Source organism: Sphingomonas mucosissima (assembly GCF_002197665.1).
Taxonomy (GTDB): Bacteria; Pseudomonadota; Alphaproteobacteria; order Sphingomonadales; family Sphingomonadaceae; genus Sphingomonas; species Sphingomonas mucosissima.
On the sequence record NZ_NBBJ01000001.1, the window covers coordinates 959442 to 1015322 of the forward strand.

Genomic DNA, 55881 nt, shown 5'->3' on the forward strand with positions numbered 1-55881 from the left:
CTGGCTCAACGCGTTCTGCCCAGTGGTTGCATCGAGCACGAGCACCACGTCATGCGGTGAGGCGGGGTTGATGCGGCCCAGCACGCGCCGGATCTTGGCCAGTTCGTCCATCAACTCGCGCTTGTTCTGCAGGCGCCCCGCCGTGTCGACGATCAGCACGTCGATGCCGGTCTCGGTCGCCTTCTTTACGGCATCCCAGACGATGCCGGCCGCGTCGCCGCCCTCGGGCCCCGTCACGATCGGCACGCCGACCCGCTCGGCCCAGGTTGCAAGCTGGCCGATGGCCGCGGCACGAAACGTATCGCCCGCCGCCAGCATCACGCCATAATCCTGCTCCATGAACAGGTGCGCCAACTTGGCGATCGTAGTGGTCTTGCCCGACCCGTTCACCCCAATCACCAGGATCACCTGCGGCCGGGGAAAGGCATCGATCTCCAGCGGCTTGGCGACTTGCGCCAGCACCTTTTCCACTTCCTCGGCTACGACCAGTCGGATGCCGAGCTCCTCCATGTTGCGCTCGAAGCTGCCCTCCGCCAGCCGGGTGCGGATGCGCGTGGCAGTCTGGGGGCCGAGATCCGACGCGATCAGCGCTTCCTCGACCTCGTCGAGCGTTTCCTCGTCCAGCCGCGCGGTGCCGAGCCCCGCGAGATTGCCGACCAGCCGGTCGGACGTGCGGCGGAAACCGCCAAGAAGCTTGTCATGCCAGGAACGCTGGTCAGTCATGCAGGAATCCCAATGAGGTGATCGTGGGCAGCGTCTATGATGGATACGGAACGGACGTCCCCGATCTTTCCCATCCGAACGGCCGATAGGGCAGCATCAGCACTAGGCAAAGCCGTTGTGGCATGATCCTGCGGAGCTAGGCTTGGATCGACTAGCCGTATCTCGGCAAAATTCTCGGCGTGGCCGCGGTCGCCCGGCTTCTCTATCACGATTCGCTGCGTGGTGCCGACCAGCGATGCAAGCCAGCTGCGCCGCCGCCGGTCAGCCGCTTCGCGAAGCTGGGCAGCGCGGGCTCGCGCCACCACCGGCGATACCTGCGGCATGCGCGCGGCGGGCGTACCGGTGCGCGGCGAATAAGGAAACACATGGGCATGAACGATGTCGCAATCGTCGATCAGCGCCAGCGTATTGGCAAACGCCGCCTCGCTCTCCGTGGGAAAGCCGGCGATCAGGTCTGCACCGACAGCAATGTCGCGCCTTGCTTTCAGCCGCTCCACGGTGGCGATCGCCTCCGCGCGCAGATGCCGCCGCTTCATGCGCTTCAGGATCAGATCGTCCCCCGCCTGCAGCGACAGGTGAACATGCGGCATCACCCTCGGCTCCCCCGTGATCAGCTCGAATAGCCGGTCGTCGATCTCTATCGTGTCTAGCGAGGAAAGGCGCAGGCGCGGCAGCGCCGGCACGCCGACAAGCACCGCCTCGACCAACGCGCCAAGCCCGCCGTCATAGCTCGTCAGGTCAACGCCGGTCAGCACGATCTCGCGCGCGCCCTGCTGCACGAGCTCGGCGGCTGCGGAAACGACCTGGCCGACAGGCTCCGAACGGCTTGGCCCGCGCCCCATCGGGATCGCACAAAAGGTGCAGGCATGATCGCACCCATTCTGCACGCCCAGAAACGCGCGCGCGTGCCGGCGGGCGGGCCTTTGATTGGGGAAGGCCCCCCACGTTGCGGGCAGCAGCTTCGCCGCATTGGGCACCACCCGGTCGACCTCGGGCATGGCGGCGAACGCGTCGTGGTCCATCTCCGATGCGCAGCCGGTAACGACGATCTTTGCCTCCGGCCGATCGCGGCGTGCCCGCCGGATGGCCACGCGCGTCTGCCGCATGGCTTCGTTTGTCACACCACAGCCGTTGATCACCACCATATCGTCGGCACCGACGAGCGCGCGAATCGTTTCGCTCTCGGCAAGGTTCAAACGACAGCCCAGCGTGATCACATCGGGCGAACGGGAGGGAAGCATGAGGGGCGATCTAGGGGCCGAGCACGCGATAGTCCACGATGCGGCGCAGGAGGTGCTGGACTTCTGGTTCGCGCTGCCGATGGAAAAGCAGTTCGCCAGGGACGCGGCACTGGACCAGGAGATCGCCGAGCGGTTCGGCGCCTTGCGCGACACGGTGTACCGGACGGAGGCGGAAGATTGGCGCGACGGCCCGGATCAGCTGCTCGCCGCGATCGTGCTGCTCGATCAATTTTCCCGCAACATTTATCGTGATTCGCCGCGCGCCTATGAGGCGGATGCGCTTGCGGTGGCGCTGTGCCAACTGGCAATCGAGCGCGGCTGGGAAGCGCGTTACGCCCCGGAGGAGCGCGCCTTCCTGTACATGCCATTGATTCATGCAGAGGACATCGCGTTGCAACGGCTCAGCGTCGCCAAGTTCTCCGAGCTTGGCGGCGACAACCTGTCCTATGCCATCGGGCATCTCGAGATCGTTGCGCGATTCGGGCGCTTCCCGACCCGCAATGCGGTGCTCGGACGCCAGACGACGCCGCAGGAACGCGCGTATCTCGACGATGCCGACGCCGACAGTTTCGGGCCGCCGAAGGGATAAGACCCATGCGTCGAGCAGGGCGTCGCTAAGTGAGGCGCGGCGGCGAGCGCCTCCTCGGCGATGCTAGCCGGTCACGCTCCCCGGAACACTGCCTCACGCTTCTCTAGCAGGGCCGCCACGCCTTCGCGGTGGTCGGCGGTGGCATGGCTCACCGCCTGTGCCGTAGATGCCGAATCAAGCGCCTGATCATAGGTGCTCGTCTGCCCCTGCCGCAGCAGCGACTTGGTCAGGCGGAGCGAATGCGGGGGCAGGGCAGCGATTTTGCCGGCGAGCGCAAGCGCTTCGTCCATCAGGCTATCATGCGATACCACGCGGCTGACGAGCCCCCATTCGGCGGCCGTGTTCGCATCCACCACGTCGCCGGTGAAGAACAGCTCGGCTGCCCGGCTCATCCCGATCGTCCGCGGCAACAGCCAGGAGCCGCCATCGCCCGGCACTAGCCCAAGTTTCAGGAAGGTGACGCCGAACTTCGCCTTGTCGCTGGCGATGCGGATGTCCGCCATGCACGCCACGTCGCAGCCGAGGCCGATCGCCGGGCCGTTGACCGCAGCGATCACCGGCATGTCGAGCGAGAACAGCGCCCGCGCGATACGGTGGATGTTGCGCTGATAATGGCTGCGGATGCCGAGCCCCGAACCGGAGAACGGCCCCGCCGGGTCCGCCATCTTCTTGATGTCGCCGCCGGCCGAAAACGCTCGTCCCTCCCCGGTCAGGATGACGCAGCGGATCGACATGTCAGCGTTCAGCGCGTCGCACGCGGCACGCACCGCCTCGCCATCGCCATCCGCACCCAGCGCGTTCATCGCGTCGGGTCGATTCAGACGAAGGATGGCGATTGCGCCGCGGATCTCGGTGGTAACAAAGGTCATGGATGATCTCCGGTCAGCGCAGGCCCAGGCCGCGGGCGATAATACCGCGCAGGATTTCGCGCGTGCCGCCGCGCAGCGAGAAGCTCGGCGAGTTCCCCGTGTTATGAGCAAGAACGGCGATGAAATCTGAAGTGGATGCGGTGTCGGGTTCGGCATCCACCAGGTTGCGCGCGATGTCCCCCAGTTCCTGCTCGAAGGTCGCGCCCAGGTCCTTCACGATCGCTGCGTGGGTACCGGGGTTCTCGCCAGCTTCAAGCATGGCGGCGACGCCGCGCGACAGGCGCCGCAGGGTGACGAGATGAGCGGTCAATCGGCCGAGCGCCAGTTCGGCAGCCTCGCTGGTCGAGCCCTGAAGCGCGCCGATCAGCTCGATGAACAGCTGCATCGATGAAAGAAAGCGCTCCGGCCCGCTCCGCTCGAAGGCGAGTTCGCTCATCACCTGTTCCCAGCCCGCGCCTTCCGTCCCGATCAGGGCGGAGGAGGGGAGGAACGCATCCTCGAAATGCACCTCGTTGAAATGGTGCTGTCCGGCCAGATCGATGATCGGGCGGATGGTGATCCCGTCAGTAGCCTTCAGGTCCACGAGCAACTGGCTTGTTCCGGCCTGCCGATCGGCCGCCGTTCCACTCGTACGGCAGAACAGGATCATATAATCGGCGTGGTGCGCGCCGGTGGTCCACAGCTTCGTGCCCGTCACGTGCCAACCGCCGTCCACGGGAACCGCGCGGGTGCGGGTCGCGGCCAGGTCCGAGCCGGAATCGGGCTCGCTCATGCCGATGCAGAAGACGGTTTCGCCAGCCGCGATGCCGGGCAGGATCGTCTGCTTCTGCTCCTCGGTGCCGTATTTCAGCAGGCTCGGGCCGCTCTGGCGATCAGCGATCCAGTGCGCCGCGACGGGCGCGCCGGCCGCTAATGTTTCTTCCACCACGACATAGCGTTCGAAAGCACTGCGTTCGTGGCCGCCATATTGCTTAGGCCAGGTCATGCCCAGCCAGCCGCGCTGGCCAAGCTTGCGGCTGAAATCCCGGTCGAAGCCGTTCCAGCTATCGGCTCGCTGCAGAGGGGACCGATCGGCGAGCACGTCGGTCAGGAAGGCACGAACCTCCGCGCGAAGCGTTTCGGCTGCCTCGTGAACCGGCGGGGTTGGAAAACGAAGCGCTGTCATGCCGCCACCACCATCGGCCAATAGCAGTCTCGTCCGGCGCTGAGCGCGCGCTTGCCCAGCGCCAGCGTCCAGTGCCGCTGAGTCCCGAACTCGTCACGCCACGCCCACAAGGCGGTGGTAAAGCGATGCAACGCATGCTCGCGGGTGAAGCCGATTGCACCATGAAGCTGGTGGGCAATCGCAGTGGACTTGCTTGCCGCCTCGCCGATCCGCGTGCGCGCGACAGCCACGGCGAAGGTGAGGTCGCCGCCAACCGCGTAAGCGTCGGCGGCGTGATCCGCCGCGGCAGACGCCGCCGCCACTTCGCCGGCCAACTTGGCGAGCTCCTGCTGGATCGCCTGGAACTTTGCGAGCGGCCGGCCGAACTGTACGCGGCTCGAAACGTGCTCGACCGTCAGCTCGAGCACGCGCTCCAATGCGCCAGCCATCTGCAGGGCGCGGGCAAGGGCGCCAAGCTCTAGCAGCGGCACCGCGGCCGCTGCGCCTGCGTTTCCTTCCGGTATCGACAGTTGATCACGTGGGTGGCCAGCGACATTGGTGCTTTCTGCCGCGACGGGTAGGTCCGCGTGCCGCTGCAAGCCGCCGTCGGTCGCCACCACGACGGTGTTCGCAAACCGGCCCCACGGCACCCGCGCGTTTGCGCGCTCGGCCAGACCGACCGGCCCTTCCGCCAGCGGCAGGCCCGCCGACGCGAGCGCCGCATTGGCGACAATGGTTTCGGGGAGCGGCAGGGCAAGGGCGTGGCGGCCGGTCTGGCGGATCAAGGCAAGCGCCTCAGTGGCCGGTATGCCGAAGCCCCCGTGTTCCTCGGGCACCAGAGCCAGCGGGAGGCCGCTTTCCTCGATCGCCGCCCAGGCCGCGTCGGCCCAGCCGCCGTCGCGTCCGGCACCTTCGATCGCGTCGCCGTGCGTCGTGAACAGCCGCTCCGCCGTATCGGCGAGCATCGCCCCGACGTCGTTCAACTCCATTGCCCCAGCCGGTCCTGCTTGTGCATGGCCGCTCCTCTCCATTTGCCCTGTCGCTAAGCAACGATCCGGTGCTTGTCCACCTGACACTGCGGCTGGTCGGATCGCGTTGCCAGCGGTACGAAGGGGCAGTCAGAGGAGATCCGCTTGCGCCTGCTTTCCGCATTGCTCGTGCTGCTCTCGCTGCTCGCGCCGTCAGCTTGGGCGCAGCAGCGCGGCCCGCTGGTTCTCGCCGCCGCGAGTATGCAGGAGGCGCTGAGCGCAGCTGCGGACGCCTGGGAAAGGAAGGGCCATGCACGACCGGTGCTGTCCTTTGCGGCATCGTCGGCGCTTGCGCGGCAGGTCGCTGCCGGGGCGCCAGCCGATCTCTTCATCTCCGCGGATCAGGAATGGATGGACGATCTTGCCCGGCGCGACCTGCTGGCGCCCGGCACGCGGGCAAACCTCGTTGGCAATCGGTTGGTGGTGGTGGCCGGCCCCGAGGAGCGCTCACTTGCCAAGCTTCGGGGAACCGCGTTGGGACAGCAGCTGGCGGCTGGTCCTCTCGCCATGGCTGATCCTGACGCTGTTCCATCCGGCCGGTATGGCAAGGCCGCGCTGGAGCGGCTCGGCGCCTGGCCGATCGTCGCGCCACGCATTGTCAGGGCCGAGAGCGTCCGTGCCGCGCTGGCGCTCGTGGAGCGCGGCGCGGCTCCCTACGGGATCGTCTATCTCACCGACGCTCGCTTGTCGCCGAAGCTGCGCATCGCCGGCATCTTCCCGCACGGCAGCCATCCGCCAATTGTCTACCCGATCGCCCGGCTGAAGAGCGCGCGCAATGACAAGGCCGAAATGTTTCGCAAGTTCCTGATCTCCGCCCAGGGGCAGCAGATCATGGGCCGATACGGCTTTACCGCGCCTTGACGGATGAGCTCGAAACAATCGTTCGCCTCTCCCTGCTGATCGGGGGAGTGGCGACAGCCGGTACGCTGCCGGTGGCGTTTGCGCTCGCCTGGCTGCTCGCCCGCGGGCGCTTTCCCGGCAAGCTTCTGTTGGATGGCTTGGTACACCTTCCCCTCGTCGTGCCCCCAGTTGTCACCGGGTGGCTACTGCTAATCGCCTTCGCCCCGGCAGGTCCGCTGGGTATGCTGCTGGAGCGCTGGTTCGGCGTCTCGATCCTGTTCCGCTGGACGGGTGCGGCGGTGGCCGCAGCGATGATGGCTTTGCCCTTGATGGTTCGGGCGATTCGCTTGTCTATTGAAGGCGTTGACCAGCGACTTGAACAGGCCGCGCGAACATTGGGCGCGGGTCCATGGCGAACCTTTGCCACCATCACCCTGCCGTTGGCGCTACCAGGCGTGCTCGCCGCAGCGATGCTCGGCTTCGCCCGGTCACTGGGTGAGTTCGGCGCCACGATCACCTTCGTGTCCAACGTCCCCGGCGAGACGCAGACGCTGCCGCTCGCGATCTATGCTGCCCTTCAGCGGCCCGGCGGCGAGGCCACGGTCTGGAAACTAGCGGGCATCTCCATCGCCATAAGCCTCATAGCTCTGATCGCTTCGGAGCTTCTTGGGCGGCGGCAGGGGCGGCGCCTCCATGTCCTTTGAGGTAGACGTCACCGCGCGGCGCGGTGACGCCGTCGTGGGCGCGACGTTCCAAGCCGGTGAAGGCAGCACCGTGCTTTTCGGCCCTTCCGGCGCGGGAAAGACCAGCCTTCTGATGATGATCGCGGGCTTGTTGCGGCCGGACACCGGCCGCGTACGTGTCAGCGGACAGGTGCTTTTCGATGCGGCCCGCCGTATCAACGTGCGGCCCGAGGATCGCCGCGCGGGCGTCGTGTTTCAGGAGCCGCGGCTGTTCCCGCACCTCTCCGTTCGGCGGAACCTCCTCTATGGCGCGGCCAGCGCGGAAGGGCTCGAAGAGATCGCCACGCGGCTCGATATCGCGCACCTGCTCGATCGTTGGCCAAGAACCTTGTCGGGTGGCGAGGCGCGGCGCGTCGCGATCGGGCGGGCGCTGTTGCGTGATCCCGACTTCCTGTTGCTCGACGAGCCGCTTGCCTCGCTCGATCGCGCGCGCAGAGAGGAGGCGATGCTGATGATCGAGCGCGTACGGGATGAAACACGGCTGCCGATGCTGATCGTCACGCACGATCCCGAGGAAGCGGAGCGGCTCGGCCGTCAGATCATCCGGATGTGACGTCCTGCGGATGATTGGGCACGAGGATGAGCGTGCGCCCCTCAACCCGCCACGACTTCAGACGCGACAGGAAGTTCATGCCCAGCACATCCGTGTTCCCGAACGCTGGCGACACCACCACCGGCACATCGCGCGCCACGATGTTGCCGAGCTTCAGCTCATCGACCGCGGAGGTCTGCGCGCGAATCGTCCCGTTCGCGGTGCGCAGCAACATCGGAAAGACCGCGTCGCGCACCTCCAAACCCGCCTGCGACGCCGTGTCGAGCGACAACGCCGTCACGGTCGCCCCGCTGTCGATCAGCATGCGCCGGGTGATCCCGCCGAAGCGAACCGATGCCCAGAAATGCCCGTCGGGGCTCATGCGAATGCGGGTTTCCTCGCCCGCGACTTGCTGGCCGGAAAGGTCGAGCATTTCCGCCACGCGGCCAAGATACGGATCGAAGCGCTCGCGCTGTCCAAGCACCAGCACAAAGGCGCCGATCAGGAGCACCCATGTCAGCACCCCCACGACCGGCCCGATCACCGGTAGGCGGCGGAGGAACCCGGCGATCACCACGACCGCAAGGAGCCCAAGGATCAGGGGAAGATGGGGAGCGAGATCGGCCAGAGCGGGCATGGCAACGATATAGGAAGCCGCACCGCGATCTTCGATGCTTCGACGCCATGATTCGCAAACGCCGTAGTTACCCGCCCAAGCCAAGCGATGAGGCGCTGCCGCATCGGCCACAAGCCGCCATGAAAAAAGGGACCGCTCGAACCGAGCGATCCCTTCTTTCTTCGAGAAGCCCCAGCGCCGCCAGGCAGCGCCAGAAACCCAGATCAGCGCTTCGAGAACTGGAAGCTACGACGTGCCTTGGCGCGGCCGTACTTCTTACGCTCAACGGTGCGGCTGTCGCGGGTCAGGAAGCCCGCTGCCTTCACCGGGGCGCGCAGCGCCGGCTCATACTTGGTGATCGCCTGGCTGATGCCGTGCTTCACCGCGCCGGCCTGACCCGAAAGGCCACCGCCCTTGACGGTGCAGATCACGTCATACTGGCCCTCGCGCTCGGTGATGCCGAACACCTGGTTGATGACGAGACGCAGCGTCGGGCGTGCGAAATAGACTTCCTGATCACGGCCATTGATCGTGATCTTGCCCGAACCCGGCTTCAGCCACACGCGGGCAACGGCGTCCTTACGACGGCCGGTGGCGTAAGCGCGACCATACTTGTCGAGCTCCTGCTGGCGCAGCGGCATGGTCGGCTGGACCTGAACCGGAGCAGCGCCCTCGGTGGTTGCCTCGGCAGGGGCCGTATCGGAAGACGCCGGAGCCTGAGCAGCCTGCTGCGTCAGTGCGGCGAGGTCGGAAAGCGACTGGCGATTGTCGGACATTATGCGCCCACCTTGTTCTTGCGGCTCATGCCGGCGATGTCGAGGACCTCAGGGTTCTGCGCTTCATGCGGGTGCTCTGCGCCCTTGAAGATGCGCAGGTTGCGCATCTGCTGGCGGCCGAGCGGGCCGCGCGGAATCATGCGCTCCACGGCCTTCTCGAGCACGCGCTCGGGGAAGCGGCCTTCCAGCACCTTGGCGGCGGTGACGCCCTTGATACCGCCGGCATAACCGGTGTGCTTGTAATAAATCTTGTTCGCCAGCTTGTTGCCGGTGAAGCGCACCTTGTCGGCGTTGATCACGATGACATTGTCACCGCAATCGACGTGCGGGGTGAACGACGTCTTGTGCTTGCCGCGCAGGACGTTGGCGATCACAACCGCCGCACGACCAACCACCAGATCGGTGGCGTCAACAATATGCCACTTCTTTTCCACCTCGGCCGGCTTGGCCGCCTTGGTGGTCTTCATCAGCGCCTTCATGGGCTATGGACCTTTGCAATAAACGAAGACGCCGCCCCCAATCAGAGCGCGGCGTGACACGGGCGCTCTGATGCAGGAGCGAAGGAAAGTCAACGTTTGCGCCGCTTTCCCGACGGGTATCAGAATACCGCGGTGATAACGAGGCCGAGTAGCGCCGCAGATATCAAGCTTGCCGCGCTCAGAAAAACAGCTTTCGGAAGCTCAGGCGCACAGAGCGCCCTAACGGATCCAGCAGCCCCGGCTGATACCCGATCGATACCGACCCCGCGGCATCGCGCACATCGATCCGTTGGTTAAACAGGTTGTTGACCGCGAGCGTCACGCGGGATCCGCGGAAAAACGGGACGCGCTGCACCAGCGAGCGCTGCTGGCTCAAATCGGCAAAGATCCGCAGGTTGGCGGTGAACAGCGCGCCGAAGTTGAGATCGTCAGGGGAGGGCGCGCCGCGCGGGTCGGCGAGAATGTTGGTGCCACTTTCCCAGGTGCCGTTCAGCCGCACGCCGATGCCGTTGCGGTTGTACCCGGCATTGAACTCGATTTCGTGGCCGGGGCGGCCGCCACGTGCGCCTACGGCCGATCCGTCCAGCAAGTCGAGCTCGGGCACACCTGGCCGGGTCCGGATTGTATCTTCCAGGCGCCAGGTATGGAACACGCTCAGCTGAACGCGCCCGGCCCGCCCGCCGCCAAAGCTTCCGCCACCAAAGCCTCCGCGCCCGCCACCACCGAAGCCGCGCGCGCCAGGGGTGCGGATGCCACTCTCGCTGGTGCCGGCCTCGCGCGCGCGCCGGAACTGCTCGCGCGCCGCTGTGCGACGCTCCTCGATCTGTTCCGGGGTGAGCGGCTGCCCATCCGGGCCGACCGGCGGCGGCGGTTCCAGTGCTTCGGACCAGTTGAAGCCCCAGCGGATCTGCCGCTGCCGGCTGCTCTCGATATTCACCGGGCGATTGTCGATGCGCAACAGGGTTCCGGCGGCATCGCGCTCGAACCGGCCGGGGAACGCCGCTTCGATCTCCGGCGTCGCCGTCGGGAAGCTGGCGATCGGATTGTTGATCCGGCTGTCCGTGTAGTTGACCAGCACCGTCAGGTCGGTGCCGGAAATCGGCTTGGCGGTCAGCCCAAGCTTCACGACGCGCCGGCTATCCGCGCGAAGGTTCGGGTTGCCTCCTTCGATGGTGGTGGCGTCGACGGTTTGGCCGGTGGTCAGATCGAACACCCGAACGTTGGGCGTGATGATCACTGGATTGCCGAGCTGCTGGATCGTGGGGGCGCCTTCTTCGTGCGTCACCGAGCCGATCAGGCGAATGGCGTCGACCGGCCGCCAGTTGAAGCCGTAACCTACCGCCCCCAGCGCGCCGAAATCGGAAAGCTGGTCCACGGCGCCGTTCACGTTGACGCTCAGCGCGCCGACCGGGCTGTTCTTGAGGATCGGCAGATCAACATTCGCCTGACCGTTGAACTGGTCGCGGGAAAGATCGGTCGCGGTGAACATATCCGCCCGGCGCGACTCGCTACTGATATCGCGCATCGAAACGCCGGCCTTCAGCGTCGCGGTGAGCGGCCCCGCGGGTAGATCGACGACGCGACCGTTGAGCGTTGCCTCCGTCTGCAGAAGCTCCGTTATCGAACTCGCGCGGTCGCGGCGGACGGCGACCCCCGTGTCGCGATCGGTGAGCGTTGTCGTCCAATCGCGGGTATATCCGCCGTCGAGCGACCAGCGCCATGTCGCCAGATCCCCATTCAAGGCATAGCTCAGCACGCCGGTGCGGGTCCGCGCCTCGCGCAGCAGCCGTTGCCCGTCAGACGCACTGCCCAGCGCCGCCAGCGTGTTGGCGCCCTGCAGCTCGCCATTCAGCGTGGCGGACACATTGCCGAAGATGGTGCGATTGTACGTCGCGTTCAGCTTTGCCGCGTCACTGGCCGACAGCAATGTCCGGTTCGGGTCGGCGTTCACCAGGTTGCGGTCGGTTTCGAAGAGGGGATTGCTGCGGGTGTACTCGCCGTCCACGCTGAAGCGGCTGCCGCTGGTCAGGCGCAGGTAATTGAGGTCGACTTCGTGGACCTGCCTGCCGCCGTCGGTCGCCAAACTGGTGTCGGCCTCGGCGGTGATGGCGGTGAAGCGCCGCCGCAGCACGATGTTCACCACCTTCTGGTCCGCGCGATACCCGTATTTGAGCGCGACTTCTTCCGGCAGGATGTCGACGCGCTGAATCGCCTCGGGCGGCAAATCGCGGATCTCGCGAAAGCCACTGATGCGGCGTCCGCTCAGGAGCACCACCGGTCCGCCGCCGCCGCCGCGGCCCTGGATGCTTCCGGTCAAGGGCGCGAGTTCCTGCAGCAACTCGCCGATGTTGCTGGCGCCATAGGCGCGGATGTCACGTCCGCTCAGCACCACCTCGGGCGTGATGTCACCGATCACGGAGCCGCGCGGCACACGGCTGCCGGTGACGACGATATCGTCCTCGAGTTCCAGCTCTTCGTCCGCGCCTGCCGCCGGTGCCTCCTGGCGGGAGGGCGCTTCTTGAATAGCCGGCGCAGCGGACGCGGTGGAAAGGCTGATGAGGGGCAGAAGCCATGCGGGCAAGGAGGTGCTCCCGATAGGGTAAACGTCGATGAGCGGAATGAACGACGATTGTGCCGGCCGTGTCCCCGCCACGCGGTCAATCGTCGCAAATTGTCGCGGCAGGCCAGCGTCGGGCCGCGATCGCCGCCGGCCGCTTGGGATCGGCTATCCCTGCGTGTACGTTGGCGAGCAAGGAGCAGCAATCGATGGATGATGTCACGCCGCCGTCCGACACCAAGCTCACCCAATCCAAGCAGCGCTGGGCATCCGAGCGGAAGTTCATCACGGATACGGATGCGCCAAAGGCTGCTGATCGCCTGCCGCCCGGGCAGCATCTCGTGCGCGACTGGCCGGTGCTGGACTTGGGGCGCCAGCCGGATGTGTCGCTCGATCGCTGGCGCTTGCATGTGCGCGGCCTGGTCGCGCGTCCGCTGACGCTCGACTGGGCGGCGTTCCAAGCCTTGCCGCAGGGCACCCGTCGTTCCGACATCCATTGCGTCACCACATGGTCGCGGTACGACAATGATTGGACTGGGGTCGCGACACAGGCGCTACTCGACGCCGTGGAGCCGCGCGAGGAAGCCCGCTTCGTCATGCTTCACGGCTATGACGGCTATACCACCAACGTCCCGCTGGAGGACTTTGCGCGCCCTGACGCCATGATCGCGCATAGCTGGCAGGGGCAAGCCTTGTCGCGCCCGCATGGTGGGCCGGCGCGCGTGATCATCCCGCATCTGTACTTCTGGAAAAGCGCCAAGTGGATCAGCGCCATCGAGTTCCTCGGCAGTGACCGGCCCGGGTTCTGGGAAGTGAACGGGTATCACATGCGCGGTGATCCCTGGGCAGAGCAGCGGTACAGCTAGGCCGACCGGGAAAGGCCGGACAAGTGCCGTTTCAGGCCGGGCGACGGCCGATCGCGTGCGCCGACGCTACCACAGCGATCAGCAAAACGGCCGCATTCACCTGGTGCGCAACGGCGATACTGATCTCGACCCCGGTCAGCAGCGTCGCGATCCCGAGAACGATCTGCAAGCCTACGAGCAGGATCACGGCGCCCCAGGCGGCGACCGCACCTTCGCGCCGCGCGCGCGCCGCCAGCCATACGACGGCGATCGCCGCCACGAAGGCGAACCACCGGTGGACGAATTGCACCACCACCGGATTGTCGACCACGTTCTTCCACAAAGGGTCGACCATCGGTGTGTTGCCGGGGAACAGCGTGTCGCCCATCAGCGGCCAACTGCTGAACGCATAGCCCGCGTTCAGCCCCGCGGTGAACGCTCCCAACGCGATCTGAAGCGCCAGCAGCAGCAACGCAGCCGCCGCCAGCGGAGTCAACCGGGCAGGCACGGCAAGAGGATCACGCGCAAGATCACGCAGGTCCAGCGCCGTCCACACCACGCCGCCGAGGATCAGCAACGCAGCAGAGAGGTGGACGGCCAGCCGGACATGGCTCACGTCGGTGCGAACGGACAGCCCCGATGCCACCATCCACCAGCCGATCGCCCCCTGCAGACCGCCCAGCGCGAGCAGCGCCAGCAGACGCGGCATATAGCCGGCCGGAACTTGGCGTCGAATAGCGAACCACAACAGCGGAAGCGCAAAGGCGAGCCCGATCACGCGGCCGAGCAGCCGGTGTACATACTCCCAGAAGAAGATCGTCTTGAACCCGCTAAGGGTCATGCCGTTATTGATTTGCTGGTATTCTGGGATCCGCTGGTAGTTCGCGAATTCAGCCTGCCACTGCGCCTCGTTTACCGGTGGGATGATGCCGGTCAGCGGCTTCCACTCAGTGATCGATAGCCCCGACTCGGTTAGGCGCGTGATCCCGCCCACGGCCACCATCAAAACGATCAGCGCAGCAACGGCGTAGAGCCACCGAGCGAGTGCGAGGGGACGGGCAGAAACACGAAAGCCGGGGCTGGGCTTGAGCATGGCGCCCTTTAGGATCCCCAGCGAGCGGGGGCAATGGCGCATCCGGTTGCCGAAAAGTTGTTGGTGTGATGTTGTAACCTCGCGGAGGTGGCGCTATCTGGCAGTCAGATGCCGACCACCGCTCTCCTTGCCTCGCCGTCCAGGCTCGACCGGATCGCGATCATCGTGTCGGGGCTTTGCGTGGTACACTGCATCGCCAGTGCGATGTTGCTGGCGATGCTCTCCGCGCTTGGAGGCCTGTTCGTTGATCCGCTGGTCCATGAGGTTGGACTGGCGCTCGCCATTGCTCTGGGCGCGTTTGGCCTGGGGCGTGGTGCGCTTCGGCACGGATATCTGCTGCCGATCTCCGTTGGTTCGCTTGGACTCGGCGTGATGGCCGGTGCCTTGTCCCTTCCTCATGATGCCGGGTTGGCGCATGATGGTGAAGCGCTGTGGACCATCATCGGAGTGGCGATCCTTGCCCTAGGGCATGATCTGAATCGGCGCGCCGGCGGCTGACGATTAACCTTTCTTTCCCAGCGCCGTCGCAAGCGATGCGGTGGCACTGCCGCGACGGGCTGGCGCGGGCTGATCGGGAGAGGGCGACCACCCCGTCAGGAAGATGATCTCGAAGCGCTCTGGCGTGCGGCCATCCGGATCGGCAGCCTCCGCGAAAGCGCCGGCCGCGTGCGCAAGCGTGTCTCTACCGATTGGCTGGCGCCCCACGAGCAGATTGGTCGCGGCCATGCCGCGCAAATCGCCCAGCAGCCTGCCGAGATCGCCATATCTCACGCGCAACGTTTCCGTGTCAGCCACGGGCAACGCAAAGCCCGCGCGCATCAGAAGGTCGCCGGCGGACCGCACGTCAATCTGCGGGTGAAGGCGCGCAACTGGCCGCTCGCTTTCCGCCGTGCGCAGCGCCGCCCGAAGGGTCGAGAGTGATCCTGCGCCAAGCAGCGCGCCCATGAACAAGCCATCTGGGCGAAGAACTCGCCGCGCCAGCGACAGCGCGCCGGGAACGTCGTTGATCTGATCAAGAACGCCGGCCGAAATGACCAGGTCGAACGATCCGTCGGCGAAGGGCAGGCGATCTTCATCTGCCTGGACGCCATGGCCGTGCCGGGCGAACCCCAATCCCGCATCCAGTCGTGCGACGCGAGCGCCACCGGGCGCGGCGAAGCTGGCATCGAAGCTGCCGAGATCCAGCACGTCAGTAAAGGTTCGCTTCACACTTTGGAGGCGCTCCATGATGCCGTCGAGCATTGCAGCACGGACAAAGTCGTGCGCGCGATAGTGCGGCGCTGCGCGATCGCGGCGCCTACGCCGAGCAGATCGATCAAAGATTTCCGGTGCGGTCATGCGGAAGGCTTGTGCGCAGATCGCTCAGCCGCGACAAGCGCCGCGATGCTGTCCCGGCTCCTTCGACCGGCCATTGCCTTGGCGCTGCCGCCCCGCTGCGCGGGGTGCGGCGCCATTACGGACAGCGACCATCGCTTCTGCGCGGAATGCTGGGGTTCGCTCCGCTTTCTTAGTCCACCCTGGTGCGCGGCCTGCCACCGCCCGCTCGAGTATGATCAAGGGCCCGACACACGGTGCGGCCCCTGTCTTGCTCGCCCGCCCGTTCATGCCGGCGTCGATGCTGCCGTTGCTTATGGGCCGGTCGCGCGCACCCTTGCCCTGCGTCTCAAATACGGCGGCAGGGCATCGCTGGCGCAAACAGCGGCCCGTCATATGATCCGTCACCTGCCAGACGACGCTCACCTTCTTGTCCCGGTACCGCTGCACCGCTGGAGGATCTGGTCTCGCGGCTATAATCAGGCCGGATTGATCGCTGCCGCTCTTTCCCGTGAGAGCGGTATCTCCTGGGACGGCGATCTGCTGGTAAGAAGCCGACGGACACCGGTCTTGCAAAACATGGGAGGCAATGCGCGCCGCCGGGTGGTTCGAGGGGCATTTGCCCTGGCGCCGAAGCACAGGCCTCGGGTTGCCGGTCGGCACATCGTGCTGGTTGACGATGTTTATACCAGCGGCGCAACCACCGACGCCTGTGTCAGCACGTTGCGCCAAGCAGGCGCGGAACGCGTCTCGGTTCTTTGCTGGGCGCGCGTGATCGACACAGGGCCAGATTGACATTCGTGCTGGGCAACCACACGTCAGGTCGATGGCACAGGTAGAAATCTACACAAAGGCGTGGTGCCCGTATTGCGTACGGGCCAAGCAACTGCTCGCCAGCAAGGGCGTCGAACCGGCGGAGTTCGACATCACGCTTGGCGGCGCAAAGCGGGTGGAAATGATCCAGCGTGCTGGAGGACGGACAACGGTTCCGCAGATTTTCATCAACGATCGGCATGTCGGCGGGTCTGATGACCTCGCCGCGCTGGAGCGTGCCGGCAAGCTCGACGCGCTGCTCGCCGACGCACCATGAAGGCCGCCATCCTGCAGATGACCAGCGGGATCGATCCCGCAGCAAATGCAGCGACGCTTGCCACGGCAGTTCGGACAGCGGCTGAACGTGGTGCAGCCATGCTCTTCACGCCCGAGATGTCGGGGCTGCTGGATCGGGACCGCGCGCGGGCGGCCGAGTCGATTGTGGACGAGAAGGACGACCGCGTTCTCGCGACGGTGCGGGAGGCCGCGGCGAAATCAGGCCTTTGGGTGAACCTCGGCAGCCTAGCGCTGCGTGGGAGCGCCGACCGATTGGTGAACCGTGGCTTCGTGATCGACGGAACGGGGGCCATCCGCGCACGCTACGACAAGCTTCATCTGTTCGACGTGGATCTGCCAACGGGTGAAAGCTGGCGCGAATCCGCCGCTTATGCGGCCGGCACCGGCGCCGTGGTGGTAGATACGCCGCTGGGCAGCTTGGGATTGTCGATCTGCTATGACCTGCGCTTTCCGGATCTCTACCGCGCGCTGAGCGACGCGGGCGCCACAATCCTGTCCGTTCCCGCGGCGTTTACGCGCCCCACTGGCGCTGCCCATTGGAACATATTGCTGCGCGCTCGCGCGATTGAATGCGCATCATTCGTGATTGCCGCGGCGCAAACGGGCAAGCACGAGGATGGGCGCGAGACCTATGGCCACTCGCTGGCTGTCAATCCGTGGGGCGAGGTTCTCGGTGACATGGGGGAGGGAGCCGGTGTCGGCTTTGTCGAGGTGAACCCGGCCAAGGTGCTGGAGGTGCGCCAGCGGATTCCGGTCATCGCCCACCGGCGCAGCATCCCGGCGGTTACGGTCGCGCAATGATCGTCTTCGATCTGCGCTGCCGTGGCGGCCATGTGTTCGAAGCCTGGTTTGCGTCGTCCGCGGCCTTCGAGGATCAGCGGGGCCGGTCTCTCGTGCAATGCCCGGTGTGCACTGACACAGACGTCGAGAAGGCAGTCATGGCTCCGAATGTGGCGCCGAAGGGCAACTCCCGTGCGACGGTCTCGCCCGATACCGTCAAAGCTGTACTGAGCGCGCTCGCCGTTGCGCAGCGCCAGGCGCTCGAAGGCTCCCGTTGGGTGGGGAAAAGCTTCGTGTCGGAGGCCCGTGCGATGCACGTGGGTGATCGAGAGCTGGAGCCGATCCACGGCCAGGCAACGCTCGAGGAGGCAAAAGCCCTGGTTGACGAAGGCGTGTCGGTCGCGCCGCTACCGTTTCCGGTGCTCCCGCCTGATCAGGCGAACTAAGACGGGTTATACGCGCAACGATCGACTGGATTGACCCGTTCGCGCCGGCGCCGTAGCTAGACGCGGATGCCCCCGTAGCTCAGCAGGATAGAGCGACGGTTTCCTAAACCGCAGGTCGTGCGTTCGAATCGCGCCGGGGGCACCAGCGGCTCATCAAGGAGTCTTTCCGATCTGGACCTGGTGGGGCTGCCGACGAGCATGGACGGGCGCCCCGCTTCGGGCGCCCGTCGGCTACCCGATCACGCCTTAACGTGAGCCGAGATGTACTTGTTCATCTCGAACATGGTCACCTGGTCCTTGCCGAAGACCTTCTTCAAATTGTCGTCGGCGAGGATCTCCCGCTTGTTCTCGGGATTCTGCAGGTCCTTTGACTTGATATAAGCCCAGACCTTGCTGATCACCTCACTGCGCGGCAGCTTGTCGGTGCCGACGATCGCGCCGAGCTCGGGCGAGGGCTGAACTGGGGCGTGGATGCCGCCGGTCTTGGCCTTGCCCTCCTCAGTCTTGGTCTTCGTAGCCATTGCTGTCCTTCCTGTTGCGCCGGTCATTCGGCATCTCGCGGAATCACGCCGTTTCGCAGGCGTGATGGCCTTTGTGCGCTGCCGGGCGCGGCTTGTCACCTCCCGACAACGCGCTGCCGGGGCAAAGCTTGGCGCGCGTTCCAGCCTTCGGCTAAGCAGCCGCCGATTACAGAGCTGCGGAGAGAGCATGGAAACGCTTAGTGAGAGCCTCGCCTTTGGCGGCACGCAGGGCGTGTATCGCCACGCCTCGGACGTTACCGGCACCGACATGACCTTCTCGCTCTATATGCCGCCGCACGCCAAGGGCACGCGCCTTCCGGTGCTTTGGTATCTGTCGGGTCTCACCTGCAGCCATGCCAATGTCACGGACAAGGGCGAGTATCGCCGCGCCTGCGCCGAACACGGCATCATCTTCATCGCACCGGATACGAGTCCGCGCGGAGAGGACGTTCCGAACGATGATGACTGGGCGTTCGGCCAAGGTGCGGGCTTCTACGTTGATGCTACAGAGGAACCCTGGGCCGCCAATTTTCGCATGCGCAGCTACATCGAAGACGAATTGCCGGCGCTGATCGCACGCGAGTTTCCCGCCGCGGACTTGGCCCGGCAAGGGATCACCGGTCACTCAATGGGTGGGCACGGTGCGCTGACGATCGCGCTGCGCAATCCGGAGCGTTTCAAAAGCGTCTCGGCATTTGCACCGATCGCGTCGCCGATGTCCTGCCCGTGGGGGGAGAAGGCGTTGAACGGATATCTGGGCCCTGATCGCGCCACCTGGGCTGAATATGACGCTTGTGCCCTGATCGCGCAGGGAGCCCGCCTCGGTGCACTCTTGGTGGATCAAGGCGATGCTGACGGATTTCTGGCGGAGCAATTGAAGCCCGCGCTGCTTGAGCGTGCTTGCGCCGAGGCCGGGATCGATCTCAGCCTTCGCATGCAGGCCGGCTATGATCACAGCTACAACTTCGTTTCGACGTTCATGAGTGATCACATCGCCTGGGCAGCCGCGCGTCTTTGAAGAAAAAGCGGGCCCGAAGGTCCGCTCAGGTGTTTGCAATCGCGCTCCGGTGGCGCGCAGCCGTCCGGAGCACGACCGCCGGTCAGAACTTGAACCCAGCCGCCACGCCGTACCGGCGGGGTTCCACCGTGAAGACGTTGGTGAAAAGGCCCGACGACTGATCGGTGACGAACAGGCCGGTTATCGCGTCATTGCCGGTCAGGTTGCTGACGAATGCTCGTACGTAGAAGCGCTCGTCCGGGCCGTTAAGCTGGATCTGAGCATTCACCACTTCATAGCCCGGGATGCGATCGATCGGGTTCAGGTTGAAGATGGTGCCATATTGGTCACCGGTGTAGTTCAGGTCGGCACGCGGGACGAGCGTGTAGTCACCGATGTCGAAGGTGTATTGCGCGCCGACTGCCCATTTGTAGGTCGGGCTGTTCGGCAGGCGATTGCCCTTTACCTCGACGGGGTTGCCATCGAGCAGCACCGAAACCGGCGCACTCGTGGCGATCTGCTGAGCCTGCAGGAACTTGCAGGCGCTGAACGCGCCGTAGGTGCCGTTGGCAAGCAGCGGAACTGAGCCGTTCAGCCCCAAACGCGCGTTGCTCGCGTCGACGAACCCGCGCGCGGCCGATGCGTTGCCTGCCGCATTCGGCAAGACCACGCAATTGTATGCGCCGGCCAGATCCTTGATGATCACCGAGTCATTTCGGCCGCCGGAAACGTCACGAGGATTGGTCAGCAGGCGGCTGTTGGCGACTTCGGTCTTGAGGTAGCTGAGGTTGGCGTTGATCACGAACGCTGGCGTCGGGCTGATAACCGCTTCCGCTTCCACGCCGTAGATGTTCGCGCTGATGTTGTCGTTCACCGAGGTGCGCGCCACGATCCGGGTGAGCTGCAGATCCTTGTACTTGTAGTAGAAGCCCGTGACGTTCAGCCGCAGCGCGCCATTGCCGAAGGTGTTCTTGCTGCCGATTTCAAACGAGTCGACCGTTTCGGGCCGGAAGGTCGTCGGCACGGCGAACAAAGGGGACAGCGGCGGGTTGATGCCGCCCGACTTGTAGCCGCGCGAGTAGGACGCATAGATCAAGTTATCAGGAGTGATCTGATAGTCGAGCACGGCGCGACCGGTCATGCGCGAGTAGCTGACCCGGGCCTCCGCCCAGGGCTGGGCGCCTGGGATGGTAGCATCGAAGTCCGGGCCGTTGTTGAAGGCAGGACGGGCGTCCGTCGTGCCGATTGGGAGAAGGGCATTGGCAAAGGTGGTGCGGGCGCGAACGAACTTCTTGTCGTTATTGTAGCGTGCGCCCAGCGTGAGTTTCAGCTGGTCGTTGAACTCGAAATACGCCTCGCCGAAGATACCGTACGAGTCCAAGGTGAACTTGTCGGAATTGCTGCGGAAGAATGGCGAGGCGAGGAAAGAACTGGTGGTACGGCCAGCACCGGCTCCTGAAATTGTGCCCACCAGGCCGGAAAGATAATCCAGGCCGACGTTGTTCACGAAATAGTCGACGTCGCGTGCCGTCGCCTTGGTGTAGATGCCGCCCAGCAGGAAGTTGAACATTCCGTCGAACGAACTGTCGACATGCACTTCGCCGACCCAGGCCTTGGTGCGCGAGGTAGAACGGTCGAAGTCCAGGCTCTGCTGGAAACAACCGATCGTTTCGCCGCCATAGACACCCACACCGCTCGGGCCGCCGTTGGATTGGCAGACGCCGCCCTGCGGGCCGTTGGGGATCAACGCGTTACGGAGCCCGGCGAAGAGCGGATTGTAGATCGGTGAGGCCGGATTGCCGACTGCTTCCAGCGTGGCGAAGCCCGGCGCGTTGGAGCCGAGGCCGCTGACCAGAAGGTTATAGTCCGACGTAGCGTTAAGTTCGCTGCGTGTATGCCCCGCTGTCAAGCTGACAGCGATGTTGCCGAAATTGTGATAAGCCTTCAGTGTGTAGATCTGATCTTCGGTCTTCCATGTCGGCGTATAGTCTGCGGTCACCGCGCGGAAATCACGCGGATTGATCGCGTTGGCGAAGGCGTCGGGCGTGGCCGGAATACCTGGGCTGCCAATGCTTCCCAGACCGAACGGGGCGAGCAACGGCCGTGTACCTGCGAGCGTCGCCAGGAAGGTCGGCACATAGGCAGCACTGCTGGTGGGAAGCGTTACTGACGCATCGGCAAGGAAGATCGGCAGGCCCTGGATCGACTCCGTGGCGCCGCCCAGCGTTGAATTGGCGTTTGTCGTGCCAAAGGCGCGGCGGGTCGGGAGACAGCCCAGAATGCCGGTCGGATCGCGGTCGCACAGCTGCTTCTGCAAGCGCGAGCGGTCGTCATCCTCTCGGCTATATTGCGCGATGAAGTCGACCCGCGTGTCCGGCGACGGTTCCCACGACAGGGTACCGCGCACCGAATACATGTCGCGTCCGTCGAAGCTTTTGTTGTTGAAGGTGTTCTTGATGTAGCCGTCGCGGTTCAGGTAATATCCTGCCACGCGCACGCCAAACGTATCGCCGAGCGGCACGTTGATCATGCCCTTGATGCGCTTTGAGTCGTAATTCCCGTATTCGAACTCACCGGCCGCGCGGAAGCCCGATAGATCGGTCTTCGCGGTGATGATGTTCACCACGCCTGAGGTCGCATTGCGCCCGAACAGCGTTCCCTGCGGGCCGCGCAACACCTCGATGCGCTCGATGTCGTAGAACTCGCCTTCCAGAATGCGTCCACCGACAGGCTGCTCATTCAATGCGATGCCGGTTGCGGAATCGCAGGTCACGCCGACGCAAAGGTCGCCGATGCCGCGGATCGTGAAGGTATTGGTTGCGAACTGCCCCTTGGTGAAGGTGACGTTCGGCAGCGTTTGTTGTAGGGCAAGGGGGTTGACGATCTGCTGCCGTTCGAGGTTTTCAGCAGTGAATGCTGACACCGCGATTGGCACGTCTTGGAGGCGCTGCGACTGGCGCTGAGCCGTGATGACGATGTCGGCATAGCCGCCCGCGGACTGGGGATCCGAGGTGCGCGCTTCCTCGCCAGGGCCGTTGGTCGGCGCAGTGTTCTGTGCCGAGCTGACCGCCCCGGTTTGTGCATATGCTGGCGTTGCGCCCACGATCGCGATAGCGGACGCGGCGAGTAAATAGGATTTTCTCATCGATCTCCCCTCCTGGGACCGCGCCCGCTCTATGGCGGTGTCACGGTGTTTGATGGCCCGGTGAAGAAGGTAACGTCAGAAAATTTCGTTCGTCAAACGGAATTCGAAAGGATTTAATTGTCGTCCGATCAATAGTGTCTGAAATGAAACAGTAGCGGAGTTGAACCTATGCTTCAGTGCAGCATGGACTTTCCGCAACGCACAAAGGCTGATTGTTCATGAATTGCAATGACTCTCCGGAAGATGGCGACTTGGTGGGCGAGGACGGGAAGATCGTCGTCCCTGACGATGTCGCAAACGCAATACGAACGCTGATCCGCTGGGCCGGTGATGACCCTGCACGAGAAGGTCTGGTCGATACACCGCGGCGCGTAGCGCGCGCCTGGAAGGAATATTGCGCCGGTTACGCAGAAGATCCCTCGCGCCACTTGGCCCGGATCTTCGAAGAAGTGGGGGGCTATGACGAGATCGTTCTCTTGCGGGACATTCCCTTCCAGTCCCATTGCGAGCATCACATGGCGCCGATCATCGGGCGGGCGCACATTGCGTATCTTCCACGAAACCATGTGGTGGGCATCTCGAAGCTCGCGCGTGTCCTCCATGCGTTCGCCCGCCGCTTGCAGGTTCAGGAAAGGCTCACCGCCGAAGTCGCCGATTGCATCTGGAATAATTTGAAGCCGCAAGGCGTCGCGGTCGTCATTGAAGCCAGTCACGCATGCATGACAGCGCGAGGTGTGCGCACCCCGGGCGTGTCGATGGTGACGAGCAGGATGATGGGCGTGTTTCGTGACGATGAACGCAGCCGCAAGGAAGTGCTCGCGCTCATGGGCATGCAAGGGCGCGGATGACGCGAACGGTTCTTGTCACGGGCGGCGCCAAGCGACTTGGCGCGTCGATCGCGCGCGCTTGCGCGGCTGCGGGCTGGCATGTGCTGGTTCATTACGGCACGTCGGCTGACGAGGCGCAGGCGCTTGCGGCTGAACTCAACGGTGCCGCGATCGGCGGCGATCTGGAGAACACAGCGGAGATCGGCGCTTTCTTCGAGCGCGCCCGCGCCGCCGCCGGTGGGACGATCCACGCCCTGGTCAACAGTGCCTCGCGGTTCGAGGAAGACCGGCCCGAGAGGATCGATCCGCAGTTAGCCGCGCGGCTGTATGCGGTGAATTGTACCGCCCCGGCGCTGCTTGCGGCTGCTGTTGCCGATCAGCATGATCTGGACGCGGGCGCGGTCGTGAACCTCCTGGATCAGAAACTCAGCAATCCGAACCCGGACTTTTTCTCCTACTCACTGACCAAATATGCGCTGGCCGGCGCAACCGAGATGATGGCGATGGCCTTCGCGCCACGCGTTCGCGTGAATGCCGTCGCCCCGGGGCTGACGCTGCCGAGCGGCGACCAAAGCGCGGCGGAGTTCGACCGGGTTTCGCGTGAGAACCTGCTGCGCCGTCCGGTGGGGGCTGAGCAGGTCGCCGCGGCTGTGCTTTACTTGCTGGACGCCGAGAGCGTCACCGGGCAGACGCTCTACGTCGATAGCGGCCAACGCTTCCTCAAGCGCGAGGGAGATGTGATGTACGAAGGCAGGGAGCGGGCAGCGGCGGGTGGCTGAGTACACGATTATCCTTGATCGCTTCGACGTGGCGATCCGCTTGGGCATCCATCCGCATGAGGCAGAGCCGCAGCGCGTGCGCCTCTCCGTCGAGATGACCGTGTCCTATCCTGCGCCGCCCGCCGCGGACTCGATTTCGGAAGTTCTCGATTACGACTTCCTCCGCGACGGCGTTCACCAACTCGCCAGGGGCGCGGGCTTTGCGCTCCAGGAAACCTTTGTAGACGCAGTGGCGGAGCTCTGCCTTGCCGATCCGCGCGTGCGGCAGGTGAAGGTGCGATCAATGAAGCTCGATGTCTATCCCGACGCTCAGGTCGGATGCGAGGTCATCCGCACACGCTGACGGTTCAACCGCCTGCGCGTCCCGCAAGGGGGTGCATCCGCCTTTCACGCAGGCGGCATGAGCCTCGACCAGCCGCTTGCCAGTGATGACGATGTCGCCGCTCGCGGCCTGTAACAGGAACAACAGGGTCAGCATCCGCGACTCCTCAAGAGCAGATGCCGATCCTTTCATCCCGCCACGCCGCAGGCAAGCGCGTTAACGTCGTTTTTGCCCGCAAGATCAACGCGTCGGGAAGGTGCCTATGTGCGATTTGCCGCGCTTAGGACGGCGCGCACGCTTGCCGTGGCGACGTCCGTGTCGATGCCAACACCCCAAATGGTTCTGCCCTCAGCGGTGCGGCACTCAATATACGCCACCGCCTGCGCTCCCGCGCCATGACCAATGGCGTGTTCGGCGTAATCGACCACGTCCAGCGCAGGGCCGGTCGATTCGGCCAGCGCAGCGACCACGCCAGAGATGAGCCCGTTGCCCCGGCCCGAAAGCGAGCGCTCCTCACCGTCGATTGCGACCCGGCCGACGAACAGGCGGTCGCCGACGCTGCCGGTTTCCTCATAGTCGCGAAGCACAAAGCGGTCGCTGTCACCCGGGAGATAGGTGCGCTCGAACGCGCCCCAGATGTCCGCGGCGTTGAGTTCGCGGCTGGTTTCGTCGGCGAGCGCCTGCACATGGCGGCTGAAGTCCGCTTGCAGTCGCTTGGGCAGCTTCAAGCCCTTGTCCTGCTCGATCACCCAGGCGACGCCGCCCTTGCCCGATTGCGAGTTGACGCGAATGACGGCCTCGTAACTGCGGCCGAGATCGGCGGGATCGATCGGGAGGTACGGCACTTCCCACAGATCGTCATTGCGAGCAGCCTGGGCCGCAAAACCCTTCTTGATCGCGTCCTGATGGCTGCCCGAAAAAGCGGTGAAGACGAGGTCACCGGCATAAGGCGTGCGCGGGTGGACGGGAATGTTGGTGACATATTCCACCGTCTTTGCGACGCCGTCGATGTCGGAGAGATCCAACCCCGGATCAACACCTTGGGTGTACATGTTAAGCGCAACTGTCACCAGGTCGCAGTTCCCGGTGCGCTCGCCATTCCCCAACAGGCACCCCTCGACGCGATCGGCACCCGCCATCAGCCCCAGTTCCGCCGCCGCAACGCCGGTCCCACGATCATTATGGGTGTGAAGGCTGATCACCACGGCATCGCGGCTCGGGATGTTGCGGCAGAAATATTCGATCTGGTCGGCATAGACATTTGGCGTCGCGCACTCGACCGTGGCTGGCAGGTTCAGGATCAGCGGATGCTCGGCGGTGGGCCGGAGAACGTCCATGACAGCCGCGCAGACCTCGATACTGAAATCCACTTCTGCGGTGGAGAAGGTCTCGGGACTATATTCGAAATGCCATTCCGTTCCCGGGCGCTTGGCGGCTTCGTCGCGCAGGACCTTCGCGCCTTCGATTGCGATCGATTTCACCTCGTCGCGGCTCATGCCGAAAACGATCCGCCGCCAAGCCGGGCTAACGGCGTTGTAGAGGTGAACGATCGCTGCGTGCGCGCCTTCCAGGCTCCGGAAGCTGGTCTCGATCAGGTCCCGGCGCGATTGCGTCAACACCTGGATCTTTACGTCTTCCGGCACCCGATCCTGCTTGATCAGGCCGGAGATGAAGTCGAACTCGGTCGCTCCGGCAGACGGGAAGCCGACCTCGATCTCCTTCAGCCCGATCTTCACCAGAAGGTCGAAGAAGCGCGTCTTCTTTTCGGCGTCCATCGGATCAATGAGTGCCTGATTGCCGTCGCGTAGATCGGTGGACAACCAGCGCGGCGCACGCGTGATCGTTTTTGACGGCCACTGCCGGTCGGGCATGTCGATGGTGGGAAACGGGCGATACTTGGTCGATGGGTCGCGCAGCATGAATAGGCTCGCTCTGCTAAGGGGCTTCTGGGTTCCACTGGCCCTTAGGCGCGTCGCGATGCCCGTGGGCACGCGTGGGTGTTCGCGCCTAAGGGCGCGTAAGTCGAAGCAGAAGGCCAGTCGCGCAGATCATCGCCTCTTGGTTGCCCGATCAGGCATTCGAAGTCCAGCGACAAAGAAATTTGACGGTTTCGTAATTGTTTGTGCGGCAAATGGCGGCGCGCCGGACGGCCGACCAAGAGGGAGTTCAGCGTGAGGCAGCTACTGTACATCAGCACGGCCACACCGGGCGCCGCCATCGACATCAGTGGAATTCTTGCCACGTCGCTGCGCAATAATCGCCGAGATGGGGTAACTGGCCTGTTGTGGACGGATGAGCGCCGGTTCCTCCAGGCTCTGGAGGGATCCGAAGACGCTATCCAGAGCGCGCTTCTGCGGATCAAGTTCGACACCCGCCATCGCGGGATTGTGGTTCTGCAAGATCGCGCCATCGCCATCCGCGAATTCGGCGCGTGGGAAATGGCACGGCGCGGCCCGGCCGATACTGCCGACGCGTTTGATGGACGCATGCGACAGTATCTTTCCGGGGCCTCGCCGTCGGTTCGCGGCACGTTCGAAGGGCTGATCGCCGCTCGACGTGCCGCCTAGTGATCATTTTTCGAAGGCAGCGGTGATCTTCAGCTTCACTTCGTCAGAGACCATGGGAATGCCATAGCCGATCTTGAACTCGCTGCGGCGAATCGCACCGGTGGCGGTGAAGCCGACATTCTCCTTGCCGCCCATCTGCGCCGGCATCTTGCCTGCGCCATAGAAGCTTGCCTCCAGCGTAACTGGACGGGTGACGCCGTTCAGCGTCAGATTGCCCTCGATGCGGGCGCTCTCGCCGCTTGGCGTGACACGCGTCGAAACAAAGCGCGCTGGCGCTGGCGCAGCGCCGAAGAAGTCGGCCTGCTTGCCGGCATCCGCGGGCTTCAGCAGATGCTTGGTCAGGCCAGCGCTGGCGGTGGTGACCTCCGCAACCGGGATGGTCACGTCCACCTTGGCTGCCGCGGGATTCTTTGGATCAAGCGTAAGCGTGCCGGTTACGTTGCCGAACAGCCCGAAATAGGGCGAGAAACCAAGGTGATCGACGGTCCATTCCACCAGCGTGTGGCCCGGATCGGCCGTGTAGGTTCCGCCCGTGATCGCGGCGACGTTCTTGGTGCCCGGCGCGCTGCTCGGCGCTTGCTGCGCTACAACGGCGCCGGTCAGAAGGGCAGAAAATAGGAAAGCGTGTGCGATGCGCATGATAAAGGCTCCCGAACCGTTTCACGTTTGAAACCACAACGCGCTCCGGCAGGAAAGCTCCTCACGTAAAACAACCCGTTTCCATTATTTTTCGATCCCCACCGTCAGGTCGAATTTGATGCGCACCCACACGCCGATCATCGGCTTTCCATTCACCCGCGGCGGGCGGACGAGGAACTGCCAGGATGCGCGGCGAAGCCCACGGGCGATGCCGGAGCCAGGCGTTTCGCCCATCTCACGACAATCATCTACGCGGTTCCGCTCCGCGGTCCGGCAGGCGATTACGCCCCATCCGCTCTCCTGACGGGCTGGCAAGTACGTCGCGAGCTCGGCACGGGTGGGCTCACGAACCCACTCGGCCGCATATAGTGTCTCGCCGCCGGGTCCAGCGCCCGGGACGCCCTGGTCGCTGCCGCTATCGGCACCTCCCGCGGATTTGCCTCCCGCCTCCACGGCCGCCGATGGAATCCGCCCGATGTCGGCTCCGGCATAATCGGCGCGCGAAAGGTTGATCACGCCCGGCAGCTCGATCGGCGGGGGTGGAAGGGTCGGCGGTGCAGGGGGCAACGGCCTCCGTTCGGCCCGCTGGGTCTGCTCTTGTCGGCGCTGTTCCGTCCGTTCCGAGCTACGCTCCTGCGCCGGTGCAGGGCTGCCGACGTCAAAGGTCGACAGCGGGCGCTCGTCGCCAGGCGGCAGAAGCGGAATCCCCCCCATTTTGATCAGCACGAGGATCAGCAATCCGACGATCGTAAGGGCGAGCCCGATCGATGCCGCGCGATCGCGCGCAGAAGGCTTAGCCCGATACGCCGTATAGGTGGGAGACGCCGCGCGCATCGCTGCGCGCCTAGCGGGTTGGGGAAGTACCTACAATCCAGCGCTTACTTCGGCGAACCACGGGTTGAGTCCGGGCCCGCCGAGTTGCCGAATTGCCGAGCTGCTCCCCAGCTAGCGGAGAGGTCCGCTCGGCAATCTCGCAAATCTTAGTTCTTCTCTTTGTCTACGAGCTTGTTCGCGCCGATCCACGGCATCATCGCGCGCAGGTTGCTGCCGACCTGCTCGATCGGATGCGCGGCAGCGGCCTTGCGTGCTGCCTTCAGCTCGGGCTGCCCGGCGCGGTTGTCCAGCACGAAGTTCTTGACGAAGCGACCCGACTGAATGTCGGCCAGCACGCGCTTCATTTCCTTCTTGGTCTCGTCGGTGATGATCCGCGGGCCGGTGGTGATGTCGCCATATTCGGCCGTGTTGCTGATCGAATAGCGCATGTTGGCGATGCCGCCTTCATACAGCAGGTCCACGATCAGTTTGGTCTCGTGAAGACATTCGAAATAGGCCATCTCGGGCGCATAGCCCGCCTCGACCAGCGTCTCGAATCCCGCCTGGATCAGATGCGTGATGCCGCCGCACAGCACCGCCTGCTCGCCGAACAGGTCGGTCTCGCACTCTTCCTTGAAGTTGGTCTCGATGATGCCCGAGCGGCCGCCGCCGACGCCCGAGGCATAGGCCAGCGCGATGTCGTGCGCATTGCCGCTGGCGTCCTGGTGAATGGCGATGAGGCAGGGGACCCCGCCGCCCTTCACATATTCGCTGCGCACGGTGTGGCCGGGGCCCTTGGGCGCGATCATGATCACGTCCAGATCCGCCGGCGCCTCGATCAGGCCAAAGTGAACGTTGAGGCCATGCGCAAAGGCAAGCACGCTGCCCGGCTTCATGTTGCCCTTCAGGTCATTTTCCCAGATCGCCGCCTGATGTTCGTCAGGCGCGAGGATCATCAGGATGTCGGCCCAACCGGCCGCTTCCTTGTTTGACAGGACCTGAAAGCCAGCCTCCTGCGCCTTCTTTGCCGTCGCGGATCCTTCCCGAAGCGCGATTGCCACGTCCTTCACGCCGCTATCCCGAAGGTTCTGCGCATGGGCATGGCCTTGGCTGCCATACCCCACGATGGCGATCTTCTTGGAGGAGAGCAGGTTCAGATCGGCGTCGCGATCGTAGAAGACACGCATTGTATTACCCCTTTCGTCATTTCCGCGGAGGCGGGCATCGATGCTCGCTGCGGTCAGTGATTATGGATCCCCGCCTGTGAGCCCAATCAAAGTTCTAGCTTGATGAGAACCCTCCGCAGAGATGACGGAAAACTGCTATGCCGCATCCTTGCCGCGCGCGATGGCGACAATGCCGGTGCGCGCGACTTCGATCAGGCCGACCTCGCTCATCAGCTCGACGAATTTGTCGATCTTCTCGGTCCCGCCGGTGACTTCGAAGACGAAGCTGGATGTCGTCGCATCGACCACTCGCGCACGATAAACATCCGCCAGCCGAAGCGCCTCGATCCGATGGTCGCCGACACCGCGCACTTTCACCAGCGCCAATTCGCGCTCGACATGCGCGCCCTCGGCGGTGAGGTCGCGGACCTTGTGAACCGGCACGAGGCGATCAAGCTGCGCCACGATCTGCTCCAGCATCGGCTTGCTGGCGGACGTCACGATCGTGATCCGGCTCACCGCCTTGTCCACGGTGATCTCGCTCACCGTCAGGCTTTCGATATTGTAGCCGCGTGCGGTGAACAGCCCGGCGATCCGCGCGAGAATGCCCGGCTCGTTGTCGACGATGACAGCAAGCGTGTGCCGCTCTGCCGTTTCCGATTTGATATGCACTGTCTTTTCCTTCTCCCCCTCTCACGGCGGAGAGGGGCGGGGAGGTTAGGTCTTGATAGAGGTTGCTTGCGGCGGGTCGTATCAGACCAGCGCCTTCGCCTCGTCATCCATGGTGCCCGATACTTCGTTGGCCTGCAGGATCATGTCAGTATGGGCGGCGCCGCTCGGGATCATCGGGAAGCAATTGGCAAGCTTCGCCACCATGCAGTCCACCATCACAGGGCCGTCATGAGCAAGCATCTCGGCAATCCCCGCGTCCAGCTGGTCCGGGTGCTCGATGCGAATGCCCTTCCAGCCATAAGCCTCGGCCAGCCTCACGAAATCGGGAAGCGAGTCCGAATAGCTTTCGGCATAGCGGCTCTCATAGGTGAGTTCCTGCCACTGGCGGACCATTCCCATATATTCGTTGTTGAGGATGAAAACCTTCACCGGGAGGCGATATTGCGTCGCCGTCGCCAGCTCCTGGATGTTCATCTGGATCGAGGCTTCGCCGGCGATGTCGATGACGAGCGCATTCGGATTGCCGAGCTGCGCGCCGATCGCTGCCGGCAGGCCATAGCCCATCGTTCCTAGCCCGCCCGAGGTCAGCCACTTGTTCGGCTTTTCGAAGCCGAAATGCTGGGCCGCCCACATCTGATGCTGGCCGACTTCCGTGGTGATGATCGGTTCTCGGGCGTGCGTCGCCTCCCACAGCGCACGGACGGCGCGCTGCGGCATGATGACTTCATTGTCCTGCGGGAAGTTCAGGCACTGGACGGCGCGCCAGCCCTGGATCCTCCGCCACCATTCCGCGGTGTCGGGCTTGGGATGCTGCCGCGCCTTCCAGATGCGGACCATGTCCTCCATCGCGTGGCCGGCATCGGCAACGATGCCCAGATCGATCCGCACCGTCTTGTTGATGCTCGACCGATCGACGTCGATGTGAACCTTGCGGCTGTTCGGGGAAAAGGCATCGAGCCGCCCGGTGACGCGATCGTCGAAGCGCGCGCCGATCGCGATGATCAGGTCGGCCTGGTTCATCGCCATATTGGCTTCATAGGTGCCGTGCATGCCCAGCATGCCGAGGAACTGCGGCGAGCTCGCCGGAAAGACGCCGAGGCCCATCAGCGTCGAGGTGACAGGCGCGCCCGTCAGCCGGGCGAGTTCGTGCAACAGCAGCGACGCCGCCGGGCCGGAATTGATGATTCCGCCACCGGTGTAGAAGATCGGGCGTTCGGCAGCGGCCAGCATGTCGATCGCTTGCTCGATATCGCTTCGGTCCGCCTTCAACGCCGGGCGATAGGTCTTGTGCTGGATCGGTCCCGGCTTCTGGTAGGCGGCAGTTGCCACCTGAACGTCCTTGGGGATGTCGATGACGACCGGCCCGGGGCGCCCGGAGGTGGCGATATGGAACGCCTCGTGAATGACGCCGCCGAGCAAGGCGGGGTCCTTCACCAGATAATTATGTTTCGTGCAGTGCCGAGTAATCCCGACGGTGTCGGCCTCTTGGAACGCATCCGAGCCGATCAGCGCGGTCGGCACCTGGCCCGTGATGACGACCATCGGGATCGAATCGAGCAAAGCATCGGTGATGCCGGTAACTGCATTGGTCGCGCCGGGCCCCGACGTAACCAGAACAACGCCAGGCTTGCCCGTCGAGCGCGCATAGCCCTCCGCAGCATGGGTCGCGGCTTGCTCGTGACGAACCAGCACGTGCCGGATCCGGCCCGACCGGAACAGCGCGTCATAAATCGGAAGGACGGCGCCACCTGGATAGCCGAAGATGACGTCCACGCCGAGATCGCACAGCGCCTCGACCAGGATGTCTGCTCCGCTCTTCTCAGTCACCTTGTAATTCCTTCCGATCGTTGTGCTGCATGGCAGCAGCAGGTTGGGGCGCTACGGTGCAAAAAGTTGCGCGTCAACGCCTAATGTTGAAATATTCTTTCAATTCCGGGTTTGTCGACTGTCTGCACTCGTGCCCAGTGTCCCGGAAACTGGTGCCGAAACCACGTGAATTGCCGCTTCGCATAGCGTCTCGTCGCGAGCGCGATCCGGGCGCGGGCTTCTCCTTCGTCGATCTCCCCGCGCAGGAATGCGGCAATCTCTTCCACCCCGATCGCGCGCCGAATGGGTGCCGACGGAGGGATTTCAGTGCGCTGAAACAAGGCCTTAACCTCCGCAACGGCCCCGTCCGCGAACATTGTTGTAAGTCGTGCTTCGATCCGCGCGTTCAACCCCGCCCGATCCGGCAGAATGATCAGCGGCACGAGCGATACCTGATCCGCGATGCCGCCCGACCGCTCCGCCTGCCATTCGTGCAGCGAGCGGCCTGTCGAGCGTACCACTTCCAACGCACGGGCCACCCGCGCGCTGTCGGCTGGCGCCAAGCGCCGCGCCGCCACCGCGTCTTCAATGCAAAGCGCTGCATGCGCCTGTGCAACGGGAAGGGCGCGCACCTCCTCCCTGATCTCCGGATCGATCGGCGGCACGGGGGCGATGCCGTCCAGCAGCGTGCGCATGTACAGTCCCGTCCCGCCGGTCAGGATCGGCAAGCGTCCTTGTGCGATCACTTCATGGATCGCCGCGCGCGCATCGTCTGCCCATTGCGCCGCCGAATATGGCGCCGCGCCGTCGACATGGCCGTAGAGGCGATGCTCCGCTTTCGCCTCATCCTCGATCGTCGGTCGTGCGGTAATGACGCGCAGATCGCGGTACACTTGGCTGGCATCTGCGTTGATGATCATGCCACCGGTATGCTGCGCCACGGCCAAGGCGCAGGATGACTTGCCGCTCGCGGTCGGCCCTGCAATGAGCGCCAGCTTCGGAAGGGAAACGCGTTTGTTCACTGCAACCTTGATAGCAGCCGGTCGCCTGTCGCCCCAAACCCTGTCGAGCGCCGTTGAGCGAATGGCCGGCGCCGGGTGCGAGCCGGACCAATGGGTCTGGATCGATGAAGGCGACGCCGCCGATATCCCCTTTGCCTCGGCGATGGAAGCGGCACGCTCCGCGCTTGAGGGGGCCTTTGCGGGGGTAGACGTGGTCGTTCAGCCCAGCGGCGGGCGCGAGAAGCGCCTGCTCGTGGCGGACATGGACTCGACCATGATCACCGTCGAATGCATCGACGAACTGGCGGATTATGCCGGCATCAAGCCGCAGATCGCGGAGATCACCGAGGCGGCGATGCGCGGGGAACTGGATTTTGCCGCCGCGCTCGATGCCCGGGTCGCGCTGTTGAAGGGGCTAGATGCTGCCGCGATCGAACGCTGCCGAAACGAACGCGTGCGCCTGATGCCCGGCGCGAGCACGTTGGTCCGCACCATGCGAGCACGCGGCGCGACCACCATCCTGGTGTCCGGTGGCTTCACGGCGTTCGCGGAGCCGGTCGCCGCCGAGATCGGCTTCGACCGCGCGATCGCGAACCGTCTCGACGTGGCCGACGGCCAATTGGCGGGCACCGTCGCCAAGCCGATTGTCGACTCCGCCACCAAGGAGCAGACCCTCCGCGCGGCGCGAGCAGATCTGAACCTGCCGGATGATAGCACGCTCGCCGTGGGTGACGGCGCGAACGATCTTGCGATGATCAACATTGCGGGTCTTGGCGTCGCTTATCACGCCAAGCCGGTCGTCGCCGCGGCCGCTGCAGCGCGTATAGACCACAATGATCTGACGTCCTTGCTTTGGGCGCAGGGGATCGCACGCTCGCAGTGGGTCGACAGCACCCGTTCGGTATAGCTCCTGCCGGCCCTGAACTGCCGACGATGCTGGCTGCAATCGCTACGTCCAGAGGCCGGAATAGCCGTTGCCCCTCTGTAATCGGTTACGTAGATCCGCTGACAATCGTGCGGCGGCAGAGGATGGGGGAATGACACAAGCCACGATCCGCGATGTGGCGCGCCGGGCTGCCGTGTCGGTCGCATCGGTATCACGCGCGCTGAATGGCGCGGCGAACGTTCATCCGGATACGCGTGCCCGTGTCATCGCCGCGGCCGACGCGCTCGGCTATGTGCCCCACGCTGGCGCACGCAGCCTCAGCCTTGCCCGCTCGCACGCAATCGGTGTGGTGCTACCGGATCTGCACGGCGAATTCTTCTCCGAGATCATTCGCGGGCTGGACCGGGAGGCAAGTGCGCGAGGATATCACCTTCTGCTTTCCAATATACAGGACGGTCGGGACCACGTGATTCAGGCGCTTCGCGCGGTGCGTGGGCGTGTCGATGGACTCGTGGTGATGGCGCCGCACGTCGATCCGGCGGCGCTTGCCGCCATGCTGCCGGGCAGCCTGCCAAAAGTGATGATCAACACGCCCGCATCCAAGGGCGGAAGCACGCTGCGCGTCGACAATCGCGGCGGCGCGGAGGCGATCACGCGGCACTTGCTTGATATCGGCCGCCGTCACATCGTTCACATCGCCGGGCCGGCGAACAACTCCGATGCTCGGGAACGATACGAGGGTTTCAAGGCTGCACTGCCGCAACGGGCGGACGTGCACGTGCTCGAGGGTGATTTCACCGAGCCATCGGGGGCTGCGGCAATCGCGGAGCTGCTGGCACGCAAGGTGCCGTTCGATGCCGTATTCGCTGCAAACGACATGATGGCGCTTGGCGCGCTTCAGGCGCTGCGGGAGGCGGGCCGGCGCATTCCGGAGGACGTCGCGCTCGCCGGCTTCGACGACGTGCCCCTTGCGCGCTATCTCTCGCTCACCACCATCCGCGTTCATATGGCGGATATTGGCACCCGTGCCGCCGCGCGATTGATCGCATCGGTGGAGGCGAAGGACGAAGAGCCTACCGACGAGCTTATCGTTCCAGCACTGATCGTGCGGGGCACAACCGTGCGGGAGCCGTGAATGCTTGATCGCCGGACGTTTCTCGCAACCACGTCAATCGGCCTGGCAGGATTTGCGGCAGGCTGCACCGATCCGGCCATCCCGGTCGCTCCTGCGTCCAAGCTTCTGGTGCTGCCCGGTTTCTATGAAGAGATCGAGTACCGAACATTTCGATATTTCCGCGACACGGTTAACCCAGCCAACGGCTTGATACCGGATCGCTGGCCCAGCCCGAGCGGCGCGAGCATCGCGGCGGCCGGGGCGGCGCTTGCGATCTGGCCGCTCGCCGTTGATCGTGGCTGGATACGGCGCGATCTTGCGCGCGATCTGACGCTGGCCACCCTACGTTTTTTCGACAGCGCGCCGCAGGGGGACAGGCCCACCGGCATGTCGGGCCATCGCGGCTTCTTCTACCGCTTGCTCGATATGAGAACAGGCGTTCGCCACAGAAAAGCGGATCTCTCCAGCCTGGACACGGCCATGCTCCACATGGGGATGCTGTTCGCGGCGGGATGGTGGAACGGCGAAACGGAGGAGGAGCGCGAAATCCGGCGGCGAGCCACCGACATCGTCGAGCGCGCCGAATGGTTGTGGTTCCAGAACGGCAGCCAGAGACTGGCACTGGCCTGGCGCCCGGAGAGCGGCTTCGCCGAGCCTGCCCTGACAGGCTATAACGAGGGCATGGTGGCGGTGCTGCTGGCGCTGGGCTCCGCGCGGCACGCCGCGGAAGATGGCGCCTGGGAGGCCTGGAGCGCGAACTATCCGCTGCTCTGGCGCGGCGAAGGCGATGCTCGCCACCTCGCTTATGCACCGTTGGTCGGCCATCAGCTCAGCCATATGTGGATCGACTTCCGCGGGGTCCGGGACACCGTGATGCGCGGCGCGGGCTTCGACTATTTCGAGAACAGCCGGCGGGCGACCTATGCGAACCGGGCATATTGTATCTCAAATCCGCTGCGCTGGGAGGATTATTCAGCGGACCTCTGGGGGCTGACCGCCTGTGACGGCCCGGGAGATTGCCGGCTGGCGTTCAAGGGTGACACCCGGACCTTCCACGGGTACGCCGCGCGTGGCCCGCTGGATCAGCCCGGCGAGCGCGATGACGGCACGATTGGGCCGGCCGCCGCCCTCGGAAGCCTTCCATTCGCGCCGGAGATCGTCCTGCCAACGGCGCGCGCGTTGATGTCCGTTCCGGGGCTCTACCGCGAATATGGTTTTCTCAACGCATACAACCCCAGCTTCCGCTTCCCCGACGCGAAGGTGGAGACCGGCAGCGTCAGCCCGGAAAGGGGCTGGATGGCCCGCGACTATCTGGCGCTCAACCAAGCGCTGATCCTCATCCAAGCCGCCAACCATCGTCATGATTTCATCTGGAAGGTGCTGCGGAACAGTCCTGTGATCCGCCGCGGACTGGCGCGCGCAGGCTTCACCGGCGGATGGCTGGAATGATCAGCCGGCCGCGCTGTCTCGGCCGGCTGCCCTAAGCGGCTCAAAGGGCACCGAAGCCACCCCGCGTGCAATCCAAGCCCCGTCTCGCTTAGTCTGCGGATCCAAGCCGATTCGACAAAAGACAAAAAGGAGAGACCTGATGCGACCCATTCCCGCGATAAGCGCGCGCTTGGATGGCGCTGGTGCGATCGTCACTGGTGCCGGCAGCGGCATGGGTCGCGCCACCGCGATCCTGTTGGCCCGCGCGGGTGCCAGCGTCGCCGTCACCGACGTGCGGCTCGAGCCGGTGCAGGCCGTCGTGGAGGAGATCGCGAGCGAAGGGCTGCGTGCATCGGCGTGGACGCTCGACGTTGCCGATCCCGCGCAGATCAACAGCGTCGCTCAGGAAGTCGCGGCAAGCTTTGGCGATCTGTCGATCATCGTCAACAACGCGGGGATTTCCGCGAACCTCCCGATCGATGATCCCAGCTATGATGATCATTGGGATCGGCACATCTCTGTGTTGCTGACCGCTCAGCAGCGCCTGATCCGCGCCGCGCTGCCGCACCTTCGCCGTGCCGCCAACCCGCGCATCGTCAACATCGCGTCAACGGAGGGGCTGGGCGCAACCGCCGGTTTCAGTGCCTATTCAGCCGCAAAGGCAGGCGTCATCGGGCTGACCAGGAGCTTGGCGGTCGAACTTGGCAACTCGGGCATCACGGTGAATTGCATCTGCCCCGGCCCAGTCGAAACCGGCATGACGCAGGCCATTCCCGGCGAGGCGAAGCAGACCTACGCCGCACGCCGCACGGCGCTCCGCCGCTACGGCCTGCCCGAAGAGGTAGCGTTCATGACGGCCAGTCTCTGCGCTCCGGCAGCCAGCTTTGTCACGGGAGCGATCATCCCGGTGGACGGCGGCCTAATGGCGCGCAACGCCTGACATCAGCTTGCCGCCGCAGACTTTGATGCTTGTTCCACGCGCTCTCGCGCGGCGAGCATCAGGGTCGAGCTGGCCTTGGCCAGCACCTTGCCGGCTGAGTCCAGCAGCCGTCCTTCGAAGAAGCAGGTGCTGCGCCCCCGACGCTCAACCCAGCCCTCGGCGATGACCGACCCTGGTCTCGCCGGCGCGAAGAAGCTGACCTTCAGTTCGAGCGACACCGGTACGATGTCCGGCCCGCCCATGGCGATCGCCGCATGGGCCATGGCGGCATCGATCCAGCCAGTGACAAATCCGCCCTGAACGACCCCGCCCGAATGGCACATGTGCTGGCCCGCGAGATATTCGAGCCGTGCCCGGCCCGCCGGGTCCATTTCGATGACGCGCACCAGCCCCAGCGTACGGCTCAGCTCATGGATTGCGGGATCTTGGTCGCTCATTCGGCCTCTCATCGTCTTGTTATCGAGGCACAGTGTCCGCTGCTTGGTTCTCTATCAAGTGGCGCCGATCATGCAGCGAGAGCCAGCTGGTCGCGGCCTGCATGTTTTGCCCGGTAAAGTGCCTGATCCGCAGCGCGCAGCACCTCCTCAGCCGACTGATCACGCAGGTACGGCGCAACGCCGCCGCTGACGGTGACCGAGATGAGCCCGTGTTCGACCCGCAGATCGGTGCCGGAGATTGCGCGGCGTAAGCGGTCGCAAACCAGTGTCGCCTGGCTGATGGTCGCGTCCGGCAGCACGACGGCGAACTCTTCTCCCCCGACGCGCGCGACGAGATCCTGGGCACGGACGCTGGCGCGGGCGAGCGCGGCAAAGCGGCGCAACACCTCATCGCCAGCGGCGTGCCCGTGCGTGTCGTTGATGCGCTTGAAATGATCCAGGTCGAACAAGGCCAAGCAGCCACCCGAGCCGGACGAAAGCCGTTGCTTGAGTTCCTCGTCCAATCCCCGGCGGTTGGCCAGGCCGGTCAGTGGATCGGTCAACGCCGCGCGGGCCAGGCTTTCTTCACGTGCCTTGCGGTGGGATACGTCCCGAATGGCGCTCACCACGCCGGTGACGTGCCCGGCCTCATCCTTCACGGCGTGGCTTTGCACTTCGAACCAGCGAATGTCGCCCTGGCCGATCGCGACCCGGAATTCATCCACGTGAGTTCGATCCGGTTCCGCGATGGTTCGTCGAAAGGCGGCACGGGCCTGGGCGGCGCTGTCGGGTTGCACCAGTGCGCTGGCCGGCCGACCAACCAATTCTTCCGGGTCGAACCCGCTGATCTGCTTGACTGATGCTGACACGAATTGCAGCCGGCCGGTGCGATCGAGGTTGACCACGATGTCCGTCGAATTCTCCGTCAGCAATCGATAGCGCGCTTCACTCTCCCGCAGTTTGCGAAACAGGTTGGTACGTTGCTGCAGTTCGGCGCTGGCCGGCAGGATCGTCAGCATCACGCAAGCGATGTAGAGTTGAAGAAATTGCATTCGCGTGCCGATGGGCGCGTCGATCTGCGCGATCGGGCCGTGCCCATGCAGCGTCAGCGCTCCCCCGATCAGCGCGAGGATCACGATTGATGCGGCGGCGGCCAGTGCGCCGCCGCGGAAGGTGGCGAGCACCATCGGCAACATCGGCAGGAAGAGCAGCGGCGCGCGGTTCTGTCCGAAGCTGAGGTAGCAAAGGATGCTCACCAGCGCCATCAGCACGCAGAACTCGGCCAACCTGCTTCGGTCCATCCGCTTGATCAGGCGTGCCGCATCGCCCCGCATGACAAGCATGAAGATCGGCATGAAGGTGAGGGTGCCCAGGGCATGCCCGCTGTACCAGTTGACCGCATTCTTCAGCGGCGGCTGCCCGGCCCCCAAGGCAATGATGGCAGCGGCAAGCCAGGCTGAGATCAACGGCGCGACAACGCCGGTCGCGATCACGAAGTTGACCAGCCAGCGATTCGAGTCGAGCACCGGCCGCCGCGGCGCCAGTCGGTGCAGCAGGGTAGCCCCGATCGCTGCCTCCAGCATGTTGATGATGGCAAAGGGCACCGCCATCGCTGGCCCAAAGCCCCACAACGACGTTGCCGTGATGCTTGCCAAGGAGCAGACGGCTAGCGGCCCTGCCCATTGCCGCACCGGAAGCGTGGTCAGCCGTGCCGTGAGGAGGGCCGTCGCGATCCAGAGAAAGGCAACGCCGCCGTCAAAGCGCGTGAGGCGGAGCGTACCGGCACATACGACGAAGTACGCGAGGCCGAACACGATCAGGGGAAAAGCTCGTAGTCCGGATACCTTCACCATAGAGGCGCGCGTAAGCCATGATAGTAAACGCCCGGTTGCGGTTGGGTAAGATCCCGCTGGCCGAAACGTAGCGTCAAGGTCCGTTCGCGGCCAGTTCGTCGAGCCACGTGGTTGCGGTGCCATCGGACGGAGCACGCCAATCGCCGCGCGGCGATACGGAGCCGCCGGCAGAGACTTTGGGCGAATTGGGCAGCGCCGAACGCTTGAACTGGCTCGTCTGGAAGAAGCGGAAGAGGAATTTCTCGAGCCAGGCCTTCACCGTTTCGATATCGTAAGCGGTGCGCGCTGCCTCCGGATAGCCGATCGGCCAACGTCCGGCTTCCATGTCTCGCCAGGCATGCCACGCGAGGAACGCGATCTTCGATGGGGCAAGCCCGTGGCGGATCACATAATGCGCAAAGAAATCGTTGAGCGGATAAGGCCCGATCTTGCTTTCGGTACTTTGCATGGCGCCGCTTTCGTCGGCGGGCACGAGTTCCGGTGAGATTTCCTGCGCCAGGATCGCTTCCAGAACGGCGTCGGTCTCGGCATCATATTGATCAGTCGCGATACACCAGCGGATCAAGAACTGGATCAGCGTCTTGGGGACACCCGCATTGACGCCATAGTGGCTCATGTGATCGCCGACGCCATAGGTGCACCACCCGAGCGCCAGTTCGCTGAGATCGCCGGTACCGACAACGAAGCCCGCGCGCTGGTTTGCGATACGGAACAGATAATCGGTGCGCAGCCCCGCCTGAACGTTCTCGAACGTGATATCGTAGACCGGTTCACCCTTGGCGAACGGATGCCCCAAGCCTTCCAGCATCGTGCGCGCAGCCGGACGGATGTCGATTTCCTCGGCCGTGACGCCGAGCGCCCGCATCAGCTTCCAGGCATTATCCTTGGTCCCCTCGCTGGTCGCAAAGCCCGGCATGGTAATTCCGATGATATCGGAGCGCGGCCGGTCGAGCCGATCCAGCGCCTTGGCAGCAACGATGAGCGCATGGGTTGAGTCGAGCCCGCCCGATACGCCGATCACCAGGTTCTTCACGCCCGTGGCCGTGATGCGTTTCAGCAGGCCTTCGACCTGGATGTTGAATGCTTCATAGCAATCCTCGTCCAGCCGCTCCGGCGTGTCCGGCACGAAGGGGAAGCGGCGAACGGCCCGCTTCAGGCCGACGTCCCCGTAATCGGGCGCGTGCTCGAAGGTGACTCGCCGAAAGCGCGTCTCCGGGTGTCCGGAAAATGTCGCCGCATCGCCGAACGTGCCCATGCGCAACCGCTCCTGGAGCAGGCGCTCGCAGTCCACATCCGCCATCACCAATTCGGGGTTCAGCGCAAAGCGGGTCGATGCCGCGAGCGGTTCGCCCAGCTCGTGGACGGTTCCTTGCCCGTCCCAGGCCAGATCGGTCGTGCTTTCGCCGGGGCCGGCCGCCGAATAGACATAAGCGCAAACTGCCCGGGCCGATTGCGCCGCGGATAGCATCGCGCGCTCCCGGGACTTGCCGATGACCACGTTGGACGCAGACAGGTTGCAGCATACCAGCGCGCCTGCGAGCGCGCCCGCCGTCGAGGGCGGCGTCGGCGACCAATAATCCTCACAGATTTCGGCATGGAAGATGAAGTGGGGCAGGTCCGCGGCAGCGAAGATCAGGTCAGTCCCAAACGGCACGCTGTTTCCGCCGATGTCGATCGTGAGGCCGGTCAGCCCAGCGCCGCTGCTGAACCAGCGCTTCTCATAATATTCCCGGTAGTTCGGCAGAAACGTCTTGGGCACGACACCCAGGATCGCGCCCCGCGCGATCGCAACCGCGCAGTTATAAAGCCTGCCGTTGCGGGGCAGGGCGGCGCCGACGAGCAGCACCGGCCGGAGCTCGCGGGTGCCTTCGGCCACTGCCAGCAGCGCATTACGAGATGCATCCTGTTGCGCCGATTGAAGGTGAAGATCATCGATCGCGTAGGAGGTGATGTTCAGTTCCGGGAAGACGACCAGGTCAACTGCTTCCTCATGCGCGCGCTGCGCCAGCTCCAGCGTCGCTCGCACATTCGTACCCGTGTCTCCCACGCTCGCCCGAGGGGTGGCTGCCGCCACTCGGAGCATGCGATGGTGGTGAATGGAGGAGAAACGCTTGTTCATCGCAGAAACGGTTACCCTTCTTTTCCGTGCGGAGCCAAGGAGGCACCCGGGCGCGCCCCGCACTATGCACGGCAACGTTGATCGCGCCGCAATCCGATAACGGTCGGCCTCCCGCTTTGTTCGCTAGGCCAGGTGAAATGAAGGGCTTGCTCCCCCTCGGCATAATGCTGCGTTCCGCAGAGCCGCGGAGAGTTCGATGCTGAACAGCAACGCGACGTCACTTAGGCGGGCTCAGACCGGCATGGCATCGGCGTCCGCGCCGTAATGATGCCAGGCGAAGATCGCAGCGGCGCCGCGATAGGGCCGCCATGGCTCAGCCAGTTCACGTGTCAGTTTCTCGCTGGGGCGGCTTTCGTGCCCCAGGATCCTGCCCACCTCGATTTGCACCGCGAGGTCGCCGGCCGGCCATATGTCCGCGCGCCCTTCTGCAAACAAAAGGTAGATCTCCGCGGACCAACGTCCGATCCCCTTCACCTGTACCAGGGCAGCGATCGCCGCCTCGTCGTCCTCAGGCAGGTTTGCGAGATCGAGCGGACCGCTGATCACTTCGGCCGCCAAGCTACGTAGGTAGGCCGATTTTTGCCGGGACATACCCGCGGCACGCAGCTCCTCGTCACTGGCGCGGCCAAGCCGCTCCAGATCCACGGGCTCTCCCACGACTGCGGTCAGCTTGCGCCACATCGCGTCTGCCGCCTTCACGCTCACCTGTTGGCCGACGATGGTGCGCATCAGCGTTGCATGCCCCCGCTCGCGAATACGAGTCGGCGGATACCCAACACGCTGCAACGCCGCCCCGAATCGCGGCTCGATGCGCGCGAGTTCATCAACATCTGCGCGGAGCCGCTCTTCGCTCAGCCCCATTGCGGCCGGCCCTCAAGATCGGCAATGGAGCGGGGAACTTGCGGGGAGAGCATAATGCCGAAGCTTATCGTCACGCTGCGCGACGGGGAAGAGCGGGTAATGGACGGGGCAGCCGGGCTGTCGGTGATGGAAGTCATTCGTGACGGTGGCATAGACGAGATCCTTGCGCTTTGCGGGGGCTGCTGCAGCTGCGCAACTTGTCACATCCATGTCGACCCGGAATTTGCCGACAAACTTCCCGCCATGAGCGAGGATGAAAATGATCTGCTCGATTCGTCGAGCAGTCGCGATGCATATTCTCGGCTCTCGTGCCAGTTGCCCTTCGGGCAAGAGCTTGATGGCTTGAAGGTGCGGATCGCAGAAGAAGACTAACGACAAAGAGTCGCCTGCGCACCGCTCCCATACTGGGGCGGTGCGCGGGTCGCAGGGACTGCGCGATCCTGCTTTAGCGGGTTGCTATTGCGTAGAGCGCGATCGCTGCGGCATTCGAAATATTCAGGCTTTCCACCTTCGGACTGATCGGCAGCTTCGCAAGCTGATCGCAGTGCGCTTCGGTATTCTGGCGCATTCCTTCGCCTTCTGCGCCCAGAACAAGGGCGACGCGCGCTTGCCCCATTGCTTCGCCAAGCGTTTGGGTCGCATGCCCGGTTAAGCCGATGCGCCAAAATCCTGCCCCGGCCATTTCATCCAGCGCACGCGCCAAGTTCACGACGCGCACCCAAGGCACGATCTCCAACGCGCCGGACGCGGAACGCGCCAATGCGCCCGACTCAGGAGGAGCGTGGCGGTCCTGAGTTACGATGCCCAGCGCATCGAACGCTGCGGCCGACCGAAGCACGGCACCCACGTTGTGCGGATCAGTCACCTGATCAAGCACGATAAGCGGCCGGCGATCGTCTCGCCCTTGCTCCAGGAGATCACCGAGCCAAACGTCTTCAAGCGGGTCCACCTCAGCGACAAGACCTTGATGCGGTGCATCCGCCGGCACCATGCGTCCGAGGTCTGCCACATCGGCATAGACGACCGGCAGAAGGGGCGGCAGCTGAAGCTCCGCGACCGCCTCACGTGTTCCCCAGAGCTTGCGCACGACCCGTTCCGGATTGGCAAGCGCCGCAGTTACAGCGTGGCGCCCCCAAAAGCGTGGGCGATTGCCAGGTGCCTGGCTGGGGCGATGTCCACGGCGCTTCATCAGTTCGTCTCTTCCGGATCGAAGTTTCAATTGGGTTGATCGCGGCCGGCCACTTCTGGAGCGGCGGCCGGGTCAAGTCTGGCTGCATCCGCTGCGTTCATCAGAAACGCTGTCAGGCGGCGGCGTGGCTCGCATACCCTCCTTCTTCACGTGGTCAAAGGTGTAGCGGCAGGACAAAGGTCCTGCTCGCGTCGGTGGAGCCGGCGCGATCGCCTTGCGACGTCCAAAAGGTTGCTTGCTCATCACGCGCCCACTCGGGCGATGACGCCGACCTACGACGCGGGCAAAATCAGTTGCGCAACTGTGATCACATCCGTTGACAGGGCGCTTTTGCTTCGGCATTGGGCGCCCTCGCTCTGACGGAGCGGCCCTGTGGAAGGGTGGCCGAGTGGTTAAAGGCAGCAGACTGTAAATCTGCCCACGCAAGTGTACACTGGTTCGAATCCAGTCCCTTCCACCATCCTCCCGAGCTGGCAGGATCGCTTGTTCCCCTACATCGTTGATGATCGGAAGGTGTAGCGATGTGCACCTGATCGGAGGATTCGATGAGCGACAGGCCTGTTAAAGATAGCGCAGTGGACCCGGAGCGCCGTACGCCGAAAAACCCGTTTGATCATGCCGAGGGGGTATCCGGTCAGTCGTATTCTCGGGAGCGGGAAGAGGCCTTGCGACAAGCGGACCCATCAGGAGCGGTCTTCACAGGATCAGAAGGGTCTCCAGACCGTGAGCGCGTGGCCTCGGTTTATCCCGACACCGGAGAAACCAGAGGGAGCGGCGCCAAAGCGGCAGAAGACCCTGACCGCAAGCCCGGTGCTTGGAACCCCGGAGCGGGGAAAAATGCCGTCGATGAATAGTTTCAGCTGCAAGAATAACGCGGTGGGGGTGCTGGGTCACGTCGTTGTCGCTACGGCAGTGCCGGCTTAGGCTTAGCACCAGAAGCACGTGAATAAAAAAGGCGGGCCTAACGGCCCGCCTTTCAGGTTACTGGTTGTCCTTGGCGAGGGTGGGATCGCCGATCTGCTCAGCTTGAGCACCACTGTCGGGCCGCGCTGGACCGAGTACCGGTTCTTCGCCCATCGGCTGAGCTCGAAACACGCTGAACTCGCCTTTGCCGTCGAACGTCGCGCCTTCTGTCCAGCGCCCTTCCGGGAAGCTGCCGTCCAGCGACGTGACGAAGAAGTCGTGGTTGTGCTCCTGGTTTTCTTCCGCTTGAGGGAAGCTGTTGGGAATGGGCAGTGCTGCGTTGAATCCGCCCATATCTTCCAGCGCGGCAAGCCATTGCTGCTGATGCATCGTATCCCGCGCGATGAGGAAACGAAGCATGTCCTTCATCCCGGGATCTTCCGTCGCGTTGAACAGCCGAACGGCAAGTACCCGACCCGTGCTCTCCGCGGCAACGTTGCAGAACATGTCAGCTGCAGCATTTCCGCTTGCGTAAATGTGGCTCATGTCAAACGGGACGCCATCCGAGTCGATCGGCATCGCTGCCATCCCGGACGACAGAAGGTTCTTGTGGATGATCCCTTCGATCGCATGCTTGGCGTTGCCGCCGCCCATGACCGCACCTACGATGCTATCGGTGGCCCCTTGCTCCTGAGCCGAGGTAGGCGCCGTTTCCAGGTTGAGGGCGACAGCTGTTGCCAGCATTTCGATATGGCCCAGTTCCTCAGTGGCCGTGTTCAGGAGTAGATCGCGGTACTTCGTGGTGGGCGCGCGGTTTCCCCACGCTTGAAAGAAATACTGCATCGCGACCCTGATTTCGCCTTCAACGCCGCCGATGGCCTGCTGAAGCATTCGGGCGAACTGAGGGTTAGGCGTGTCCACCCGAACCGGGTACTGGAGCCGACGATCGTGATAGTACATGGAGGAACCTCTCTCGCTATTGCTGGAGCCTCTTCCCGAACGCACCGAGCGCGAAGCGGTTTATTACGGTCGGACAACAATCCGATCTTAGTGATTGATTTAGATTAGTTGTTGGCAGAATTGTTCGACGGGGCGTGAGGGGAAGATGGTAGAAGGCGGCCAAACATGCGATCGGCGGCTTGTTATTCACGCCGGCTTGGGAAAATCTGGCTCTTCCGCGATCCAGAAGTATTTGCGTGATAGCGCGGGGGACCTCCGCTGTGCTGATGCCTGCTACCTTGGAATGTATCTGGAGCGCGGAGATCCTCTTTCCGGCGCTTTTGCCTCGGCAGATGATCTCCAGCGGGCGCTGAGTGACGACCCAGCGATTGAGGACCGTTTGGTTGCCTTGCTCACACAGCGCATCCAAGGTCGTCCGGGGATAAAGACGTTCATCTGGAGCCACATCGGTCTGGCCGTAAGTGCCCCGTTGATGGCACGCGTCATCGCCAGATTGACGCCTATCTGCAAAACCGAGGTTGTGCTCTATTTCCGGCACCAGGCAAGCTGGCTGGTCTCAGCCTACCTGCAATGGGGCGTGAAGCACAAAGCGAACACAGGGCCCATCAGGAGCTTTTCCGAGTGGCTACCCGAGGCGAGATCGCGCGGTGCTGATTATCGGCAGGTGATAGAAAGCTGGCGAGAGGCTATCGCCCCCCAGGATCTGCATGTCCGCTCCTATGACCTGGCGGCAGACGTGGTCACGGACTTTCTGACCACGATGGGTCTGCCAATCCCCCCCGCGAGCGACCGCTCTAATTGGCACTACCAAACACCTGACGCTGCCGTCTTGACGTTATACCGCCTCTATCAGGGCCAAAACGATGCCGAGGCTCCGCCCGGCGTTCTCCAACGCGCTCTAGCCGCCAGCGGGGTGGAGAAGAAGCGTTACAGGGAGGTGGATCCCGCGTCCACGCTCCCGGCAGGTTTGGAATGGACCAACTTCGTTGAGCGATTTGAAGCCGATAATGCCGCGCTTGCCCGTGACTTCGGATTGATCCTCAACGCGCCGTCGCGCGGTCCCGCGCAGGATCCACAGCACGCTGCACCCGCTGTCGTCATTCCCGCGCTACTGGACATGATCATTGCCATGGAACGACGCATCGCCGCGCTTGAGAAGCGCCTGAAGGCGCCCGACGAAAGCATTAGCTGAACACCGGCTCACGACGGCCTGGGGGCGGATCGCATCATGAAGAGACAGCAGGCGAGCTTTCGACACGCACTGTGGGGGATGGAGCGGGTAACGGGAATCGAACCCGTGTATTCAGCTTGGAAGGCTGCTGCACTACCATTGTGCTATACCCGCAACACGTTGGAAAACCGAACGGCTGGTCATCCCGCTGCGCAACTCCAACCGACTTCTGTTAGTGCCCTAACGGCCAATTGAGGAGGCAAGGCAGCTTCTATGAAATCGGCAGCCTTGGCGCAAGAGGCGGCCGCCATGCATCCCTCTTCAAAACCTCGGCGGCTCGCCACTCCCGTATGCAGCTCGTGCATCACTGCCTTCGTAAAGAGGCGGGCCGGCGATGATCTCGCCGGCCCGCCTCCCATGTTCTTCGCAGTTCAGCCTTCTCGCTGAACCCAGCTTCAAGCAGCCGCGGAAGCAGCCGCCTTCTTCGCGGATGCTGACCAAATCTCATCAATCGCGGCCCCGAGCGACGCGTTGAATTCGTCATCGCTCATCTCGTGGCGCAGGTCATTCAGCAGCGCGCGGCTAAAGCTGGCGATGACGCCGTGATTCTGGGCTAGCTCTTCGCACGCTTCAGGGCGCGCATAACCACCGGACAGCGCTACCACTCGCAACACGCGTGGGTGGTCCACCAGCTGCCGGAAGAGATCACGAGTCGCGGGCAATGAAAGCTTCAGCATGACCTGCGCTTCACCGGTCATAGCATCGAGAGCCTTCGTCAGTTCCTCGAGGAGGATCGAGTCCGCTTCGGCACGCTCGGGGCTCTTGATGTTGACCTCTGGCTCGATGATCGGAACGAGGCCGTGGGATAGCACCTGCTGCGCGATGTCGAACTGCTGGGCCACGACCTGCGCGATACCCTCACGATTGGCGAGGTTGATCACCGAACGTTCTTTGGTGCCGAAGATCCCGAGCTTGGCTGCACGCTCCAGCAGTGCATCGAGACCGGGCATCGCCTTCATGAGCTGAACGCCGTTCTCTTCGGCCTCAAGACCCTTGTCGATCTTCAGGAACGGCACCACGCCGCGTTCATGCAGCGCTTGCGGCACCGGCTTTCCGCCGGCCTCACCGTCCATTGTACGTTCGAAAAGGATCGCTCCGATCACTTTGTCTCCGGTGAACACTGGCGACGTGATGATCCGGGCCCGCATGTCATGGATGAGGCCAAACATCTCCTCCTCCGTCGACCAGGCACTCTCCTCGATGCCATAACCCTTCAACGCCTTGGGCGTAGAGCCGCCGGACTGGTCCAGCGCAGCGATGAAGCCTTGCCCATCAGCGATTTTTGCAGTCATCACAGCAGGAGTCATGATCAGCTATCCCCTCTCGTTGTTCGTCCCGGGGCGTCATTAAGGGGAGCCACCGAGTTTTGCCAGCGGCTGCCTCCCCCATCGGGGTCGGCATCGCAGGTCATTTGTTCAGCACCTCGCGGGGGCCGCTTAGACCGCCGATCACGTCTGAACAGGTAGAGGCGTCAGCCGGGGAACCCAGGCCACTAACGCCCAGTTTGGGCCGCGAAGTTGTTAGTTGAAACCGCGCTCCAGGAATCGCTCTGCCAAGGCGCAGTGCATGGCAACGCCTCGCGCCATGACGCTTTCCTCTATGGTCATGCGGGTGTTGTGAAGCGGCGGGTTCGTCTTTGGGTCGCTGCCGGGCGGTGCGACCCCGACGAACGCCATCGCCCCAGGAACCTCCTTCAAAACATATGAAAAGTCCTCGCCGCCCATCATCGGCGCCGTCATGGTGGACCAGCCCCGCTCCCCTGAGATCGTCACGGCAAGATCGCGCATCATCGCCGTTGCGCGGGGATCGCAGAAGGTGACGGGGTAACCTTCGTCAATGGTACTTTCCGCGGTGCAGCCATGCGCATTCGAGATGTCGCCGGCGATCTGGCGAAAAGCAGCGCGCGCCTTCTCACGCGTGCTGTCGGAAAGCGTGCGCAGCGTGCCCATTAGGCGGACCGCATCCGGGATGATATTGTGGCTGCTGCCTGCGTGGATTTGCGTGATCGTCAGCACCGCTGGGTCCGCGACCGGGATGCGGCGAGCGACAAAGCTCTGGAGTGCAGTCACGATCTCGCAAGCAACGGGGATCGGGTCGATACAGTCATGCGGCATGGCGGCGTGGCCGCCCTTGCCCTTGATGTTCGCGATCAGGGTATCTGTGGACGCAAGGAGGGGGCCTTCGCGGCCCAGGAAGACGCCCGCTGGCGCATTGGGGGAGATATGAAGCGCAAAGGCAGCATCCGGCCGCGCGATCTCCAGCAGCCCGTCTTCGATCATCCAGCGTGCGCCATGATGGCCTTCTTCTCCCGGCTGGAACATGAACACGATCGTGCCGGGAAGTTGATCCTTGCGGGCGCACAGGGCCCGAGCTGCTCCGGCCAACATGGCGGAGTGCGCATCATGCCCACAGGCGTGCATCGCGCCCGGAATGGTGGACGCGAAGTCGAGCCCCGTCTCCTCGGTGAGCGGTAGCGCGTCCATGTCACCCCGCAGCAGCACGGTACGGCCGTTGTCACCAGTCTGCCCGCGTCCTCCCCGAAGGATCGCAATGAACCCGGAAGTCGACTTGCTGTCATGGATCTCTAGCGGCAACCCGGCGAGTGCAGCCTTCAGCTTCGCCGTCGTTCTCGGGCATGCCAGCCCGATTTCCGGCTCGGCATGAATGGCGCGGCGTAGGGCAATCGTGTCCGCGAGCACTGCTTCGCCCAAGCTGCGCCAGTCTTGAAGTGGGCCAGTCGCGTTCATTAGCAATCCTCGATATGCCTACTTAGTCTGATCAAAAGTGAGTGCAGGGGGCGTTAAAGGTCGGCGGATTGGTTGCGATTGGCAATGGGAGGTCGCGCTCGGATCAGACGGTCGGCCACAAACCTCTGCCCAGCTCACTGCCTGCTACCAGCTGACAGCGATCTTCCCAAAGTGATCGCCCCCTTCTTGATATCGGAAAGCGTCGGCCAGTTCTTCCAATGCGAATGTTCGATCAACAACAGGTCGCAAGCCACTGACATTCAGCGCACGAACGAAATCCTCTTGCTCCTGTCGGCTTCCCACAATCAACCCTTGCAGGCGCGCTTGCTTGGCCATGAGCAGGGCGGTGGGCACGTCACCGCTGACGCCGGTCAGCACGCCGATCAACGCGACATGGCCGCCGATGCGCACAGCCTGTAGTGATTGCGCCAGCGTCCCGGGGCCGCCGACTTCCACGACGACATCGACGCCGCGCCCGCCGGTAATCTCCAGTACCTGCTGCCCCCAATTCGGCTCCGATCTGTAGTTGATGGTATGCGTCGCGCCGAGGTCTGTCGCTCTGGCGAGCTTCTCATCCGACGAGGACGTGACAATCACCTCAACGCCCATCGCGCGCGCAATCTGAAGCGCATATATCGAGACGCCGCCGGTTCCGAGCACCAGAACAGTGTCTCCGGTCTTCAAACCTGCGTCGATGACCAGTGCTCGCCACGCGGTCAGTCCTGCAGTGGTGATGGTGGCGGCCTCCGTGTGGCTCCAGCCGGCGGGCGCTTTGGTGAACGCCGTTGCTGGTAGAACAACGATATCGCGTGCAAATCCGTCGATGCCGTCGCCGGGCACGCCGCGGAAATCAGCGACCTTCGGCGGCCCTGCCTGCCAGTCGGGGAAGAAACAGGAAACCACATGATCGCCGGCTGCGAACTCGGTTACACCTTTGCCTACAGCTTCAACGATCCCCGCGCCATCGGCCATCGGGATACGTCCTTCTGCTGTCGGCGACTTGCCCGCGCAGACCAGGTAATCATGGAAGTTGAGCGAAGTGGCGTGGAGCGCCACCCGGATTTCGCCTGTTCCCGGCTCACCAGGATCGGCGTCCTGAGTGACGGCCAGGCGGATCGAGACCACCCGGCTTGGCGAGCCTGACGGCCCTCACGAGGCCGGACCTTCAGCCGATGCCGGGGTGCGGCGAGCAGCCTTCACCGGCACGGTGGGTTCGAGCATCTGTCCCTTCATGATCCCTTCGCCTTTGGTTGCGGATGTAGGCATGTCCATGATCTTGTGCACCACATCCATTCCCCGGATCACCCGGCCAAACACGGCATAGCCGGGGTTCACGCCCTCCGCGTCCATTGCGGGCGTGTTGCCGACGATGATGAAGAAATCGCCGCGTGCGCTTCCCGGCGCTGCCATCGCCATGGATATCGCTCCATCAACATGGCTGAGACCAGTCTTACTCGTCGGTTCATGGGGGATCGGCGGCAACGTCCGCTTGGGATCATTCTGGGTGCCGAACTGGATAAAGCCGTAGCGAGGCTCGGCTTGCACCTTCACAGTCCGGTAGAAAGACGTTCCGTCGAGCCGCCTGCCGTCGACATACTTCAGGAAGTTTGAAGCCGTTGCAGGTGCTTTCTCCGTTTCGATCGCCAGGACGATCGCGCCGGCGTCGGACACCAACGTGACCTGGGTGGTCGCGCTTGGCGGAGCGGCGGACAACCCGGAGCGCTGGTCAGGATCGGCCGCTGAAGCAGTCTGAGCAGCAGCTGGCGCACCGGATGCAAGCGCGAGGAGCAGGACTAGGTGCATCATGAAACTTTCACCGCAAGTAGGACAACGTTTTCAGCCTCGCTACCGGACAGCTGCACCGTATAGTGACCCGGCGAGAGGACAAAATCCATCGTCTTGCGAATGCTCGAGCACCTCGGGCCGGGGCTTGGCGCTGACGACCGCGTAACCCGGCCGTTGCGGATCAGATCCACCGAGTAAGGTCCCCCGAGTGCAAGGCGGTAAGTGCCCGGCGCCGTGACGGCGATCGTCAGAGTGCCGCCGTGGGGCCCTACCATCCTTGGAGCGGGGTTCAGCTTCAGATGGCTTGCCGGGTGCAGAGAGACGCGGATAGCCGCACCGGGTTGTATGGTGGCGCCGCCCCCCGCTTCGGTTCCCGCGACCACCGGAGCTTGCGCAGCCCAGGCAGCAAATTCGGCGGGGAGTGACGGGCGAACATTGGCACAGGAAAAGTCGTGAGCCGGATCCTGGGCGTGAGCGGCCGTGCTGGCGAGGAGCAGCGCGGCTGCAGCGAGGATACGCATCTGACGTTCTTTCGATGTTGATCCATCTCTTGAACGCACAACGGGCGCTTTCAGCGCGTCGCTCAGTAACATGAGTGATGAACGATCCGGAAATTCACTATCGCGATCTGGACTCTTTGCATGAGGAGCATCGGCGAAGCCGGAGGACCAGGAGCACCTAGCCTTCCGAATGCCGACGAGCCTCAAGCCCGCGTAGGAATCTTTTCGAACGGCACATCCTTGTCGACCCGCACATCTCCCGGCAATCCGAGGACCCGCTCAGCGATGATGTTGCGGAGGATTTCGTCGGTGCCGCCTTCGATCCGGGTCGCCGGACTACGCATCAGGGTTGCCTGGAAGCGTGCGGCATGGGCCGCCTGCGCCGGATCGGTGAGTACCCCCATCTCTCCCTGGAGATCGATCGCGAAGCTGGCGATGTCCTGACTGGTCGCACCCGCCACGAGTTTGCCAATCGAGTTCTCCGGTCCCGGTTCTTGTCCTTTCGACAGAGCGGTGAGGGCGCGCATCGAGGTATATTTCAGGCCACTCGCCTTGGTTGCCCAATCCGCGAGCCTCGACCTGATCGTGGGGTCATCCACCAAACGGCCGCCGTCACGGCCTGGCGCCCGAACGGCATAGTCCAGAAGCGTTTCGAACCCGGTGGACATGCCGGAGCCGATCGACAGCCGCTCGTTCATCAACGTCGTCAACGACACGGTCCAGCCCTGGCCTACGCCACCGAGCCGCTGGCTGTCGGGGATGCGCAGGTCGGCGAAGAAAACCTCGTTGAAGCCTGATTGGCCGTGCGCCTGAAGGATCGGTCGCACCTCAATGCCGGGCGAGCGCATGTCGACCCAGAACATCGTCAGCCCCTTGTGCTTGGCGACACTGGGATCGGTACGGGTGAGCAGGATGCCATACTGCGAGATGTGCGCGCCGGACGTCCAGATTTTGGAGCCGTTGATCACCCATTCGCCGCCGTCCTTCACCGCCCGCGTGCGGAGTCCAGCGAGGTCGGAACCGGCCGAGGGCTCGGAGAACATCTGGCACCAGATGTCTTCGCCTGCCGCCAAGGGAGGGAGCAGCGCTTGCTTGTCCTGCTCGCTGCCCCACGCCATCACCGTCGGACCGCACATCCCCTGACCGATGATGAAGGTGAACGAGAGCTGCGCATAGACGCCTTCCTCCTGGTTCCAGATGACGCGCTGCATCGGCGTCGCGCCTCGACCGCCATATTCCGTTGGCCAGTGGAGGCAGGCCCAGCCGGCATCATATTTCTTCTTCTGCCATGCCTTGCTCTCCGCCAGCATGTCCACGTCAGCGATGTCGCCGGCAGTGCCGTGCCCAGCGCCCGAGAGCATGGAGTCGAGGTGCTTGGGGGCGTTGGCGTCGATCCAGGCACGCGCTTCGGCGCGGAAGGCGGCTTCTTCTGGAGTGTCATCGAAGTTCATGAGCTTGGGTCCTTCAATCGTTTGCTCGGCCGATCCCAGTGATCATGCGGGGAGGGCGGCGCACCTTCGGCCTCAATCAGGCGGCGAGCGGCTCGTTTACGGCCGCGAGGCGGGTAACGAGTTTCTCCTCCCAGTCGGGCAGGCTGCCGAGCGCCAGGGCAAGCTGGTTCGACCGCCGGTAGAAGAGGTGGCAATCCATCTGCCACGTGAACCCCATGCCCCCGTGCACCTGGATGTTGTTCTTCGCGCAGTGTCGGAAGGCATTGGTGGCGGACACCCGCGCCGTGGCGGCAGCGCGGGGCAGTTCAGCTGCACCCGTGGATAGTGCCCATGCGCCATAATAAGCGTTGGAGCGGGCCAACGTCGCCGAGACGTACATATCGGCAAGCATGTGCTTGATCGCCTGGAAGCTGCCGATCTGCCGGCCGAAGGCCATGCGCTCGAGCGCATAATCGCGGCCCATCTCCAGCGCGCGATCCGCGCCGCCGATCTGTTCGAAGGCGACAAGAACCGCGGCCCGGTCGAGCAGAGTCTGAAGACTGGCCCAACCTTCGCCGCGCTCGCCCAGCCGCTCGGCCGCGGCATTGTTGAACGTGAGTTCCGCCTGGCCCCGCGTCGGGTCGATCGTGTTGAGAGTTTTGCGGGTGACGCCTTCCTGGGAAAGGTCGAGGAGGAACAGGCTCAGTGCGTCCGCGTCCTTTGCAAGAACGATCGCGACGTCCGCAATATCGCCGTCCAGCACCGGGGTCTTCGTTCCGCTCAACATACCATTTACAAAGGCGGTGCGCACGCTCTTGTCGCTCAAGCGCTCGCCCTCACTGCTCGCGAGGCAACCGATGGCGGCGCCAGCGGCAATCTTGGGAAGCCATGCGGCCTGTTGTTCCCCGGTACCGAACGACTTGATCGCCTCGGCTGCCAGGTAGACGGACGACAGAATGGGCAGCGGCGCGATCGCGCGCCCGAATTCCTCGGCCACGGCGCAAAGCTCGAGGTAGCCGAGACCGAGACCGCCATGCTCCTCGGGAATGGCAATGCCGAGAAAGCCCATTTCCGCCACGCCCTGCCATAGCGAGCGATCGAAGCCGCCGCCTTCCAGCGCCTTGCGGACACGTTCGGTGGAACATTCTGCCGCAAGAAAGCGCCGCGCTTCCTGGCGAAATTCATTTTGTTGTTCGTTGAAATCGAACTGCATCGATCCCTCCCCTAGTCTTGTGAAAGCTGGTGTACGTAGACCTCGTTGTGAGCGATCCGGTCGCCTTCGAGCAGGACCATGTCAAAGCCGCGCAAGCGCCCGCCGCCCGCCACATCACAATACCAGCGACCGCAGAAGCCGCCTGGGATCGGCCACGTTTCGTCGGGGGTGTAAGTCATCTGCGGGGTGGCAGCGAATAACTGAATCAGATAGCTACGAAGCGCAGCGTGGCCCTTGATCCCAGAGGCAGTCTGCGGATCGAAGTAAGCGCACTCTTCGGCATAGAAGTTGAGAAGACCGGCCACGTCCTTGGCCGTCCACGTGGCAAGCCAATCAGCGTTGTAGCGAGCGATATCCATCGGTCAGGCTCCCACCACCCGCGCCACATGAGCGAGCTCGAAGATCTCCGCCGGTACCGCCTCCGGGCCGGCGAGCGTCGCAACCCCGTGCAGCCCCAGCATGGGATCGGTCGCGGTAGCCTCGTGATAGCGGCGGCGTCGCGCGCGGGCTTCCTCGCCAAACTCCATGTCGAGCTTGGCCTGCATCTCGGATGCGATGCGCAGGCGACGCATGCGCTCGCTGCGCTCCTCGGCGTAGGGCCGGAAGTCCGGCTCGCGACCAGCAGGCGTCTCCTTGAGGATATCGCTGACCAGGCGCACGTCGCGGTAGGTGATGGACAAACCCAGGCCCAGGATCGGATCGTTCCACCCCGCCGCGTCCCCGATCAGGACGGCGCCGGGTACGTACGGCTGATCAGTCGCTGCGCAGTTGTTGTAATACGCGTAGAGTGGGCTCGCCGGCGTTCCTCCCGCGATCGCCTCATTGCCCGGCGCCGATTTCATCCGAAAGGCTTCAAGGAAGCGGCGTGGCCCCTCGCTGCCGGCGAAACGCGTTTTCGCAGCGAGATCCCAGCCTCCATAGACCCGCATGCGACCGTTGCCTTGCGGAAAAGCCAGGAAGGCGAAATCCTCTTCAGTGCCGATCGCCTGGCGGGTGTCGTTCCAGGCGCCGACGTCGTCAACCAGCAGGCCGGCAAACCAATGGTGCGGCTTGTCCTGATGAAGAGTCAGGCCCGCGGCACGACGGACGACGGATTGGCGCCCCTCGGCACCTACAATCAAAGGCGCATGTTCAGTCCGTAGCTCGCCATTGTACACGTAAGTGACAGAAGGCGCCCGCCCGAGTTCGATCGCTTGGACGTCAACGCCGCGGAGGGCACACGCGCCGGCTTCGCGAGCCTCGTCAAACAGGGTCTGGCAATGAACCGGATGGCGGATGCACAAGGGACCTGGCACGTCCGGGGCGAACATGCCGAGTTGCAGTGCA

General features: G+C 64.0%; 55 protein-coding genes, 3 tRNA genes and 1 pseudogene (2 of these 59 running past the window's edge). 24 read left to right on the forward strand and 35 right to left on the reverse strand.

The window, feature by feature from the left end:
- Both ftsY and SPMU_RS04575 read right to left on the reverse strand, forming a co-directional pair.
- Window positions 1–723, reverse strand: partial view of a signal recognition particle-docking protein FtsY gene (gene ftsY / locus SPMU_RS04570; RefSeq protein WP_088332316.1) — the 5' portion only. 207 nt of this gene lie to the left of the window's left edge; 723 of the gene's 930 nt are visible here — the first part of the coding sequence; its start codon is at window positions 721–723; its stop codon lies off the left edge, out of view.
- Window positions 720–1964: a MiaB/RimO family radical SAM methylthiotransferase gene (locus SPMU_RS04575; protein ID WP_088332318.1), complete on the reverse strand. Its 1245-nt coding sequence runs from the start codon at window positions 1962–1964 to the stop codon at window positions 720–722. The genes ftsY and SPMU_RS04575 overlap by 4 nt, the downstream gene beginning before the upstream one ends.
- Here SPMU_RS04575 and SPMU_RS04580 point away from each other — a divergent pair.
- On the forward strand, window positions 1963–2553 hold the full coding sequence (locus SPMU_RS04580) for a DUF924 family protein (protein WP_088332320.1): 591 nt from the start codon (window positions 1963–1965) through the stop codon (window positions 2551–2553). The two genes, SPMU_RS04575 and SPMU_RS04580, sit on opposite strands and share 2 nt — an antisense overlap.
- A gap of 71 nt (window positions 2554–2624) precedes the next feature.
- Here the strand turns inward: SPMU_RS04580 and SPMU_RS04585 are convergent, their stop codons facing one another.
- From SPMU_RS04585 to SPMU_RS04595, 3 genes are read right to left on the reverse strand one after another with little or no spacing between them, the layout of a single operon-like run.
- Complete coding sequence (locus SPMU_RS04585) at window positions 2625–3422, reverse strand: crotonase/enoyl-CoA hydratase family protein (RefSeq protein WP_088332322.1); 798 nt, start codon at window positions 3420–3422, stop codon at window positions 2625–2627.
- Between the two features lie 13 nt (window positions 3423–3435).
- On the reverse strand, window positions 3436–4587 hold the full coding sequence (locus SPMU_RS04590; protein WP_088332324.1) for an acyl-CoA dehydrogenase family protein: 1152 nt from the start codon (window positions 4585–4587) through the stop codon (window positions 3436–3438).
- Window positions 4584–5555: an acyl-CoA dehydrogenase family protein gene (locus tag SPMU_RS04595; protein ID WP_211275708.1), complete on the reverse strand. Its 972-nt coding sequence runs from the start codon at window positions 5553–5555 to the stop codon at window positions 4584–4586. The genes SPMU_RS04590 and SPMU_RS04595 overlap by 4 nt, the downstream gene beginning before the upstream one ends.
- A gap of 138 nt (window positions 5556–5693) precedes the next feature.
- Here SPMU_RS04595 and modA point away from each other — a divergent pair, with 138 nt between their 5' ends.
- Genes modA through SPMU_RS04610 form a run of 3 tightly spaced genes read left to right on the forward strand, consistent with a single transcriptional unit; the run spans window position 5694 to window position 7730 of the window.
- Entirely contained in the window at window positions 5694–6455 is a 762-nt protein-coding gene (gene modA / locus SPMU_RS04600; RefSeq protein ID WP_088332327.1) for a molybdate ABC transporter substrate-binding protein, read from the forward strand.
- Window positions 6452–7138: a molybdate ABC transporter permease subunit gene (gene modB, locus SPMU_RS04605; protein WP_088332329.1), complete on the forward strand. Its 687-nt coding sequence runs from the start codon at window positions 6452–6454 to the stop codon at window positions 7136–7138. The genes modA and modB overlap by 4 nt, the downstream gene beginning before the upstream one ends.
- Window positions 7128–7730, forward strand: coding sequence for an ATP-binding cassette domain-containing protein (locus tag SPMU_RS04610; RefSeq protein ID WP_088333169.1), 603 nt, complete (start codon window positions 7128–7130; stop codon window positions 7728–7730). Before modB ends, SPMU_RS04610 begins: the two co-directional genes overlap by 11 nt.
- On the opposite strand, the gene SPMU_RS04615 is transcribed toward SPMU_RS04610, so the two are convergent.
- The 4 genes from SPMU_RS04615 to SPMU_RS04630 form a co-directional block, all read right to left on the reverse strand.
- Complete coding sequence (locus SPMU_RS04615; RefSeq protein WP_088333168.1) at window positions 7717–8346, reverse strand: retropepsin-like aspartic protease family protein; 630 nt, start codon at window positions 8344–8346, stop codon at window positions 7717–7719. The two genes, SPMU_RS04610 and SPMU_RS04615, sit on opposite strands and share 14 nt — an antisense overlap.
- Window positions 8347–8549: 203 nt before the next feature.
- Window positions 8550–9101 (reverse strand): 30S ribosomal protein S9, encoded by a 552-nt coding sequence (gene rpsI / locus SPMU_RS04620; protein ID WP_088332331.1) that lies wholly within the window; start codon window positions 9099–9101, stop codon window positions 8550–8552.
- Window positions 9101–9580 (reverse strand): 50S ribosomal protein L13, encoded by a 480-nt coding sequence (rplM, locus tag SPMU_RS04625; RefSeq protein ID WP_088332333.1) that lies wholly within the window; start codon window positions 9578–9580, stop codon window positions 9101–9103. The genes rpsI and rplM overlap by 1 nt, the downstream gene beginning before the upstream one ends.
- Before the next feature lie 178 nt (window positions 9581–9758).
- The gene (locus SPMU_RS04630; protein WP_088332335.1) at window positions 9759–12161 is read right to left on the reverse strand and encodes a TonB-dependent receptor plug domain-containing protein; all 2403 of its coding nucleotides are present in this window, start codon (window positions 12159–12161) and stop codon (window positions 9759–9761) included.
- 185 nt (window positions 12162–12346) lie between these two features.
- Between SPMU_RS04630 and SPMU_RS04635 the strand changes: the two genes are divergently transcribed.
- Window positions 12347–13003, forward strand: a complete 657-nt coding sequence (locus SPMU_RS04635; RefSeq protein ID WP_088333170.1) for a sulfite oxidase-like oxidoreductase — start codon at window positions 12347–12349, stop codon at window positions 13001–13003.
- A gap of 31 nt (window positions 13004–13034) precedes the next feature.
- On the opposite strand, the gene SPMU_RS04640 is transcribed toward SPMU_RS04635, so the two are convergent.
- Window positions 13035–14075, reverse strand: a complete 1041-nt coding sequence (locus SPMU_RS04640; protein ID WP_088332337.1) for a COX15/CtaA family protein — start codon at window positions 14073–14075, stop codon at window positions 13035–13037.
- 108 nt (window positions 14076–14183) lie between these two features.
- On the opposite strand from SPMU_RS04640, the gene SPMU_RS04645 reads away from it, so the two are divergent.
- Window positions 14184–14573 carry a MerC domain-containing protein gene (locus tag SPMU_RS04645; protein ID WP_088332339.1) on the forward strand — a complete coding sequence of 130 codons (390 nt, stop codon included), beginning with the start codon at window positions 14184–14186 and terminating at the stop codon, window positions 14571–14573.
- A 3-nt stretch (window positions 14574–14576) separates the two neighbouring features.
- Here SPMU_RS04645 and SPMU_RS04650 read toward each other — a convergent pair whose 3' ends face one another.
- Window positions 14577–15413 carry a class I SAM-dependent methyltransferase gene (locus SPMU_RS04650; RefSeq protein ID WP_088332341.1) on the reverse strand — a complete coding sequence of 279 codons (837 nt, stop codon included), beginning with the start codon at window positions 15411–15413 and terminating at the stop codon, window positions 14577–14579.
- A 45-nt stretch (window positions 15414–15458) separates the two neighbouring features.
- On the opposite strand from SPMU_RS04650, the pseudogene SPMU_RS17445 reads away from it, so the two are divergent.
- From SPMU_RS17445 to SPMU_RS04675, 6 genes and pseudogenes are all read left to right on the forward strand, one after another.
- Window positions 15459–15650: pseudogene (locus SPMU_RS17445) on the forward strand (double zinc ribbon domain-containing protein); the annotation flags it as partial.
- Window positions 15651–15785: 135 nt separating this feature from the next.
- Entirely contained in the window at window positions 15786–16184 is a 399-nt protein-coding gene (locus SPMU_RS17450) for a ComF family protein (protein WP_342746438.1), read from the forward strand.
- A 31-nt stretch (window positions 16185–16215) separates the two neighbouring features.
- The gene (grxC, locus tag SPMU_RS04660) at window positions 16216–16479 is read left to right on the forward strand and encodes a glutaredoxin 3 (protein ID WP_088332345.1); all 264 of its coding nucleotides are present in this window, start codon (window positions 16216–16218) and stop codon (window positions 16477–16479) included.
- Window positions 16476–17300, forward strand: coding sequence for a carbon-nitrogen hydrolase family protein (locus SPMU_RS04665; RefSeq protein WP_088332347.1), 825 nt, complete (start codon window positions 16476–16478; stop codon window positions 17298–17300). Before grxC ends, SPMU_RS04665 begins: the two co-directional genes overlap by 4 nt.
- On the forward strand, window positions 17297–17725 hold the full coding sequence (locus SPMU_RS04670) for a DUF1178 family protein (protein ID WP_088332349.1): 429 nt from the start codon (window positions 17297–17299) through the stop codon (window positions 17723–17725). Before SPMU_RS04665 ends, SPMU_RS04670 begins: the two co-directional genes overlap by 4 nt.
- 68 nt (window positions 17726–17793) lie before the next feature.
- Window positions 17794–17870: transfer RNA gene (locus tag SPMU_RS04675), tRNA-Arg, on the forward strand.
- A 94-nt stretch (window positions 17871–17964) separates the two neighbouring features.
- Here the strand turns inward: SPMU_RS04675 and SPMU_RS04680 are convergent.
- Window positions 17965–18246, reverse strand: coding sequence for an SWIB/MDM2 domain-containing protein (locus tag SPMU_RS04680; RefSeq protein WP_088332351.1), 282 nt, complete (start codon window positions 18244–18246; stop codon window positions 17965–17967).
- Window positions 18247–18433: 187 nt separating this feature from the next.
- Here SPMU_RS04680 and fghA point away from each other — a divergent pair, with 187 nt between their 5' ends.
- Window positions 18434–19264, forward strand: coding sequence for an S-formylglutathione hydrolase (fghA, locus tag SPMU_RS04685; RefSeq protein ID WP_088332353.1), 831 nt, complete (start codon window positions 18434–18436; stop codon window positions 19262–19264).
- Between the two features lie 82 nt (window positions 19265–19346).
- Here fghA and SPMU_RS04690 read toward each other — a convergent pair whose 3' ends face one another.
- Window positions 19347–22388: a TonB-dependent receptor gene (locus SPMU_RS04690; protein WP_088332355.1), complete on the reverse strand. Its 3042-nt coding sequence runs from the start codon at window positions 22386–22388 to the stop codon at window positions 19347–19349.
- A gap of 218 nt (window positions 22389–22606) precedes the next feature.
- Here SPMU_RS04690 and folE point away from each other — a divergent pair, with 218 nt between their 5' ends.
- From folE to SPMU_RS04705, 3 genes are read left to right on the forward strand one after another with little or no spacing between them, the layout of a single operon-like run.
- Window positions 22607–23236 carry a GTP cyclohydrolase I FolE gene (gene folE / locus SPMU_RS04695; protein ID WP_088332357.1) on the forward strand — a complete coding sequence of 210 codons (630 nt, stop codon included), beginning with the start codon at window positions 22607–22609 and terminating at the stop codon, window positions 23234–23236.
- Complete coding sequence (locus SPMU_RS04700) at window positions 23233–23994, forward strand: SDR family oxidoreductase (protein ID WP_088332359.1); 762 nt, start codon at window positions 23233–23235, stop codon at window positions 23992–23994. Before folE ends, SPMU_RS04700 begins: the two co-directional genes overlap by 4 nt.
- The gene (locus tag SPMU_RS04705) at window positions 23987–24337 is read left to right on the forward strand and encodes a dihydroneopterin aldolase (RefSeq protein WP_088332361.1); all 351 of its coding nucleotides are present in this window, start codon (window positions 23987–23989) and stop codon (window positions 24335–24337) included. Before SPMU_RS04700 ends, SPMU_RS04705 begins: the two co-directional genes overlap by 8 nt.
- Before the next feature lie 239 nt (window positions 24338–24576).
- Here the strand turns inward: SPMU_RS04705 and leuA are convergent, their stop codons facing one another.
- Window positions 24577–26235: a 2-isopropylmalate synthase gene (leuA, locus tag SPMU_RS04710; protein ID WP_088332363.1), complete on the reverse strand. Its 1659-nt coding sequence runs from the start codon at window positions 26233–26235 to the stop codon at window positions 24577–24579.
- Between the two features lie 252 nt (window positions 26236–26487).
- On the opposite strand from leuA, the gene SPMU_RS04715 reads away from it, so the two are divergent.
- Entirely contained in the window at window positions 26488–26883 is a 396-nt protein-coding gene (locus SPMU_RS04715) for a BLUF domain-containing protein (protein ID WP_088332365.1), read from the forward strand.
- 3 nt (window positions 26884–26886) lie between these two features.
- Here the strand turns inward: SPMU_RS04715 and SPMU_RS04720 are convergent, their stop codons facing one another.
- The 6 genes from SPMU_RS04720 to miaA form a co-directional block, all read right to left on the reverse strand.
- Complete coding sequence (locus tag SPMU_RS04720) at window positions 26887–27522, reverse strand: YceI family protein (protein WP_088332367.1); 636 nt, start codon at window positions 27520–27522, stop codon at window positions 26887–26889.
- An 84-nt stretch (window positions 27523–27606) separates the two neighbouring features.
- Window positions 27607–28356, reverse strand: coding sequence for a hypothetical protein (locus SPMU_RS04725; protein ID WP_088332369.1), 750 nt, complete (start codon window positions 28354–28356; stop codon window positions 27607–27609).
- A 146-nt stretch (window positions 28357–28502) separates the two neighbouring features.
- A complete protein-coding gene (gene ilvC / locus SPMU_RS04730; RefSeq protein ID WP_088332371.1) occupies window positions 28503–29522 on the reverse strand; it encodes a ketol-acid reductoisomerase in 1020 nt (339 codons plus the stop codon).
- Window positions 29523–29657: 135 nt separating this feature from the next.
- Window positions 29658–30173: an acetolactate synthase small subunit gene (gene ilvN / locus SPMU_RS04735; RefSeq protein WP_088332373.1), complete on the reverse strand. Its 516-nt coding sequence runs from the start codon at window positions 30171–30173 to the stop codon at window positions 29658–29660.
- 81 nt (window positions 30174–30254) lie between these two features.
- On the reverse strand, window positions 30255–32000 hold the full coding sequence (locus SPMU_RS04740; RefSeq protein WP_088332375.1) for an acetolactate synthase 3 large subunit: 1746 nt from the start codon (window positions 31998–32000) through the stop codon (window positions 30255–30257).
- An 80-nt stretch (window positions 32001–32080) separates the two neighbouring features.
- Complete coding sequence (miaA, locus tag SPMU_RS04745) at window positions 32081–33001, reverse strand: tRNA (adenosine(37)-N6)-dimethylallyltransferase MiaA (RefSeq protein WP_245832754.1); 921 nt, start codon at window positions 32999–33001, stop codon at window positions 32081–32083.
- On the opposite strand from miaA, the gene serB reads away from it, so the two are divergent.
- The 4 genes from serB to SPMU_RS04765 all read left to right on the forward strand — a co-directional run bounded on the left by serB (window position 32994) and on the right by SPMU_RS04765 (window position 37348).
- Window positions 32994–33887: a phosphoserine phosphatase SerB gene (serB, locus tag SPMU_RS04750; RefSeq protein ID WP_088332376.1), complete on the forward strand. Its 894-nt coding sequence runs from the start codon at window positions 32994–32996 to the stop codon at window positions 33885–33887. The two genes, miaA and serB, sit on opposite strands and share 8 nt — an antisense overlap.
- A 130-nt stretch (window positions 33888–34017) precedes the next feature.
- Window positions 34018–35001, forward strand: coding sequence for a LacI family DNA-binding transcriptional regulator (locus SPMU_RS04755; RefSeq protein WP_088332378.1), 984 nt, complete (start codon window positions 34018–34020; stop codon window positions 34999–35001).
- Window positions 35002–36429: a glucoamylase family protein gene (locus SPMU_RS04760; RefSeq protein WP_088332380.1), complete on the forward strand. Its 1428-nt coding sequence runs from the start codon at window positions 35002–35004 to the stop codon at window positions 36427–36429.
- Window positions 36430–36568: 139 nt separating this feature from the next.
- The gene (locus SPMU_RS04765; protein WP_088332382.1) at window positions 36569–37348 is read left to right on the forward strand and encodes an SDR family NAD(P)-dependent oxidoreductase; all 780 of its coding nucleotides are present in this window, start codon (window positions 36569–36571) and stop codon (window positions 37346–37348) included.
- A 2-nt stretch (window positions 37349–37350) separates the two neighbouring features.
- Here the strand turns inward: SPMU_RS04765 and SPMU_RS04770 are convergent, their stop codons facing one another.
- The 4 genes from SPMU_RS04770 to SPMU_RS04785 all read right to left on the reverse strand — a co-directional run bounded on the left by SPMU_RS04770 (window position 37351) and on the right by SPMU_RS04785 (window position 42597).
- Window positions 37351–37785 (reverse strand): PaaI family thioesterase, encoded by a 435-nt coding sequence (locus tag SPMU_RS04770; protein WP_088332384.1) that lies wholly within the window; start codon window positions 37783–37785, stop codon window positions 37351–37353.
- A gap of 68 nt (window positions 37786–37853) precedes the next feature.
- Window positions 37854–39617: a sensor domain-containing diguanylate cyclase gene (locus SPMU_RS04775; RefSeq protein ID WP_169715635.1), complete on the reverse strand. Its 1764-nt coding sequence runs from the start codon at window positions 39615–39617 to the stop codon at window positions 37854–37856.
- Between the two features lie 73 nt (window positions 39618–39690).
- Window positions 39691–41736: an NAD(+) synthase gene (locus SPMU_RS04780; RefSeq protein ID WP_088332388.1), complete on the reverse strand. Its 2046-nt coding sequence runs from the start codon at window positions 41734–41736 to the stop codon at window positions 39691–39693.
- Window positions 41737–41967: 231 nt separating this feature from the next.
- Window positions 41968–42597: a DNA-3-methyladenine glycosylase family protein gene (locus SPMU_RS04785; RefSeq protein WP_088332390.1), complete on the reverse strand. Its 630-nt coding sequence runs from the start codon at window positions 42595–42597 to the stop codon at window positions 41968–41970.
- A 54-nt stretch (window positions 42598–42651) separates the two neighbouring features.
- On the opposite strand from SPMU_RS04785, the gene SPMU_RS04790 reads away from it, so the two are divergent.
- Entirely contained in the window at window positions 42652–42969 is a 318-nt protein-coding gene (locus SPMU_RS04790) for a 2Fe-2S iron-sulfur cluster-binding family protein (RefSeq protein ID WP_088332392.1), read from the forward strand.
- A 73-nt stretch (window positions 42970–43042) separates the two neighbouring features.
- Here SPMU_RS04790 and rlmB read toward each other — a convergent pair whose 3' ends face one another.
- Complete coding sequence (gene rlmB / locus SPMU_RS04795) at window positions 43043–43786, reverse strand: 23S rRNA (guanosine(2251)-2'-O)-methyltransferase RlmB (RefSeq protein ID WP_088332394.1); 744 nt, start codon at window positions 43784–43786, stop codon at window positions 43043–43045.
- Between the two features lie 374 nt (window positions 43787–44160).
- Between rlmB and SPMU_RS04800 the strand changes: the two genes are divergently transcribed.
- Window positions 44161–44246, forward strand: a tRNA-Tyr gene (locus tag SPMU_RS04800).
- A gap of 521 nt (window positions 44247–44767) precedes the next feature.
- Here SPMU_RS04800 and SPMU_RS04805 read toward each other — a convergent pair.
- Window positions 44768–45649 (reverse strand): manganese catalase family protein, encoded by an 882-nt coding sequence (locus tag SPMU_RS04805; protein ID WP_088332396.1) that lies wholly within the window; start codon window positions 45647–45649, stop codon window positions 44768–44770.
- A gap of 145 nt (window positions 45650–45794) precedes the next feature.
- On the opposite strand from SPMU_RS04805, the gene SPMU_RS04810 reads away from it, so the two are divergent.
- Window positions 45795–46841 (forward strand): hypothetical protein, encoded by a 1047-nt coding sequence (locus SPMU_RS04810; protein WP_140418409.1) that lies wholly within the window; start codon window positions 45795–45797, stop codon window positions 46839–46841.
- A 79-nt stretch (window positions 46842–46920) separates the two neighbouring features.
- Here the strand turns inward: SPMU_RS04810 and SPMU_RS04815 are convergent.
- From SPMU_RS04815 to SPMU_RS04855, 9 genes are all read right to left on the reverse strand, one after another.
- Window positions 46921–46994: transfer RNA gene (locus SPMU_RS04815), tRNA-Gly, on the reverse strand.
- 281 nt (window positions 46995–47275) lie between these two features.
- On the reverse strand, window positions 47276–48187 hold the full coding sequence (locus SPMU_RS04820; RefSeq protein ID WP_088332400.1) for a fructose bisphosphate aldolase: 912 nt from the start codon (window positions 48185–48187) through the stop codon (window positions 47276–47278).
- 213 nt (window positions 48188–48400) lie between these two features.
- Window positions 48401–49627, reverse strand: a complete 1227-nt coding sequence (locus SPMU_RS04825) for a M20 metallopeptidase family protein (RefSeq protein WP_088332402.1) — start codon at window positions 49625–49627, stop codon at window positions 48401–48403.
- A gap of 144 nt (window positions 49628–49771) precedes the next feature.
- Window positions 49772–50752, reverse strand: coding sequence for a zinc-binding dehydrogenase (locus tag SPMU_RS04830; RefSeq protein WP_088332404.1), 981 nt, complete (start codon window positions 50750–50752; stop codon window positions 49772–49774).
- 24 nt (window positions 50753–50776) lie between these two features.
- Window positions 50777–51433 carry a peptidylprolyl isomerase gene (locus SPMU_RS04835; protein ID WP_088332406.1) on the reverse strand — a complete coding sequence of 219 codons (657 nt, stop codon included), beginning with the start codon at window positions 51431–51433 and terminating at the stop codon, window positions 50777–50779.
- 682 nt (window positions 51434–52115) lie between these two features.
- On the reverse strand, window positions 52116–53363 hold the full coding sequence (locus SPMU_RS04840) for an acyl-CoA dehydrogenase family protein (protein WP_088332408.1): 1248 nt from the start codon (window positions 53361–53363) through the stop codon (window positions 52116–52118).
- A gap of 76 nt (window positions 53364–53439) precedes the next feature.
- Window positions 53440–54555: an acyl-CoA dehydrogenase family protein gene (locus SPMU_RS04845; protein ID WP_088332411.1), complete on the reverse strand. Its 1116-nt coding sequence runs from the start codon at window positions 54553–54555 to the stop codon at window positions 53440–53442.
- An 11-nt stretch (window positions 54556–54566) separates the two neighbouring features.
- Window positions 54567–54914 (reverse strand): YybH family protein, encoded by a 348-nt coding sequence (locus tag SPMU_RS04850; RefSeq protein WP_088332413.1) that lies wholly within the window; start codon window positions 54912–54914, stop codon window positions 54567–54569.
- Between the two features lie 3 nt (window positions 54915–54917).
- Window positions 54918–55881 carry the 3' portion of an NAD(P)/FAD-dependent oxidoreductase gene (locus SPMU_RS04855; protein ID WP_088332415.1) on the reverse strand. It continues 266 nt past the right edge of the window, so the window shows 964 of its 1230 coding nt (coding positions 267–1230); its start codon lies beyond the right edge, outside the window; it ends in the stop codon at window positions 54918–54920.

Bases quoted from the DNA above. Each gene is read 5' to 3' on its own strand.
- folE (WP_088332357.1), top strand. From the start codon at position 22,607: ATGAATTGCAATGACTCTCCGGAAGATGGCGACTTGGTGGGCGAGGAC.
- SPMU_RS04810 (WP_140418409.1), top strand. From the start codon at position 45,795: ATGGTAGAAGGCGGCCAAACATGCGATCGGCGGCTTGTTATTCACGCC.
- SPMU_RS04840 (WP_088332408.1), bottom strand. From the start codon at position 53,363: ATGAACTTCGATGACACTCCAGAAGAAGCCGCCTTCCGCGCCGAAGCG.
- grxC (WP_088332345.1), top strand. From the start codon at position 16,216: ATGGCACAGGTAGAAATCTACACAAAGGCGTGGTGCCCGTATTGCGTA.
- SPMU_RS04575 (WP_088332318.1), bottom strand. From the start codon at position 1,964: ATGCTTCCCTCCCGTTCGCCCGATGTGATCACGCTGGGCTGTCGTTTG.
- SPMU_RS04780 (WP_088332388.1), bottom strand. From the start codon at position 41,736: ATGAACAAGCGTTTCTCCTCCATTCACCACCATCGCATGCTCCGAGTG.
- SPMU_RS04755 (WP_088332378.1), top strand. From the start codon at position 34,018: ATGACACAAGCCACGATCCGCGATGTGGCGCGCCGGGCTGCCGTGTCG.
- SPMU_RS04670 (WP_088332349.1), top strand. From the start codon at position 17,297: ATGATCGTCTTCGATCTGCGCTGCCGTGGCGGCCATGTGTTCGAAGCC.
- rlmB (WP_088332394.1), bottom strand. From the start codon at position 43,786: ATGAAGCGCCGTGGACATCGCCCCAGCCAGGCACCTGGCAATCGCCCA.
- SPMU_RS04610 (WP_088333169.1), top strand. From the start codon at position 7,128: ATGTCCTTTGAGGTAGACGTCACCGCGCGGCGCGGTGACGCCGTCGTG.
- SPMU_RS04835 (WP_088332406.1), bottom strand. From the start codon at position 51,433: ATGATGCACCTAGTCCTGCTCCTCGCGCTTGCATCCGGTGCGCCAGCT.
- SPMU_RS04825 (WP_088332402.1), bottom strand. From the start codon at position 49,627: ATGAACGCGACTGGCCCACTTCAAGACTGGCGCAGCTTGGGCGAAGCA.
- SPMU_RS04585 (WP_088332322.1), bottom strand. From the start codon at position 3,422: ATGACCTTTGTTACCACCGAGATCCGCGGCGCAATCGCCATCCTTCGT.
- SPMU_RS04845 (WP_088332411.1), bottom strand. From the start codon at position 54,555: ATGCAGTTCGATTTCAACGAACAACAAAATGAATTTCGCCAGGAAGCG.
- SPMU_RS04580 (WP_088332320.1), top strand. From the start codon at position 1,963: ATGAGGGGCGATCTAGGGGCCGAGCACGCGATAGTCCACGATGCGGCG.
- fghA (WP_088332353.1), top strand. From the start codon at position 18,434: ATGGAAACGCTTAGTGAGAGCCTCGCCTTTGGCGGCACGCAGGGCGTG.
- SPMU_RS04790 (WP_088332392.1), top strand. From the start codon at position 42,652: ATGCCGAAGCTTATCGTCACGCTGCGCGACGGGGAAGAGCGGGTAATG.
- SPMU_RS04775 (WP_169715635.1), bottom strand. From the start codon at position 39,617: ATGGTGAAGGTATCCGGACTACGAGCTTTTCCCCTGATCGTGTTCGGC.
- SPMU_RS04595 (WP_211275708.1), bottom strand. From the start codon at position 5,555: ATGGAGTTGAACGACGTCGGGGCGATGCTCGCCGATACGGCGGAGCGG.
- SPMU_RS04665 (WP_088332347.1), top strand. From the start codon at position 16,476: ATGAAGGCCGCCATCCTGCAGATGACCAGCGGGATCGATCCCGCAGCA.
- leuA (WP_088332363.1), bottom strand. From the start codon at position 26,235: ATGCTGCGCGACCCATCGACCAAGTATCGCCCGTTTCCCACCATCGAC.
- SPMU_RS04765 (WP_088332382.1), top strand. From the start codon at position 36,569: ATGCGACCCATTCCCGCGATAAGCGCGCGCTTGGATGGCGCTGGTGCG.
- rplM (WP_088332333.1), bottom strand. From the start codon at position 9,580: ATGAAGGCGCTGATGAAGACCACCAAGGCGGCCAAGCCGGCCGAGGTG.
- SPMU_RS04650 (WP_088332341.1), bottom strand. From the start codon at position 15,413: ATGACCGCACCGGAAATCTTTGATCGATCTGCTCGGCGTAGGCGCCGC.
- SPMU_RS04615 (WP_088333168.1), bottom strand. From the start codon at position 8,346: ATGCCCGCTCTGGCCGATCTCGCTCCCCATCTTCCCCTGATCCTTGGG.
- SPMU_RS04700 (WP_088332359.1), top strand. From the start codon at position 23,233: ATGACGCGAACGGTTCTTGTCACGGGCGGCGCCAAGCGACTTGGCGCG.
- SPMU_RS04640 (WP_088332337.1), bottom strand. From the start codon at position 14,075: ATGCTCAAGCCCAGCCCCGGCTTTCGTGTTTCTGCCCGTCCCCTCGCA.
- SPMU_RS04785 (WP_088332390.1), bottom strand. From the start codon at position 42,597: ATGGGGCTGAGCGAAGAGCGGCTCCGCGCAGATGTTGATGAACTCGCG.
- SPMU_RS17450 (WP_342746438.1), top strand. From the start codon at position 15,786: ATGATCCGTCACCTGCCAGACGACGCTCACCTTCTTGTCCCGGTACCG.
- SPMU_RS04820 (WP_088332400.1), bottom strand. From the start codon at position 48,187: ATGACTCCTGCTGTGATGACTGCAAAAATCGCTGATGGGCAAGGCTTC.
- SPMU_RS04690 (WP_088332355.1), bottom strand. From the start codon at position 22,388: ATGAGAAAATCCTATTTACTCGCCGCGTCCGCTATCGCGATCGTGGGC.
- SPMU_RS04720 (WP_088332367.1), bottom strand. From the start codon at position 27,522: ATGCGCATCGCACACGCTTTCCTATTTTCTGCCCTTCTGACCGGCGCC.
- SPMU_RS04805 (WP_088332396.1), bottom strand. From the start codon at position 45,649: ATGTACTATCACGATCGTCGGCTCCAGTACCCGGTTCGGGTGGACACG.
- SPMU_RS04850 (WP_088332413.1), bottom strand. From the start codon at position 54,914: ATGGATATCGCTCGCTACAACGCTGATTGGCTTGCCACGTGGACGGCC.
- SPMU_RS04760 (WP_088332380.1), top strand. From the start codon at position 35,002: ATGCTTGATCGCCGGACGTTTCTCGCAACCACGTCAATCGGCCTGGCA.
- SPMU_RS04645 (WP_088332339.1), top strand. From the start codon at position 14,184: ATGCCGACCACCGCTCTCCTTGCCTCGCCGTCCAGGCTCGACCGGATC.
- SPMU_RS04725 (WP_088332369.1), bottom strand. From the start codon at position 28,356: ATGCGCGCGGCGTCTCCCACCTATACGGCGTATCGGGCTAAGCCTTCT.
- SPMU_RS04635 (WP_088333170.1), top strand. From the start codon at position 12,347: ATGGATGATGTCACGCCGCCGTCCGACACCAAGCTCACCCAATCCAAG.
- SPMU_RS04680 (WP_088332351.1), bottom strand. From the start codon at position 18,246: ATGGCTACGAAGACCAAGACTGAGGAGGGCAAGGCCAAGACCGGCGGC.
- ilvC (WP_088332371.1), bottom strand. From the start codon at position 29,522: ATGCGTGTCTTCTACGATCGCGACGCCGATCTGAACCTGCTCTCCTCC.
- SPMU_RS04770 (WP_088332384.1), bottom strand. From the start codon at position 37,785: ATGAGCGACCAAGATCCCGCAATCCATGAGCTGAGCCGTACGCTGGGG.
- rpsI (WP_088332331.1), bottom strand. From the start codon at position 9,101: ATGTCCGACAATCGCCAGTCGCTTTCCGACCTCGCCGCACTGACGCAG.
- SPMU_RS04590 (WP_088332324.1), bottom strand. From the start codon at position 4,587: ATGACAGCGCTTCGTTTTCCAACCCCGCCGGTTCACGAGGCAGCCGAA.